Source organism: Xenorhabdus thuongxuanensis (assembly GCF_001908095.1).
In the GTDB taxonomy this organism is placed as follows: Bacteria; Pseudomonadota; Gammaproteobacteria; order Enterobacterales; family Enterobacteriaceae; genus Xenorhabdus; species Xenorhabdus thuongxuanensis.
On record NZ_MKGR01000004.1, the window covers coordinates 57672 to 114975 of the forward strand.

Genomic DNA, 57304 nt, shown 5'->3' on the forward strand with positions numbered 1-57304 from the left:
ATTTTGGATAAAGTTAGGAATATCGCGGTAGTCTTGCCCCAATGATAGGGACGGTGTGCGCTCTCTCACTGAGTTGCTACTGGTTTCCAGTTTAGTATTGATGCCAAAAGTTTCCCCTTTCGGCACCACATCATCAATAGTTAATGTTTTGATGGATACAGCGCCGCCGACAGAACTTTTAATTCCACGGCTCAGTGAAGGACCCTTTTCGATTTCAATGCTACTGATTAAATTTGGATCGATGTAGTTACGGTTATTGGCTCCATTATAACCACGCCCTACGGTAATAGATTGTTCTGTGCCATCAATGGTGACGGGAATTCGCCCCTGTCCCTGAACGCCACGGATATTGATATCCAGAGCACCACTATTGCGGGCATCACCGCTATATACACCTACAGCACCTTTAATTAAATCGGCGGGAGAGGCCCCTTTGTAACGTTCTATCTGTTTTTTGCCGATGTAGATATTGGAGATATCTTTGTCATAGACTGCGTTATAACCCTCTTCATCTTTAGCGCTGTTATCCGTGACACGAATCTTGCCTAGATCGGTTTTGCTGTTTGAGGTTGTGACCGTGGGTTTAGATTCGGCAAATAGGGGGAAAGCTGTCAGTGAAAAGGCCAGTGATAATGCAATTGTGATGGGGGTAAGCTGTGTTTTAACTCGATATACCATTGATGTCTCCATTTTGATTAAAAATACTTTTCTAGCCTGATTAGCACTTCGTTTTTGTTATAGCTGTACAGCCAATCCACATTGCTGTGATTACGTCGATGGCGGAAAGTGAAAGAAGGTGTCATCCCCCATATTTCAGCGGCGGGCACTTTAATGACAGCGCTGTAAATTTGCTCATTATCCTGGCGTGTGGCTCTCAACATTGGGCTATAAGCACCAAAATGACGTTTTTTCAGTGTGGCAAACAGTGAACCGTTGATACCGGGATAGATCTGTCCGGCAATCCCTGTCCGAATTCCCCATTGCTGATAGCGATCCTCGGCATACTGATTGTTGTCGCGATAAACCCAATCTCCGCCGCCAAACAGGACAACGTCTTTGCTAATAGAATGGAACAGGGTGAGGTAGGCTGAGGTAAAACTGCCATCTTTCCGGCGGAGACTTTGCTGATGGTGTATCTGCTTATGCTCGAGTTCAACATTAAGGACTGTTTGGGAAGTAAACGCCCATCGCCATTCTGTTTTGGCGCCTGTAGCACGGTAATAGGTATCACTTGCTCGTTGTTTATATTCAAACAGGGGACCAAAAGAGAAATCGTGGCTTTTGCTTTTATAGTTGTACCCACCAATCAGCAGAAATGTATTTTCGTTCTCATCGTGGTAATCACGATAGTTTTCGCCGTAAATCAGGCCACGGCCAAAAATACCGTGATGGCCAAAAAGTTGATAGCGCCGACTTAATGTTGCGTCATAAGACATGCCCCATGCTTTGATGGCTTTTGGTGTGTGCTGCGTTTCATGGCATGTATTTCTTAAATACTTCCGGCAAATGGTCTTATCGGAAGACATATTAACGTTATCGTTATAAGCGTAACCGACTGAGAAAGAGCCACGCCAACTGTTTCTCAGCTCTATCGCTTCCAGATAGCTGTTAATATTTTTCAACACAATTTCTGGTAGCTTTTGTGCTGTATACAATTCGGTAAACAGTTGCCCGGCTTCCTGATTTTTATGATCCTCAAAATAGACGCGGGCCAGTTCCAGTTCGATACGGGGAAAATCGGGTTGTTGACTCAGAATTTGTTGATAATGATAGGTGGCGAGATCTAAATCCCCCTCAAGACGTGCCAGCCCACCTTGAGCAAAATTGACCAACATAACATCATGTCCCTGCAATTTTTTATAAGCCTCAAGAAAACGTCTGACGTCTGACCATTGTTGATGGTTAATGGCCAGGAATAGTGCTTGGCCAATATCATTAATATTGTTTTCGACCTGAAACGTTTGCCCATTAATGACAATCAATGAAGCATTATTTTCAACAAAAATAGGATCTGGTGTAATCAGGTTGGTCTCATTTTCCTGTTGATTATGCTGTGCTTCTTGCCAGATTTTCCGTGGGGTATCTTCATCGGCATAAACGGGTAGGGAGAAGCATAGAGCCATAAGTGCCGTTGATAATATTGGCGTAATTCTATTCTTAGACATTGGGAAACCAGATCACAAGGCGCATATTATTCGAAATAAAAACAGAGAACAGCGCCAAAAACAGCACTGTTCTCTGAAAGATTAATGATTACTGTTTAGAACCACCGAAAGCGGTATCTTTGGATCTGTCATCTTCAAATGTGGTGTATCCAGCTAGGCTGGATGCACTGTCACCAAAGAAGTGACCATTGGTTGTTCCAACCAAATCATCAGTTATGGCTATGCCTTCGAATTTAGCATCAGAGCCGATACTGGCATCAATATCGATTGTCATCGCGGTATTTGCCATGGAACCGACCAGAGTTTTCTCACCAAAGTCTGCGGTAAATGTACCGGACAAGGCATTATCACCGCTGTACTGGTTAATACCTGTCACCGTATAAGTTGCTGTTCCGTCTGTTGGAATATTGGTAGTGATATCCTTACCTGCATAATAAACGGTGTGGGAATCATCCGATGTCTGGCCAGTTGACCATTCACCGAAGTAAACGTCAGCATTGGCAACTTTGCTGAAATGGAATACACCCATACCACCATGAGAGCCTGGTGCACCTGCTCTTGAGATGTTATGAATCCCATTACTGTCCGTTGGGGCCATGCGAGTCAAGCCAGAAAAACCAATGAGTTTTCCTCCACCGATTGAACTGACCCCAATGCCAGGGTCGCCACTCGCACCACCATGTGAATTTGAACCCGTTTCGGTTGCACCAACCTTAACATATGATGGCGTGCTTATTTGACTCTGCCCAAAACCGACTTCTGCCTGAGCCTGTGCCATAAATCCCAATGTGCCTAAAGCGGTGATTAATACGTTCAACTTTTTCATCATTATCCTCGTTTGGAATGGGGGATCCCTCGTTACCCAATCTTAAAAACGGCCTGATCTATCGCGCGAGAAAAACGTACACCGTTCAAATGATAATGTAAATGATAATTATTATTATTTATTTGACTGGTAATAGGATTTATTAGCCAATATCTTTTTTTATTTTATTGATTTTTATTTTATTTTTTTCCTCTTGGAGAGGATTTGGACTATCTACTTTTTTGTTGAAAATGTGAGGTTGGTAGATTTTATTTATTGAAGCTATTTTGTTATTAACAAATTAATTAGCATTAAAAAAATTTCCGGTGTAATTAAATTAGTAGGGTTTATGTAACCATTTATATAATTAACCAGAATTAATACATGTATTTTATGTGGATAAATATCCATATCTTGTTGTGGAAAATGATTAGTTATGATGAAATTTGAGAGCAAAGAACCAATCAAATAAATTTTTACCCATATCTTTATTTTCTGCATTGCAGGAAGCTGCCATTTAAAAGAATAAAGGGTATATCAGTTTTCATATATCTATATGGCTGAAAAAAGCCTAATTGGAGATGTATTATGGAAGCAAAAATTGTTATTCAATCTGCTGAAGAAAGGACAGATTTTGGTAATGAAATAGAGGTTATTATTGATAATAATTGGCCCCTATTTATGAATTATGATGCAGTAGCTGAAAAACATTGGCACAAATTATATGAGTTGGGTTTTAGTCGCTTTCAAAAACTTGCCATTTTGCAACAGGGGAACGAAGAGCGTCTTATTGGCTTACTGAACTCAATTCCTTTTCCTTTGGAAAATAGTTCATTAGATCAATTGCCTGATGAAGGCTGGGATGCTGTATTTGACGCTGGTGGAAAAGCTAAGGGAAAGGTTCAAGCCAACATGGTATCTGCCCTGAGTGTGACGGTTGATCCTGCGTTCCGCGGGCAAAATATTCCTGCTTTATTGATTAACAGTTTGAAACAGACTGCCCGAAATGAAGGCTTGCAGGGGCTGGTTGTTCCTGTCAGGCCGAGTTTGAAAAGCCAATATCCCCTACAAGATTTTATCGAATACTGTGGTTGGAAAAATGATAAAGGTGAGCCGTTTGATCCGTGGATCCGCACCCATTGTCGATTAGGTGCCAAAATCATCAAGCCTGCCCTGCGTTCCATGGATATTTATGGCACCCTGGAACAGTGGCAAGAATGGACAGGCATGAAGTTTCCGCAAAGCGGGGAATACGTCATTCCAGGTGGCCTGGTACCATTGGTGGTGGATGCTGAAAAACAGATGGCTTATTACATTGAACCTAATTTGTGGATGTACCACAGCCTTGATTAAAAATATTTCTCTAACTGTATCTGTACTTCGTTTTTATCGTAACTGTATAACCAGTTTACATTACTGCGATTGTGTCGATGGTGGAAAGTTAAAGATGGTGTCATGCCCAATATCTTAGCGGCAGGAAATTTAATGGCGGCAGTATAGATTTGTTCATTATCTTGGCGTCTGGCACCCAATAATGGGCTGTAAGCGCCGAAGCGTTGTTTTCTCAGTGTGACAAGCAACGAGCCATTAATGCGGGAATAAAGTTGTCCAGCTATTCCCGCACTTATTCCCCATTGTTGATAGCGAGCCGTCGGTTGTTGATTATTTCGATAGCTCCAATTGCCACCACCAAACAGAACTAATTTATCATTGATGGCATGAGATAGGCTGAAATAGGATGAGGAAAGTTCGCCGTCTTTCCTGCGGTAAAGTGGCTGATAACTCAATTTTTTATGTCCAAGTTCAACATTAAGGGCGGTTTGTTCGGTGATAGTCCACTGCCATTCTATTTTGGCACCGATGGCATGGTATTCGGTATTTCCTGCACGCTGTTGATATTCGAATAGGGGGCCAAAGGAGAAATCATGGCTCCTGTTTTTGTAGCTGTAGCCACTGATCAGCAGGAACATATTTTCGTTTTCGTCGTGATAATTGGGATAATTTTCACCATAAATCAGGCCTTGGCCAAAAATGCCGTGATGGCCGACAAGCGGGTAACGTCGGCTTAAGGTAGCGCTGTAAGTTCCACCCCATGCTTTGATAGGTTTTGGCACGCCACGTTCAATTATGCACTTTCCCTTTATGGAACGTAGGCAGATTGGTTTCTGATTTGGAGACATATTTATATTATCGTCATAGGCATAGCCAAATAAGAATGAACCGCTCCAATCATTTCTTAAGGTTATTGCAGCCAGATAACGGTCAATATTCTTCAAGACCATTTCTGGTAACTGATATTGTTTACTGATTTCTTTAAATAACTGCGCGGATTCTTGGTTTTTGTGATCTTCAAAATAAATACGAGCCAGTTCCAGTTTAATGCGGGTAAAATTCGGTTTTTGACGTAGGATCTTTTGATAATAAGAGGTAGCAAGCGTTAAATTCCCTTTAAGATGTGCCAGCCTGCCTTGAGCAAAATCGCTGAGTAATGGATCGTACCCAGGAATTTTTTGATAAATCGGCAGAAGGCGTCTGACGTCTTGCCACTGCTGATGGTTAATGGCAAAGTACAGTGCTTGACTAATATCCTTAAGATTGTTTTCAACTTTAAATTCTTGTCCATGAGTCACGGTTAATGAGAAGCGATCTTTTATAGAAATGGAATTTAGAACTTTATTTTCCTGTTTATTGTATTGTTGATTATATCGTGCTCTTTGCCAAATCTTGTGGTTAATATCTTCATTGGCACAAACTGCCGGTGACAGGAATGAGATCAGCAGTACTATAAGTAATATTGGAAGTATTTCCTTTTCAGTCACTTTTTTCTGATCAGACATAGTAAAACCCGATTCATAAGGCCCATATTTATTTGAGATAAACAAGTTGGAAATAAATAGGGTAAAGAAGATGAAGAGGAAAACAGTGCCAAAAATGACACTGTTTTCTGGGGAATTAATTATTTAATTCTAGTACCATAGAAATCAGTGTCTTTTGTTCTATCGCTAAAATATAAGATGTGGCCTTCCAAAGAGTTAATGTTGTCACCAGATAATGTCCCATAGGTGTGTCCAATAAGACCGTTGTCTCTGGCGATACCTAAAAAGTTGCCGTAATCAGTTATCTTGGCCTCAATACCTACAGTGTGTGAACTATTGCTCATTGAGCCACTCAATACGTAATGATCAAAATCTGCGACAAAATTACCGGAGAGGGAGTCTTTACGGTTATCCTGACTAACACCTTCTACTTTATAGATTACAGTACCTCTGTCTGGCAGCTTGGCTGTCACCTCTTTGCCTGCATTAAAAACAGTATGGGTGATCTCCGAAGTATCGGGCGTTTTTTGTGCCCATTCCCCAAAGTAAATTTCCCCCTTTTCCTTCTCGAATAGAAAATGGGGGTTGGTTTCTTGCTGGCTTATACTATCTGAAATTTTTGCCTGAGCTTGAGTGATAAATCCAACAACGCCTAACATGGCGATTAATATATTGAGCTTTTTCATAAGCAGCCTCACAGAGTATTGAGTGTCTTGTTATCCTGTTATAAGAGCGTCCTGAACTTTTTGGGTGAAAGTTTTGCACAAAAAATACACAGAAAATAAAATGTATACTGGACAAATGGTGGTGTAAATAACAAGTTGTTATTATGTTTTATATCTATTGAATTTCATTGTTTTCGCAATTACAGTTTACGCAAATTAGAAACCAACTAATTGAAGTAAAAGAAAATATTTAGAATAATATGAAGAGAAAAACAGTGCCTCAAATGACACTGCTTCTGGGGGTATAAATTATTACTGTTTAGTTCCGCTGAATATAGCGATTTTTCCCTCTTTATCGAATGTGGCCCGTCCTGACAGAGAGGGAGAGATATGAGGTAATTCAATGAAATTCCCATTGGAAACTCCATTAATTTTCTCATAGTACTCCCTATCAATAATACCGTTGGCTGTGGCCTTACCTGAAAATTCGCCATTGTCCTTTATATTGGCATCAATACCTATAGTTAGTGAACTATTGTTCATTGAGCCAATCAGTTTTTTGCTATCAAAATTGGCGGTTAATTTACCGGAAAGAAAATTACGGCTATGAGCGTCTATAGTGCCTTTTACTGTATAGATCGCAATACCGCTATCAGGCAGCTTGGTTGTTACCTCTGTGCCTGCATTAAAAACAGTATGGGTGATCTCCGAAGTATCGGGTGTTTTTTGTGCCCATTCCCCAAAGTAAATTTCCCCCTTTTCCTTCTCGAATAGAAAATGGGGGTTGGTTTCTTGCTGGCTTATACTATCTGAAATTTTTGCCTGAGCTTGAGTGATAAATCCAACAACGCCTAACATGGCGATTAATATATTGAGCTTTTTCATAAGTAGCCTCACAGAGTATTGAGTGTCTTGTTATCCTGTTATAAGAGCGTCCTGAACTTTTTGGGTGAAAGTTTTGCACAAAAAATACACAGAAAATAAAATGTATACTGGACAAATGGTGGTGTAAATAACAAATTATTATTATGTTTTATGTCTGTTGAGTTCCATTGTTTGCGCAATTGGATTTTACGAATGTTTGTGGTTAATGAATTGAAATTTAAGTAAATAACTGTAAGGTGGATGAAGAGGAAAACAGTGCCAAAAATGACACTGTTTTTTGAGGAATAAATAATTATTCTTTAGCACCACCGAAAGCAGTATCTTTGTTTCTGTCGCTATCAAATTTGGCATACCCTGCCAGCGCGGAGGCGGAATTACCGTAGAATTTCCCATCGGTAACCCCATTAATATTCCCGTTGGCTGTGGCCTTACCTGAAAATCCGGCATTGTCATTTATATTGGCATCAATCCCAATATTTAGTGAACCATTGCTCAGTGAGCCATCCAGTTTTTTGGTACCAAAGTTTGCGACGAGTTTGCCGGAGAGGAGATTGTTGCCGCTATATTGGCTCAGGCCTTTTACTGTATAGGTCGCAGTGCCGCCAGTGGGCAGATTGGTTGTAACATCTTTACCCGCATAAAAAACAGTATGGGTAACATCCGATTTATCGGGTGTTTTTTGTGCCCATTCCCCAAAGTAAACTTCTGTATTGGGAACCTGACCGATATCGATATACTGGTTCTCGATACCGAATTTTGTACCATCCACTTCGGTATGATAGATGCCATTTTTGTCGAGTGTAGCGAAACCTTTCAGTTGGGAGGCAGGAAGTAATTGATCTTTTACTATGGGTAAAGTGATACCCAGAGCGGGTTCACCATTTACCTCTCCGATTATAAGGTGTGGATCGGTTTCTTGTTGGCTTATACCATATTCAACTTTTGCCTGAACCTGTGTAGTAAATCCAACAACACCTAACATGGCGATTAATATATTGAGCTTTTTCATAAGCAGCCTCACAGAGTATTGAATGTCTTGTTATCCTGTCATAAGAGCGTCCTGAGCTTTTTGTGTGAAAGGTGTGCACAAAAAATGCGCAGCAAATAAAATGTATGTTGGCTAAATAGTGATGTAAACCATAAGTTATAATTATGTTTCTTATTTGTTTAATCTCATGGCTGTGCAAATTAGAGGTGAGTTGATTGAAATTAAGTTATTTTTTGAGGATGGAATGGATTTGTGGATTTCAATTAATCCATTAATCGTTGAGGATGGGTATATACTGTTGCCCGTCCTGGCTTGCAAAATCCGATCAACGTTAGATTACATTTCTGTGCGACTTCAATGGCGTGTGAGGTTGCGGCAGAAACGGCAAATAAAATTTCTACCCCACAATTAGCTGATTTTTGCACCATCTCATAACTGGCACGGCTGGAAACCAACACAGCACCTTGTTGCCAGCCTGTTTTAGCTCGCATTCCCAGTAACTTATCCAGTGCAACATGGCGGCCAACATCTTCACAACCACCAAGCACTTTGCCCTCTGGGTCAATCCAACCCGCCGCATGGGTACAGCCAGTGAGCGTGCCGATTTCCTGAACATGTGGTAATTGGGCAAGCGCAGTATCAAGGTGGGAGAGGGAAAACGTTTGGGTGAAAGGCAGGGGTGTAATTGGACGAAAAATCTCGGCCAATTGCTCAGTACCGCAAATACCGCAACCCGTTCTCCCAGCCATAGTGCGTCGGCGCTCTTTTAATCCCGCAAAACGACGGCTGGAAAGCTCAATGTGCAGTTCAATACCACCGTGGCAGCTAACTATTGAATCAATCCCCCGAATTTCCTGCGCAGATGTAATAATCCTTTCCGACAAGGAAAACCCGATGGCGAAATGATCAAGATCTTTTGGACTCGCCATCATCACGACATGGGAAATACCGTTATAGACTAATGCGACAGGCACTTCCTTGGCTACCCAATCCGGCGTCGGACTACCCAATCGGTCACTTTGTTTGGCGTTTTTTTGTTGTACATTAATGCGAGAAACACCATTGATTCCTTCCATGATTAACTTATTTTCTGACCTTTCATTTTCCATTAATGAATTCCCCTGTAGTTTGATTCATAATACTGTTCATGTGGATATATAACGATTCATTAATTTATTACCACATGCTGTTTTATTACCACATTATGTTTTGATAAGAAGCAAATACGCTAGCGGAATTCCGTTAGGCCGTGTGTTAGCAATATTAATGAGCAATGTGAGTGAGGAGATCCCCCATGCAAGTTAGCAGGAGGCAGTTCTTTAAGATCTGCGCTGGCGGTATGGCGGGTACGACGGCAGCCGCGCTGGGGTTTGCCCCAGGCGCCGCGATTGCACAAACACGTAACTACAAATTGCTGCGTGCGCGTGAAACCCGAAATACCTGTACATACTGCTCTGTCGGTTGTGGATTATTGATGTACAGTCTTGGTGATGGCGCCAAAAATGCCAAATCTACTATTTTTCATATCGAAGGGGACCCTGATCATCCTGTAAACCGTGGTGCCTTATGTCCTAAAGGGGCTGGGTTGGTGGATTTTGTTCACAGCAAAAATCGCCTACTCTATCCAGAATATCGTGCTCCAGGCTCTAATCAATGGCAGCGAATAAGCTGGAATGAAGCCTTCGATCGTATCGCGAGATTGATGAAACAAGACCGTGATGCCAATTTCATCAAAACCAACCAAGATGGTGTGACGGTTAACCGCTGGCTGACGACGGGTATGCTGTGTGCGTCTGCGGCCAGTAACGAAACCGGTTTTTTATCGCAGAAATTTAGTCGTGCTCTCGGCATGCTTGCCGTAGACAACCAGGCGCGTGTCTGACACGGACCAACGGTAGCAAGTCTTGCTCCAACATTTGGTCGCGGTGCGATGACCAACCACTGGGTGGATATTAAAAATGCGAACTTGATTGTCGTGATGGGCGGGAATGCTGCTGAAGCACATCCTGTCGGTTTCCGTTGGGCGATGGAAGCTAAAATTCACAATAACGCTAAACTGATAGTTATCGATCCTCGCTTTACCCGTACGGCATCCGTGGCGGATTTCTACACGCCTATCCGTTCCGGTACGGATATTGCCTTCTTGTCTGGTGTGATTTTATACCTGATAACCAATAAAAAAATTAACCGTGAGTATGTCGAGGCATACACCAATGCCAGCCTGATTGTGCGGGAAGATTTTTCGTTCGATGATGGCCTGTTTAGTGGCTATGATGCTGAAAATCGCAAGTACGATAAAACGACATGGCACTATGAGTTAGATGAGAATGGTTTTGCCAAACGTGACAAAACCCTGACCCATCCACGTTGTATCTGGAACCTGCTGAAAGCCCACGTTAGTCGTTATACACCGGAGGTCGTGACTGATATCTGTGGTACACCGAAGGAAGATTTCCTCAAGGTGTGTGAATATCTGGCTGAAACCAGCGCGAAAGACAAAACTGCTTCTTTCCTGTATGCATTGGGTTGGACACAACACTCCATCGGTGCACAGAATATCCGCACGATGGCGATAATCCAATTGCTGCTTGGCAATATGGGTATGGCAGGTGGCGGTATTAACGCGCTGCGCGGTCATTCCAATATTCAGGGGCTGACAGATTTGGGATTGTTATCCCAAAGCCTGCCGGGATATCTCTCCCTGCCATCGGAGAAACAGGCCGATCTGCAAACCTATTTGCAGGCGAACACACCAAAAGCCACCGTTGTCGGGCAAGTCAACTATTGGGGAAATTATCCGAAGTTCTTTGTCAGCCTGATGAAGAGTTTTTATGGTGATAATGCCCGTAAAGAGAATGATTGGGGCTTCGATCTGTTGCCGAAGTGGGATAAACCTTACGATGTCCTGCAATATTTTGAAATGATGTCGAAAGGGGAAGTGAATGGTTATATTTGTCAGGGATTCAATCCGTTAGCCTCATTCCCGAACAAGAACAAAGTTGTCGCTGCCTTATCGAAGTTAAAGTTCTTGGTCACAGTTGATCCTCTCAGTACCGAAACGTCATCATTCTGGCAAAATCATGGTGAGTTCAATGATGTTGATCCTGCCACCATTCAGACCGAAGTATTCCGTTTGCCGTGTTGCTGTTTTGCAGAAGAGAATGGCTCGATAGTTAATTCAGCTCGCTGGCTGCAATGGCATTGGAAAGGCGCGGATGCACCAGGAGAAGCGATTGGGGATGGTGAAATTCTGTCAGGCATCTTTAAGCGTCTGCGTGATTTGTATCGCGAAGAAGGTGGTGTTGCACCAGAACAGGTTCTGAGCATGACATGGGATTATTTCGATCCTGATGCCCCGACACCGGAAGAGGTGGCACAGGAAAGTAATGGTCGCGCTTTGGCTGATTTGCTGGATGATAACGGCAATGTGTTGCTGAAAAAAGGGCAGCAATTATCTTCTTTCGCCCAATTGCGTGATGATGGTACAACCGCCAGTGGTTGCTGGATTTTTGCCGGAAGCTGGACGCCGGAAGGTAACCAGATGGCGCGCCGCGATAATGCTGATCCATCCGGTATTGGTAATACATTGGGTTGGGCATGGGCGTGGCCGTTAAACCGTCGCATCTTGTATAACCGCGCATCTGCCGATCCGCAGGGCAATCCGTGGGATCCTAAACGTCAGTTGATTGCATGGGATGGTGATAAATGGAGCGGGGTGGATATCCCAGATTACAGCAACGCGGCTCCGGGGACGGATGTCGGGCCATTTATCATGCAGCCAGAAGGAATGGGTCGCCTGTTTGCTATCGACAAAATGGCAGAAGGGCCGTTTCCTGAGCATTACGAACCGTTTGAGACACCGTTGGGAACCAATCCGTTGCATCCGAATGTGGTTTCCAATCCGGCTGCCCGTGTGTTCAAGAGTGATTTTGAGGCTATGGGTAAAGCCGATAAATTCCCTTACGTAGGAACCACCTATCGTTTGACTGAGCATTTCCATTTCTGGACAAAACATGCGTTGTTGAACGCCATTGCCCAACCAGAGCAGTTTGTGGAAATTGGTGAACGGTTGGCGGCAGAGAAGGGTATTAAGCAAGGAGATACCGTCAAAGTTAGCTCCAGTCGTGGTTATATCAAAGCCAAGGCAGTGGTGACGAAGCGTATTCGTACCTTGAATGTTCACGGCCGTGAAGTGGATACCATCGGTATTCCGATTCACTGGGGCTTTGAGGGAGCGGCGAAGAAAGGTTTTCTGGCGAATACCCTGACGCCGTTTGTCGGTGATGCCAATACGCAGACGCCTGAATTCAAGGCATTTCTGGTTAATGTGGAAAAGGTGTAAGGGGGAAAAATTATGTCATTGCAATCTCAGGACATTATTCGTCGCTCTGCCACCCATTCATTGACTCCCGCGCCTCGTGTGCGGGATCACCAGCAAGAAGTGGCAAAACTGATCGATGTGACAACCTGTATTGGCTGTAAAGCGTGTCAGGTGGCATGTTCCGAATGGAACGACATTCGTGATGAGGTTGGGCACAACGTTGGCGTTTATGACAATCCAGCCGACCTGACAGCAAAATCATGGACAGTGATGCGATTTTCCGAAGTGGAGGAACATGGCAAGCTGGAATGGTTGATCCGTAAGGATGGTTGTATGCACTGTGCTGATCCGGGCTGCCTGAAAGCCTGTCCGGCAGAAGGCGCGATTATTCAGTATGCCAATGGCATCGTTGATTTTCAGTCAGAGCATTGTATCGGCTGTGGCTATTGCATTGCTGGTTGTCCGTTCAATGTACCGCGCATCAATAAAGAGGATAACCGCGCATACAAATGTACTTTGTGCGTTGACCGTGTTGGTGTAGGACAAGAACCGGCTTGTGTGAAAACTTGTCCAACGGGTGCAATTCATTTCGGCAGCAAGCAAGATATGAAAGCGCTGGCGGCAGAGCGGGTTGAAGAGCTTAAGGGGCGTGGTTATGAAAATGCCGGTCTGTACGATCCTGAAGGCGTAGGTGGAACCCATGTCATGTATGTGTTGCACCATGCCAACAAACCTCAACTCTATCATGGATTGCCGGATAATCCGGCTATAAGCCCAACTGTCACGTTCTGGAAAGGTATCTGGAAGCCATTAGCTGCAATCGGTTTTGCTGCGACTTTTGCTGCTTCTATTTTCCATTACGTGGGTATAGGCCCGAACCGCGTTTCCAAAGAAGAGGAAGAGAGCACACTTAATGATATTGATTCGGACAATGCAAACAATGAGGGGGTGAAGAAATGAAAAAGCGTAACGATATCATTATTCGCCACTCTCCGGTTGAGCGAATCAATCATTGGGCGGTTGTGATTTGCTTCCTGTTTACCGCCATCAGTGGGTTAGGTTTTTTCTTTCCCTCCCTGAACTGGATGATGAATATCTTTGGTACGCCGCAATTGTCACGGATATTGCATCCGTTTGCGGGTTCGATAATGTTCTTTCTGTTTGTTTTTATGTTTTTCAGGTATTTCAAACATAACCTGATCGACAGGAATGATATCGAATGGGCGAAAAATATGCACAAGGTGCTGCGTAATGAGGAAGCAGGAGATATCGGACAGTATAACCTCGGCCAGAAAGGTATTTACTGGTCAGTAAGTCTTTGCCTGTTTCTGCTGCTTGTCAGCGGTATCATTATCTGGCGCCCGTATTTTGCGGAATACTTTTCTATCCCATTAATTCGGGTTGCCTTGCTGGTTCACTCATTGGCGGCGATTGGTCTAATCCTGACGATTATCGTCCATGCTTATGCGGCGTTTTGGGTGAAGGGATCAGTGCGGGCAATGGTAGAAGGTTGGGTCACACGTGGCTGGGCGAAAAAACATCATCCTCGTTGGTATCGTGAAATTGTGAAACAAGAGCAGCAAAAAAAGAAAGAGTGAGTTTGAGGCGGGGTATTTTAAAACGGATATCGTAGCTCTCAGAAAGGAAACCGGAGGCTATTCTTTTCCTCCGGTTTATTGACTTTTAGTGGATGATTAGTGCCTTGAGTCTCTTATTAGCTTGCTGTTTATCAAAAGATTCTGGCGATTCACTTGGGGATAATCCCACAAATTCTAATTGCTCTGCTTCATCTTCAGTCAGGAGTTTCTTTTTTCTCAATTTGAGCAAATAGTTCCAATTCCAAATGCCACCAGAATCTTCTGCCGGACACATGCCATTACCTGCGGTCACTTCAGGCTGGATAATATCTTTTGGCAGGACTTTCTCTACTGTTATCTGATGGAACCAATCATCGCCAAAATCATATTGGTAATTGAATTCATCCCCAACCTCCTCCAGAAATGCACCGATGCACATTTGGTCATAATGTTCTTCTGGAATGTCGATCCCTGCAAAACTAAAACTGAATAAATGAGCATCTTCCCAACCCATGGCAGTTTGTATCACATCATGAAATTCATTGAGTGTTAGCTGATTGCTGACACGGATCCGGCGCCATACGGCTGGTGTTGCATCAAATAAACTCACTTTGAGAACCAAACCTTGTGGCTCAATCTCTTTCTCTTGTTCCATGTAGAAATATTCAAAGCTGAGTTCAGACAAAGTCTCAAATAAAGCAAATTTCTTGCGATTTAATCCAGGGTCTCTGAGGGCATAGGCCAAATCTAAATATTGATCGACCAAATATGGGGCTTGTGATGGCAATCTGTATTGTTCGATTGAAGCGGAATAAGTCAGACGTTCAATAAACAGTTCTCGGTTTGCATAATAGTAGAGCTTCAATAAGTCCCTGGGTTTTTTTGCCTCCTGCAAGCATTCTTCCGGCGCCAGCCAAGACAGTATTAATGATGAACCCATGGTGATGCCAAGGCGATTCTGATCCTGTCGCTTCGGATCAGCTTGATATCCGAATTTCTGGCTCCAGTGTTCAAGCTCAAATACTTCTGGCTGTGTCCATTCGACGGGAAGTTGTGACAACCAATACAGTGAGTCGAGATCGAGCGGAGTGTTTTTATTTTGTTGAACTGAAAGTATCCACGGTAAAATCTGTTGCAGCCAGTCAGGGGAAACTGGGGTAAAGTCAACATAAGCCTCATCATTACCTAAACTTTCAATCAGTTCGGGGATGGTTCTCTCAGGATCAACACTCATTAAGCTCTCGCGAATACCAGATTTAAAATCCAGCATCATATTCATTTGATATTCTTGACCATCCAGCGTGATTGTCATCATCATGCTGGCACAGTCATTTCCATCAACATGAGTGACATATAATTCGTGTATCTTCGCTGTTTCCCGCGCCTTATTGTGGTGCGACATCGCCTTTTTTTTCCAGCGCTTAAAACAGGAATGAATGGCAGGATGGCGGTTAAACCGTGCACACAGATTAACAAGTTGCAGGTAGGATAAATTTGCCCATGCAGAGGAAGGACAATCGTCCAATGTTTGCGCACAGGCAAGGGCAATGGGTTCTTCAAAGTATTGAGTGAGTAATAGCAGGGCATCTATCCCCCATGAATGCTTGGCGACTTCCGTCAATAGATGAGGTAAGGCTTCATGAGGAATGACGGAAAGACCGCTTTCAAAAAAGTCAACAAATTCAATGCCAGAATCAATTTCAAACTGCTTAAACAGTTGGTTTAAGTTTAAGGATTTTTTAGGGAAAGTCTCTATGTTAGTGTTATCAGGGTATTGGGGGGCATCCAGTAGCTGGGTGATATCAGTTTTGATATGAAACTGATTTCTTTTCAGGATGGATACACATAGCAACCCGCATTCGCTATTAATCTCGAATTCTTCTTTGGTATGAACCAATATTTGCTCAATGATTTCTTCAAGCTGCTGTTTAGCTTCAGCAGGTAATTTGTTTGCTGTTAATGCAAGTTCCGCTATGGCAATTTCAAGCCAATGGTTAATGCTGTCGCCTATCTCCGTCATCGCTTCCTTGGGCAGCGCTAGCACCAGGCTAATCAACAAGAAGACGTTTTCTGGATCGGAAAACCACTGTATCTGCTTTTGGGTTAAGAAGCGCTGTTTCTCAGGAGTATGGGTGTATTTTTCTATTGCAGATAGCAATTTTTCAGGTGTTAATTTCATTATCAACCTCTTCAATATATCTATATTTCAACCAAGAAGAGTGCTGGCTATCACGCTGTCATATCCACCATTCCCCTTTACTATTATTCAATAGTCTAACCTGAATTTTTGTGAGGGCAGTAAGTTTGTGTTGAAATTTATCTACGTTACTGCTTTGTGGTCTGTAACTCGAAATCGATAGGATCTGGCAATGCCATTCCGCTGTCTGGCGGGGTAAGATGGTTGGGGACTTACATATCAACATAACTAGAAGGTAAGATTCATGAGTATTCGCATTTCCCCTATTCCCCCCTTATTGTTTGCCAACCTGAAAACACTTTACCAGCAGCGCGCTGAACGCCTGAAAACATTGGCGACAGAAAGTAATCCATTTGCAAGTTACCTGAATTTTGCGGCGGATATTGCACAAGCACAGCAAAAGGTGTGGTATGACAATCCGTTGGAGATGGAATTGGATGAGCTTCTTGGTCATTCTCAACAAGAAATTCGTGTTCCACTGGATTGTAAAACATTGCGCCGTACCCAGCATTGGCAGAATATCCTGCACTCCCTGATTGCGGAATTGTTGCCTACCGTACCTGAACATGTGAAACCCGCCCTCGAAAATCTGGCAAAAAATTCAGAACAAGAGTTAGAAGAAATGGCGAGTGCATTGCTCAATAGCGAATTCAGCAAAGTTAGTGCTGATCAGGCGGTGTTTGTCTGGGCAGCGTTATCTGTCTATTGGGCACAAATGGCTAGTTTGATCCCCGGCAAGGCTCGGGCGGAATATGGAGAACATCGCCAGTTTTGTCCGATCTGTGGCAGTATGCCGGTTGCCAGTGTGGTGCAAATCGGTACTAACCAAGGGTTACGTTACCTGCATTGTAATCTGTGTGAAAGCGAGTGGCATGTTGTCCGCATCAAATGCAGTAATTGCGAACAAACCCGTGACCTGAATTATTGGTCACTGGAGAATGAACAAGCGGCAATCAAGGCAGAAAGTTGTGGTGATTGTGGCAGCTATCTCAAAATTCTGTATCAGGAAAAAGATCCGAATATAGATGCCGTAGCAGATGATCTGGCGTCATTGATTCTGGATGCAAAAATGGAAGAAGAAGGTTTTGCCCGTAGTAGCCTGAACCCTTTTCTGTTTCCTAACGAATAAATATGGTGGGGAAGCGATGACACAAGCAACCAACTCGCTGTACCGTCAATTACCTTCCATTGACAGATTGTTGCGAGAGCCGCAAATCACCTCGCTGATTGCGTTTTATGGACAGACGCAAGTGGTAGATATATTGCGGGATATGCAAGAACAGGCACGGTTTAATATTCGCGAACATCAAGCCTTGCCAGAGTGGAGTGACGATTGGGTTGCATCATTGCAGCGAAAACTGGACAAGATTCAAACGTCAGCATTAAAGCCAGTATTTAACCTGAGTGGAACAGTGCTCCATACCAATTTAGGGCGAGCATTGTTGGCTGAATCGGCAATTGAAGCAGTGACACAGGCAATGCGTTCACCGGTTACGTTGGAATATTCGCTTGATGGTGCCAGTCGCGGACACCGTGATCGTGCATTGGCTGATTTACTCTGTACGTTAACAGGGGCAGAAGATGCCTGCATCGTTAACAATAATGCCGCCGCAGTTTTACTGATGCTGGCAACAGTGGCGCAAGGAAAAGAAGTTGTCATTTCCCGCGGTGAATTGGTAGAGATTGGCGGGGCATTCCGTATTCCTGATGTGATGGTGCAAGCTGGTTGTCGTTTGGTAGAAGTGGGGACGACTAACCGAACACATCTGAAAGATTTCCAGCAAGCAATCAATTCTGATACAGGGATGCTAATGAAGGTGCATACCAGTAATTACAGTATTGAAGGTTTCACGGCTGAAGTATCGGCAGAAGAATTGGCGAAGCTGGGTATGGCATCCCAAATTCCGACCGCCATCGATCTTGGTAGTGGCTCTATGACAGACATGACGCAATATGGTTTGCCGGCTGAGCCAATGCCTCAGGATTACCTGAACCACGGTATCGATTTAGTGACCTTCTCCGGCGATAAATTATTGGGTGGTCCACAAGCCGGCATTATTGTTGGCAAAAAGCGGTGGATAGACGCTATCCAGCATCATCCCCTGAAGCGTGCATTGCGGGCAGATAAAATGACGTTGGCAGCATTGGAAGCCACTTTACGTCTTTACCAACATCCTGAGCAACTTCGGCAGAAATTACCGACTTTACGTCTGTTAACGCGCACGCAAAGTGAAATCCGTGATATGGCGCAACAGCTCATTCCCCAGATTCGGGCATATTACAGCGAAAAATTCGTTGTTCGTGATGAACCTTGCTATTCCCAAATTGGCAGTGGCTCTTTGCCGGTAGATCGGTTGCCCAGTTGGTCGCTGACTTTTACCGCCATTGATGGTCGTGGCAGCACATTGGAAAATTTGGCTCACCAATGGCGCAATTTGAAAAAACCGGTGATTGGGCGTCTGTATGATGGCCGATTATGGCTGGATCTGCGTTGCCTGGAAGATGGAAATGCATTATTGCGGGCACTATTGTTGTTGTAAAAACGTGTTGTAAAAACGGTTGTTATAAAAATGATTGCTATAAAAAATAGGCTCGATAACTATGATTTTTGCCACAGCGGGACATGTTGATCACGGTAAAACAACACTCATTCAAGCGATCTCGGGTATTGATACTACCCATTTGCCGGAAGAGAAAAAACGCGGTATGACTATCGATCTCGGTTATGCTTACTGGCCACAACCAGATGGATCTTCGGTGGGGTTTGTTGATGTACCGGGACATGAAAAATTCCTGTCCAATATGTTAGCGGGAATTGGTGGCATAGATCATATTCTGCTGGTTGTAGCTTGTGATGATGGTGTAATGGCTCAAACGCGGGAACATCTGGCAATTTTGCGTTTGATTGGGCGACCTGATATTACGGTTGTATTGACCAAAGCAGATAGCGTCGAACGAGCACGGATTGAGGAGGTTCGGCAACAAGTCGGGCAACTATTAGCATCACAAGGTTGGCAATCGGTGCCTTTGTTTATAACGGCAGCCATCACGAAAGAAGGCATTATCCCACTAAGAGAGCATTTGCTGTCTATCCATCAGTTTTATGCTGCCCATCAAGTTCGCTCTTCTTCTTTTGCCTGGCAAAACCCTCAGCATGAAAAATTGCAGCAACGCTTTCGTTTGGCTATCGATCGTGTTTTTACTATTAAAGGTGCTGGGTTGGTTGTCACCGGAACGGCGTTAGCAGGAAGTATCGATGTCGGTGATATTTTGTGGCTGACTGGTAGTGATCAAGCCGTGAGAGTGCGTGGCTTGCACGCCCAGAATCAACCCGTTCAGCGTGCTCAGGCGGGACAGCGTATTGCATTGAATATCGTTGGTGATATCAGTAAAGAGCAAATTTCCCGTGGTGACTGGCTGTTATTACAGAAACCAACGCTTGCGGCTGAAAAGGTATTAGTAGAAATTGAAGCTGACTCACCGCTGCAAAACTGGCAATCTCTCCATATCCATCATGCCACCAGCCATATCACCGGCAGAATATCTATCTTGAACGCACTAACCGCTGCGCCAATATTGGCTGAGTTGACGCTGGATCGCCCTTTGTGGCTGGTGGAAAATGATCGCCTGATACTGCGTGACATCAGCGCCAGAAAAACGCTGGCAGGGGCACGTGTCGTTAGCTTAAATTCCCCGCGCAGGGGGAAACGACAGCCTGAATTTCTTCATTGGTTATCCCAACTGGCTCGAACGCGCAGCCAGTTGGAAAATCTCACCTTATATTTAACGCGTGGAGCATTGTCACTTAACCACTTTGCATGGGCACGTCAGTTGACAGAGAGTCAGCTCAACAGATTGCTGGCCGAGATACCGGTGATTATTGCAGGTGATTGGGTACTATCGCAGCATCATGCGGTGTTGGCAGAACAAAAACTATTGCAGACTGTCGTGGAATACCACGAAAAACACCCCGATCAATTGGGTGTGGGGAAGGCGCGTTTGAAACGCATGGCTTTACCGACACTGGATGACATGCTGGTTTATAAACTTATCAATCGGCTATTGGAACACGAAAAGCTAAAACAAACCCATGGTTGGTTGCACGTGCCTGAGCATGGATTGATGTTTACCCCAGAGCAGGCGTGTTTGTGGTTAAAAGCAGAGTCCTATTTTAAAGCGGAAGCGTGGTGGGTACGCGATTTGGCAACTGAAATGGGGGAAGATGAAGAGATCACACGTCGTCTTTTGCGAAAAGCAGCACAATTAGGACTCATTATCGCCATTGTGTCTGATCGCTATTACCATCGACAGCGCATTCAGCAGATTGCTGATTTAATTCGCAGCTATTCTCAGACTAAAGGCGGCATAACGGCAATCGATTTTCGGGATGAATTGGGGATTGGCCGGAAATTAGCGATCCAATTACTGGAATATTTTAATCGTACGGGTTTTACCCGCAGGAAAGCGAATTTGCATGTTTTACGGGATGAGGGCATTTTTTAGCATTTTATTTACAGTATCTTTGACAATCTGTGCTATTTTTCATCGGGTTGGCAAACTGAACTCATGTGTGGAATTCAATAGAGTATGAAAAAGAAGATAATCTCGAGGATTTATCTTGGATTGTTGTTGATTGCTTCCTTGATATTAGTGTTTGAGAAAGGTGGAGATATTTATCCTGCACTGGTATCTGTCGGCGTATTCGGCATCATCTTTGGCCTGGCTTTTTTAGTTTCAGCGCGCTGGTTATTTTCGGTAGTATTCACTGGAACGTTGTTTATCATCCTAAAATTCCTCAACCAGATAAAAATCCATTACTATAAAGAACACCTGATGTTTTCTGATTTGAATGTTATGTTAGATCCTTCAAATCAGGAGACTTTACACCATTATTGGCTGGCGGGTATCGCTGTAGTGGCGATGTTTATCTGGTTGATATTCAACATGATATTAAGCTGGAAAGTAGTACATTCTGCACGTGGAATTAAATGGCGCTTCGCCAGTATCATTTTGATGGTCGTGAGTGCCTGGGGTGTCAACCTAACGGTTAGTGCCTACCATGCTCAATGGCAAGGGGAATTACCGAAGGGGCGGGGAACGGTGACCAATATGGTGATGTCTGCCTCAGATGCGCAATATCAGCCACCAAAATTCGGCTCATCTGCTGATTATTTCTTGCAGCAGGCGAAACAAGTGACATTGCCTGAACCTCAGTCAGAGGTTAAACCCGATGTAGTTGTATTGCTGCAAGAGTCCACTGTCAATCCCCATATTTACCAATTACCTGCCAATGTGCAGTTGCCAGATCTCTACATGTTCCGGCGTGACGCGGATGTCAGCGCCCAAAGCCCACTCAGGGTACAAACCTTTGGTGGTGGAACCTGGTTATCTGAATTTTCCGTTTTAACCGGATTGAATACAGATGATTTTGGTTCACGTAAAAATGCGGTGTTTTATTTTGTCGTTGATCACCTGAGAAACAGCCTGTTCCGGGCAATGAAAGACAATGGCTATTACACGGCTGTTCTGACACCGTTTAATAAATCGGCTTACCATGCGGGACATGCTTATAAGATATTGGGCGTTGATCGAATTATCCAACCGCAGGAGTTAGGTTACCCCGCAGACATGGATGAAAATTTGTGGAAAATCCCGACACAAGACATGTTGTCTTATGTGAAAACTATCTTAGCTAAGGAAACAGACAAGCCGATTTTTATTTTCTCTCTGACCATGTATGAACATGGGCCTTATGAAGAGAGCCATCATGATGATTATGGTTTGGCTGATAAAGTTAATTCTGCAACAACGGCGGGTAAATTTAGCCATTACATGGAAAAAATCGTGGCGTCTGATCCTGCTATCAGGGATTTCAGTGAATTCGTTGCCACTCGCGATAAGCCCACCGTTTTCCTCTATTTTGGTGATCACCAGCCAAACATAAATTTTGATCACTATAACTCTCCGCTACCTGATCCAGCACATGTTACTCAGTTTACTTTGCGGGATAACCTGAAACAGGGAGCATCAATAACAACGGGCAAACTGACAGATATTTCCTTCCTCGGTGGAATAATTCTGGAGCGTGCCCGTTTATCAGCCCCAGCGTTTTATCAGGCGAATATGATCATGCGCCATTTATGTGATGGTGCCTTAAATGATTGCCAGGATAGTGCACTGGTAGAGAGTTATAAACATTATATTTACCAGCAGTTGGCGGCGGCAGGTAAGGAATAATTTTATCCCTTCTGATAAAGAAACCTCCGCAACTGAAATATTGCGTAGGTTTATTTGAAGGCTTATATCAAGCAAAATTTGTATCAAGAACGTGAGGCTGTGATGCGATAAGCGCAGCGTCGGTGACCACTAAGGATATATTCGGTTCTTTCCACATTGGCTTGCAGGATCTCCCGAAACAGTTTCAGTTCTGTCCGACAAAAGCCCTGGCACAATTTGGCTGCGGCACAAATTGGACAATGGTTTTCAAAAAACAGAATATCGCCATTTTCTTCAACAGAATAATAAGCCATGTAGCCTTCTCGGCAGCGGATCGAGACCAGACGCTCAACCTTCTCCTGTAACTCTGTAGCACCCTCCATCGCCTTTTTATAGTTGGAAAAAGCCTCTTTTTCACGGGCACTGATAATCACGGCCATAGCATCTTCACCCAACTGGCTACGAATAATCGAGATCAGTTGCGTTGTTAGCTCTGCATGGGCATCAGGAAATTTGGCATGGCCTTTCTCTGTGATATGCCAAAGCTGTACTGGACGCCCAACGCCCCTCGTTTCTGATTTTGCTTCAACTAATCCCTCCTTAGCCATTTTCACAAATTGTTGACGGGCTGCTTCTCCAGTTGTGCCCAATAATTTGCCGGCATCAGAGGCTTGTAAGGCACCTTGAGTTTTTAGCAGCATTAATAGCTTCTCACTCACTGTTTGCCCTACGATTGTACTATTTTCCAAGTCATCGCTTGACATATTGTTGATCCCGACATTAATTTATTCCAAGATTTATCTTGTTTAATTTAGCGTAAGATTTTTCACAACTCAACCTGTGTTCAGGGCAAAAATTATGATAATGACTGAGGAAAGCCGCTGGAGGGATCTGTTTTCCAGCAAAAATGCTCCGAGTGCGATAGCACTTTCACTGGGCGTGGTATTGATGGCAATTAATACCTTAATTGCGATTACTATTCTGCCTTCTGTCGTAAATGATATTGGAGGATTGAATCTCTATGCCTGGAATACGACATTGTTTGTCGTGGCATCGATTATTGGCTCCGTTCTTTCTACGAGATTATTGAGTGCATTAGGCGCAAGAAATGCTTATCTGGTTGCATCATTGGTCTTTTTCATCGGCAGCTTACTCTGTACCCTTGCACCGACGATGGAAATCATGCTAGTTGGCCGAGCCACTCAGGGTCTTGGTGGTGGATTTTTGTTTGCCCTTTCCTATTTGATGATTAATCTCGTATTTGCTCAATCACTTTGGCCTCGAGCTATAGCGTTGGTTTCGGGGATGTGGGGCGTAGCGACTTTAATAGGTCCAGCTATTGGCGGTGTTTTTGCTGAAATGGATGCATGGCGTTACGCTTTTGGCATTATGCTTCCCATTATTCTGTGTTATTCCGTATTTACCTACCTGATTTTACCTAAAACAGAGGTGCAGAATAAAACCAAAACAGCATTGCCCATTGTGCAATTGATCCTATTGTCAGCAGCGGTATTGGCGGTTTCTTCAGGCAGTTTGTCACAAGATGTTCGGCTCAACATTCTTGGCATTGTTGCTGCTGTGGTATTAATTTTTTTATTGATCATCCATGAGCGCCGAGCTTCAGCAAGGTTATTGCCTGAAAATACCTTAAGTTTACGTTCTCCCCATTTGGTTTTATTCACTACCCTATTTCTATTGGTAATGGGTTTATCGGGGGATGTTTTTATTCCTTATTTTCTGCAAATTCTGCATGGGCAATCCCCTTTGGCCTCTGGTTATATGGTTGCTTTCGTGGCAATGGGTTGGACTATAGGGGAAATACTCAGTGCTAGCTGGCAAGGAGCAAAGATGTGGTTTGCAATTGTCAGTGGCCCTATCTTCATGTTGGTTGGTATGTTGTTGTTGCTTGTATTGTTGCCATCCCAGTCGACAGGGGAGTGGCAGATTATGCTACCGATGAGCTTGGGATTGGGGGTGTTTGGCTTTGGGGTTGGATTCGGCTGGCCTCATATTTTGACCCTCATTTTGCAGGTTTCCAGTGAGGTGGATAAAAGCATCGCCGGTTCATCTATTACCACCATACAGTTATTTGCCTCTGCATTTGGTTCTGCACTGGGGGGGATGATTGTCAATTTATTTGGATTTTATCAACCAGGGGGAGTTGAAGGGGCAGCTTCTTCTTCTTATTGGCTATTTTTACTCTTTTCTATTGCACCAATATTGGCATTATTAACAGCATTCCAATTAGCAAAAATTAAGGTAGAAGAATAGATTTATTATTAACGGCATTATTATAAAGGAAAAGTAATGCCGTTTTCTCGATTGGATATTTTAATTCTATTACTGTTGCTTCAGTTATTTGATGATATAACTGATTACAAAGACTGAAAGTAGGTTTACGTGAATGTTAAAAAACAAAGATAAATACGATTGGGTAAAATTAGCTTATCCTTCTGAAAATCAAGGTGGATATCCGTGTTTTTGCCAAGCTAAATATTGATGGTGGGTATTGATAGCTATAAGCTATGAACGAATCCTTCATTTCTCAATGATTGAATGATTCCTCTTATCAGAGATGAATGAGATATATTAATCGCGTAGCTTCTGGCTTTATCTGATGTTGGCTCTAATAGTTTCTGTTCTACTAGTTTAGTTCAGTAGAGATACCGCCCAATACATAAGTACACCATTCTTCAAGCCCTTCATGAGTTCCAAGATCTTCTTTCGATAACATTTCATAATATTTGTTTCTATCGTTGCAAAACACTGCTGTAGGATTGAGAACTCTGCTGCCAGCTTGAACATTAAATCCATACTTGATAAGTAATGCCAAGTTAACAATCTTTACTGTTCGATCGTTTCCATTGCTGAAAGGATGAATCCAACCAAAGCGATGATGGGCAAGAGCCATTTTCATTAAATCGTATTTAGGGCTGTCTTCATGGTTAATGAAAGAGGTTAATTCATTCATATAGTCAGGGACTTTTATGCTATCAGGCGGAAGATGCTCTGATAGTAAAAAAGCCATCCGAATTTATTCATTGAGTAGGTGGCTTAAACCAGCATGAATGCTGGATTGGTGTTATTCAATATTTTCTAGGGGTACACCCTTGGGTACACGCTAAATCGAGGTGTACCCTGAATTGATAAAAATGCGTACAAGCATGAAAATCACGTATTAGCGATGTGATTACTTTTTGAGTTTTTTCTTGGCTATCGTTTCTAATTGCTTGATGCTTTTCTCTGGTGGTGGTAAATCCTCTGGCATTGTTCCGCCCAACTCTTGGATCGTATCTCTTACTTTACTTCCAACATCAAAATGAGTCTTGTTTGCTTGCGTTTTACTTTTTACGTTATCCCGTCTCAGCTTTTCCTCGGCTTGAGTTGCTCTAAATAAGTTAGCAGCAAGCTCCGTTGACCCCATGTGATCTAATATGCGCTGTGATTTTTTTAAGCCTTTTCGCTGGTGGATTGCTTTCTGGTCTAGTCCACCGTATAAACCTTGATAGCCGTGATTTTGGAAAATGGCAAAATCAATATTTGTTTCTACTCCTGCTCGCTGGGCTGTTTCAACCAACTGTTTATTATGCTCTTTTAATTCATTTCGCAGAAATAACCGTTTTTCATCTTCGCGTAATTTTTTGAACGCATCATTATCTGCTAGCTCTTGTCGCCTAGTCTGAACTGCAAAATATGTTTGTCCTGCGGCTATCACTGGTTTGCTTGGATCGCCATTTTGTACAACGAGGTAGCAAGCATAGCGAGACAGTATCACATCCTTTAATTTTCTTTGTGCACCTGAGCCAATATTGACCATATCGAGGACATCCTCGAAATGGTCTTCAATATTGTGCCCGCTATGGGAGCAGGCTTCTTTAGCTCGCTCTAAAACAGGCGTGAAGTGGCGGTACTCTGAATATTCAAGAAGCTTAGAAAGCTCTCTAGCTGACCAAAATTCGATACCAGATTCATCAATTCTTTTTATTTCTTCAAATGGCTGGTGGTGTTGCTCCATGTATCGAACCTCTCATGTTTGTTAGTGGTATAGATTGATAATACAGATAGCTTACTCTTAACATAATTCAAATACTGTTAGCCATCCAAGAATAACATCCCCGTATTTTGTCACTGCCTCCGTTTCAAACGGCATCGTGATTTTTCACTGCTGCGATTTGAAATGCTGGCAGTGGTTAATCAGTTCGTTTCAAACGTAATAATAGCAACCGAAAAATATTTTTCACCTGATAAGCCCATCTCTTTAAGAAGTGTGTTTATTAACCGCGTCGCTAAATGATACGAGCAAAGTCCGATTATCGGACATTGGATTTTGCATACCGATATTTTCGGTGCTTAAACTGAACCTCTTAAAGAGGGGCAGTTCAACCTATTGGGTGATCTATAACTAAACCTCTTAAAGAGATGTAGTTCTTGTTCCTGACTACGAGACAGGTAACCCAAAATAATTGGGTCAGTTACATACGGGGAAATCCCGCATGTACAAAAGCAAAAGGTATTGAGATTTCCTCTATACCCTAAATAGGGATTTGTTCTATAGTTAGCTAACTCCTTGATTTCCTTAATCTCTGTCACCATGCCGGAAATAAGTAAAATCAATAAGTTATAACACATACCTACGTAACTCATTGATTATTAATAATTCCTGCTCCATGCAGGATATGAGTTAAATCAACGGGTTAGCTAAATGCCATCAAAATCAGCCAGCCGTTGCCTCTGTTCCTCATTGAGGCTGAACGCAAAGTCTTCATGCTCGGCCTGCCATGTGCCGAAGCTCATCAGGAACGCAATAGCAGGGTCGATTTTGTTCGCGGATTTCTTTTTGTTCGGTTTGATATTGGCGTTCGCGTCCGTTTCCATCACCACATTGGACATCGCCCATGCGAGCACCGGATCGCCGTTGTGACGAATGACCTTGCGATTCACGAACACCTCCGCCGATTTCGCCACCGGGCTATACCGCATATAGGTTTGCGGGAACGGCTCAACATCCAGCCCTGCACCCTGTAGTTGTGTGCGTAAGTGTGTGGCGTTCCATGTGTCAAAGCCCACCAGTTTGATATCAAAGTGTTGGCTGTCTTTGAGAATGTCATCACGGATACGATCATAATCAATACAATCGCCGGTCGTGGTACGTATCCAGCCTATTTGTGCCCATTGGCGATACACTGCCCGATTCTTATTAGCAGGGTTCTGTAGCTGGGCTTCGGGTAAATAGTGACGGGTCAGTAATAACAGTTCGTTATCCACGGGGAACGTGTAACAGATACTGGTGATATCCCCCGTTGAAGATAAATCTAATCCAGCGTAGCATTCCAAGCCTTTGAGGTCGTTTTCGTCATAGTCTGACTGGCAGCCTTTCCATGCGCCTTCACCCATCCACGGCGTTTCGCCCTGACACCAGATATTAAAGCGTTTGGTTAACATCTCTGTCCATTGTGAGGGAATGCCGCGGGCTTTCTGTATCGTGTCATGCAGTGCGGCGCTGTCTACTGAGACATCCAGATTCGGGTTAGCCTTTATCCAGAGCGCTTCATCATCAATCTCGTGCTCGTCGTCCAGCTCGTAAATCAGGGCAAATAATGATGCGTTCTGCTCTTCGCCATTCAATATCTGGCAGCAATAATCATAGTGCTGCTTACAGGCTGAAATTACGTTACTGCCTGCCGTGGTAATGGCAAACAGGATACCTTCGGGACGTGCGCCCATGCCCAGCTCAAGAGCAGAATACACGGCGTTATCCGGGTGTAAATGGTATTCATCAACAATAGCAAGAGAGGGGTTAGTGCCCTCAATCGTGGCGGCTTTGGCTGCCAGTGGCTTTAACAGGCTGTTGCTCTTGGCATAGGTGACTTTGTGTTGCTGGATAGATACCCGCTTCTTGAACGGTTTGGATAACAGGCACATCTGCCGGGCATCATCAAACACGATACGCGCCTGATCCCGACTCACGGCGGCGGTGTAAATATCCTGCTGCCCGTTCTCCATCACCAGAAACCAGTTAGCCAGTATCGCGGCTACCGTGGATTTGGCATTTTTGCGCGGCACCTGAATGTAAGCACTGCGGTATTTGCGGCGACCTGTGGCCTTCACTTTGAAGCCGAACAGGTTGGCAAAAGCGAATTGCTGCCACGGCTCAAGCATGATGGGTTTACCGCGCAAGTGCCCTTTGACGTGCGGGCAGAGACGGGCAAAGCCAATAAAACGCGCTACGACTTCGGTATCGAACACATAAAGCGGGTTATTCCGGTCATTATAATAGCGCTTCACGGCCTGTTTTACGCGCTTACAGGCCGGAATTGTGCCGTTTTCGATATCAAAAGCGTACTGTTCCCATGCGTTCATCGGGGTATCACTCAGGCCATCAGCACATCTAAATCATCGGGTTCATCGCTTTCTACCGGATTTCGGCGGCGGGATACCGGATCGAAGCCCAGCAATGACGACATTTTTATCATGATTTTCTCGGCATCGGCCTTCGCTTTCAGTGACGGGTTACTGGTCGCTGCGCCGCGTGAACCTTCCACTGCGAACCCGCGTACTTCAATATCTTCAACGGCCTTACGGTAAATCGCATAGTTGACGCAATAGAGTTCTAAGTTGTTCCAGTCCGCCGGGCTGAGATCTTCCCGTTCATTGAGGATTTTGGCTTTCGATTTCCATTGCTGCGCGGCGATATCATTTAAATACTCAGGGGGTTTGGGTGCTCTTGCCATAATAGATTGTTTCCTATGAAGTTACTGCTATTGAAAAAAGTGCCGTGCATAAAAATTTGAGCGGCGGGTGGTGCCACGAGACAGGGCGTTTGTCATTTTTGACACCCCTACCCCCTCTGTACGCTTCTCTAACGATTTCGAAAGCATTCCATTAGCTCCCTATCACGCTGTGTCTTGCGCCTCGCTATGGGCTTCTCAGGCGCAATCTGATTTTGTTGTCGGTAAGGTTCACTGTGCTTGAGTAACCCTTTAAGGAGTTGATCCACTTCATCTTCACGCATCTTGGTTATACTCATGAATCCAGTCATTGCGCTGGGCTGCCTTTGCTTCCCGTTCCCGATATTCCCCATTCTTACGCCGCTGTTTCGTTGTTGGGTCAGTGGTCACGGTCTTTCGACTATGGCAGCTATTGCATAGCGGCTGGTGATTGAAGTCAGGCCAGAACAACACATCACTACCGCCATCAATGGGGATAATGTGATCCACAATCGTTGCCGGGGTGTAGCTGTCCTGCTTTAAGCAATGCACACACAGCGGGTTAGCCTTAAGGAATTGCAGACGGTATTTATCCCATGCTGGCGTATAGCCACGTTCACGCCTTGAACCCCGTTGCTTGTCCTGCTGTCGGTTAATCTCTCGTCGGTGCTGTTCACAACGACCAGACTTGACCCGCTCACGACAATTGGGATAGCTACAGCGCTTTAACGGTTGCCACGGCATCAGTACACTCCTGCATCACGATAGACAGACCACAGGGATTTGATGGTAAAAGGCACCTCCTTAAGCTCTGCCTCCGTTGCCATCGCTCGATTCTCATACAACAAGCCGATATAGAGTAAGCAGCCCACTTTAATAGCAGGGCTGAATACCAAGCCTTCATCAAATCGTTTACCGATATGTTGCTGGCAAACTTCCAATGCAGCCCCGGCATAGCCCTTAAGCAGTTCGTCTTCAAGCGTATTGCTTTCGTCTATCCGGCAATGTTGTTTGATTTCGCTTAGGGGAATATCAATCTTATCCATTCGGTAAGCCTCTCTTGCAAAGCAGCTCTAAGCGGGTGTGTTGGGGATCGGGGATAACCGCCACAATGTTAAAGAACTGGCCGCTGGCACTGTCACCCTGATAGAAGATACGGTTTGCGGTAGTGATATCAGGACGGTAACGCAGCCAGATACGCACGGTGGCTTCGGTGAACACTGCACCAGAGGCGAGCAATTCCCGCCCGCTGATATGTTTGACCTCCGCCCAGACCGTGGCGACATCCTGCCATTTTTGCATACGCTGCCCCGATGGTAATTGGATCTGGGTGAAGTTTTGTAACGTGATACGATGCCTTAATGCGCCTGCTCTCATTCCTTGCCCTCCGGTTGTTTCTTCACTTCTACCGTCTGCTTCCATGCCTGACTGAATTCATCGCCGCCTTCACGGGGGGATAAGCCTTCCCGTTCACGGGCTTCATTCGGGCACATCACACCGGATTTAATCGCCGTCTCATAACTCTGGAAACGTTCTTTGGGATTGGCACGCAATAAATCGGCGGTATCAAACTCAACTTGGTAGCGAATGCCCCGTTTTGGTGATGTCATCAGCAAGGCGGATTTGATTTGTTGCTCAAAATTGGCCAGCCACGGGCGCATGGTGATCGTCAAAAAAGCGCGTGAGGCTTCGCTAAAGTTGCTGTAGGTACTGTTTGAGTACTCTTGCAGAAAGATAGGACTAACGTTGAACATACGGGCAATATCTTCAATGGTGAAGCGACGAGAGGCCAGCCATTCCGCATCCTGATTACTCATGCCTAACTGCTGATATTCCATCCCGCCCTCAAGAATGGGCGTTTTGCCAGCATTACGGGCACCTTTGTAACGTTCGAGGGCTTCCAGTGCCTTATTGCCCTTGAGTCCATCCAGCCAGTCAGCGGATTTAATCACGCCCGCCGCCATCATACCGTCTTTCATGATGCTTGAACCGTGGCGTTGTTGTGCCAGCCCTAAGCCCAATGTCTCACGGCAAATAGTGACAGGCGAGCGACCAAGAAAGCCATCTTCGGTGGCATAGCGCAAATGCAGGATTTCTTCCTGTAGGTAGGTTTTCACCTTGCCGCTATAAGGTTCGGTGATGGTATAGGCGAACCGGTGATCGGATAGCCGTTGCGCTACCACCGCCGACTGCGGGTAAGGGTGCAAGGATTGTGGCTGTCCATCGTTTCCCCAGACTATCACGGCATAGGCATTACCATTTAACAAGCAATGACGCATCAGGGTGCGCTTAAACTGAAAAGGCGTCTGGCAGTCATTCGGGCATTCATTGAGCAAATAATCTACGGGGTGATCACTGAGCCACTCGCGGGATTCTTTGCCGTTCTGGTGCTGAACCCGATAGAGATAGCAAGGCATGGTCGCCACGGCTTCACTAATCACCGTGACAGCATTCATCACGGCGGGTAAGCCTTCCGCTGTAGACGGTGAAACATGCTCGCCGGATTTGGTGTTAGATATACCTGCCAGAGAAAGAAACTCATCAATACTGACACTGCGAGTCTCAGCGGCTTTACGCTTAAAAGGCCACATAATCACACCTCAGACAGTTGTAGCCAGTAATGGCGCAAATCCACATTGTTAGGCTTAACCCTATTCAGCGAACGTTTGGCAATCTCAACACCACTTTCAGGATAGGCGGGCAGACTGGTGATGGTGATTTCCCGTAATTCAGCTTCTAAAACGGTTCTCAGATAAGGCTCCTGATCCACATCCCACTGATCTTTAATGGCTCGAAAACCAAAGGACATACCGGAAATATCACCCCGTTCAACCAGTGCCAGTACATCACGCCCCAATTGGGTATCAGGCGGGGTTAACTCAAAGTATAATCCGGTGGCATCTTCGGCAAGCTGCAATGTACCAGACGTAGTGCGGCCTAACAGGTTCATGTGATCATGCTCATAAAGTGCCCTGATATCTGTCCCCGCCGTTAAGCTGGCACTAAACGCCTTCGGGGCGAACTGTTCGACAAACTCATCCCACAAGACTTGTGATCGGCTGTTCCACTTAATCACGTAGCCTGTCAGTTTTTTATCACTGGCAGACAGTGAAGCAGTGCGGATTTCAAAATCATTTTTCATCTATGGACTCCAAGACTAAAAAGGGGCGTTGTGCCCCTCTTGCTATTTACTGGTTGTTTTCACTTCCAGTACCTTGATGGCGTTGGAGTCCACCAGCCCACCGCCTAAATATTTGTCGGCATACACCTTATAAAATCCTGGCTCGGTGATATTGTCAGGACGGGTACGGGTGCCGGTTTCATGGTCAACGATGAAGTAACCGCGTTTGAAATCCCCCAGACCAATGAGGCTATCGGGCATAAATTCGAGGTAATGGACAGGCAAGCCCAGCAGCATATCAGGATCACCGGCTTGCAGACGTTCGCGCCAGATGTAATCCCCGTTACCGTTTTTCAGCTTCTGCACTTGGGCGGCCGTTGTGGAGTTCATCACCCACATCGCATTCTTACGGTACTTATTCTTGAGCAGGAATTTCAGGTCAATCAGGCTATCGGCTTCCAGTTTGGTTGCTTCCAGCTTTTGCAGGGTGCCAAAAGTGCGTACCTTATCGGCTTGGGTATCACGGGGATAAGACAGGAAGCCTTTTGCTTTTTTGCTGCCATCACCGCTGACAAGATCCGTTTCTTCGGTATCCACAAAGGTGTCTGCAATTTCTGAGGTCAACCAGCCCAAGATATCTACATCGCTAAAATCGATGATTTCTTGGGTAGTCTTAGGATAGGCGTAGATAGGAAACAGCTTGATGCTGACTTCTTCCATCTTCGGTGTAGAAGTCTCACTGCGCGCCTTGCCTTCTTCCCCGTGGGCGACCGCTGCGCCACCAACCGAAACAAGCTGTTTATACTCGTTGCTGCGCGTGGTCTTAATCGTACAAATCCGGCGCATAACCGACTCACAGGTAAGTTGCTGCATGATCTGTTTGTTCAGTTCCGGGATAACGGTATAGCCGCCCTCTGAGGGTACGCCCGTAGACAAGGTGCGGGTTTCGCCCGTCAGAATATAATGGCGCAGTTCGTCATTACTGAGTGTTTCATTGGCAGGCTGTTTCTTGGCCTGATTGCGTTCTTCATCAGATAAAGCCTCATAACGGGCTATTTCTGTATTCAGCGCATCAGACTGAGTGCGCAGCTCGTCAAACTGTTTGGCTTCATCCGCATTAAGAGAGCGCTTTTCGTCTTCCGCTTTGGTGAGCAGTGAGCGCATTTGTTGGGTTAAATCGGCTTTTTGCTGGCGTAATTCGAGCAGTTTTTTCATGAAATGGTTTCCGTAACAATGATGTTAAGACGTGAAACCAACACTGAGGGGACAGGCCGAATAATCTTTTTCTGCGTCTCACAGGCTGCTTCTCGCAACTTGACTAAACGACCTGATGGCGGCTCACGTCTGAGTGCCATTTCTTACTATATACATGAAAAATAGAATAAAAAGACCTCTAAACAAGAGGTCTAAACAGGCGGAAACATGAGGACGATATATTTACAAATCTTTACTCTTTAATGTTCCACGGAGCATTTTCAACAATGGAAGCGATATACTCCAGATTAGAGTTCAACCTTCGTAATTCAAGCACTTTCAGTGCATCGATGGCTTTATCGGCGCTTACTGTTCCATTTTGAGTTAGTACTTGAATATCTCTTTTCAAATTATCCGTTTCTATTTTCGTTAATGACATGCTGGCCTCTCTACTTTTTGTATATATAGTGAAAAGTTACCGACAACGCCGACAAACCGACAATTGAAAAAATTATGATTATTAATCAGTGATATATGATGTTAAATCGTTGTCGGTTAATTGTCGCTCAATTTTTTGATGCCTCTAAAATTACAAAATTACTTTTATATTTCATATGGATATAGTTTTATTCCTATTGTCGGTTTTCGACAATGCCACTTATAAACTCTCTCATGCGTCTCTGAATCCTTTTGCCTGCCAAAAAAGAAAGTTTTTCTTCTGGCAGGTGCTTTGTTTTAAGTCCAACAATGAAAACGACAAACCGACAACGTACCGACAAACATTTAACATTTTAGTATATTGATTTATAATATATTTATATAACCATTGTCGGTTTGTCGGTGTTGTCGGTCAGTTTTACGCGTATAGAGAATTTATTCTTCCATCTCATCAGCAGAATACATCAGCACATAATACTTACGGGGTGAGCCGTTGTGCTTCATGCCCTGTACCTTAAAACCGCCATTTGTGGCCTTTCTCAGCATCCCTGATTCAGCCAACACCCGCGCGAACATCTTCGTATCGAACGTTTCTGATACCTCATTCTCGAACACATCAGGGAATGTGTAGAAATGGATAATACCGCCATTATTGGGGATATCGCTGGTATCTTTTCGGTAGCCAGCAAGGTTAGAAATAATGGCATGATCATAGGTGTACGGTTCTGGTGCGTACCGGCTCAATCCGAAGCGGTCTAAAAATGCCTCGGCTTGTTCCCGTATCTGTTGGTGCTCCTTATTGGCAGTGCCGAATTCAGCTACCCACGCATTAAAGCAGTGCTGAATTGCGTCTCTGCTTTCCTGTTCTGTCCATCCGGTAAGGTGTGTCGCGGCGATTAGTGCCCCTTCCAGAATAGCGAACCGTTCAGCTACGCGGGGCAGTTGTGCCCCTGCGCCTTTGGGGATCAATCCATTCCAGCGGATTTTGGCTTCCTCAATGGTGTTTCTGGTCGCTTTTTGATGTTGGGTCAGATACTCACACCATGCCCGCCCAATAGCCCCGTGATTGTCAGCAATGGCTTTTTCAATTGCCTTAGCGTGTTCTCTGGCATCCTGATAACCATGTAAAACAGTCGGGCTACTGAATGGAATATTCAGCAACCGGACAAGCTGGCCTGCTTTCAGACGTTTGCCCTCACTTCTGACAAATGTATCAAGATCGACCTCGCCAGTGCTGATAGCAATCGTTTTAAACTGGAGAATGTCACGGTTTCCGCCATTTCTAGCACCCTGCAATTTCCCTTTACCGTTAAACAGGGCATAAGATGCATTAGCCACATCTTTAACCGATGAACCTTGTCCGACCTCATCAAGGGGTAACAGGTTGTTATTATGGGCGGCAGCTTCGTTAATCAGCCCTAATGTCGTTGCAAACCACGTTAAGCGCATGGCGGAGGGTTCACCAAAGACACTACAGCCCACACTTTGTGCCGTGGTTTTCCCTGCGGTGCTCTGGTCGTAGAAGTGAACGCCAAAACCATCATCACGCAGCAAGCCGATAACAGGAGAGGCCAGCGCGGAAGCAATAGACAGCATCATAAAGGGATTACCTTTCGCCAGTTTTGCCACGGAGTCACGCCAGCTTTCCGGCGTTCCTGCTACGGTATACCCCCGTATTGATGACGTTCTGCCACAAAAGATAACGGATTTCTCTGGATTGCCGATCACTTCACCGGTTGGGAAGATGTAAGCCCCATGCTGCCAGCCTGTCGAGTGGGTAATATGCCAGTCAGTCTTTTTAGCACAACGTTGTAACCAATCCGATAGCGTGTGACGTAAAAAAGGTTTAGTGGCAATATTCAGCCCCGCCGCTTTGAGCTGTCGCCAGCCTTCATTTGCACCAACATCACCTGTTTTCACTGCCTCAGTGTAAGTTGTCCCGTCCTCCTCCCACTGGATAATAAGATAAAATTCAATATCGTCACGACCACGTCCGATCACCTTCATGGAATCACTGAGCCATTGCTCATGGTTGATAATTTCCCCACTCTCTTTGTCCACCTTTGGCGTGACGTAATAAATTCCGTTTTTACGCTCATCAATAAAGGGCTTTAATGGATCACGCTCTTTCGCCCGGTGTTCGTCCAGATTAATGACTACTGATTTTGATACTGACATATTCGCTCCCACCTGATACAACCCCTTACTAAACGCCTGCTTTGCTGCCTCAATGCCGTGACGCTGGCGATAATCGTCCCAATCAGCCTTATGTTCTGTCGGCGGTAATGTGATCCACCCGTCAATAGCTTTCGCTGTTTTCTCGGCTGCTATCTTGCCGACGTTCTTCTTGGGTTTGCCTCTGTCGTCTAATTCGCCCAATTCATGCCAATCATTATCAGCCGCCAGAATGATTTTTGCTGTCGGCCACCGCTCTCTCACCAGTCCGGCAACCGCCGATAAATTGCCCTCATCCAGCGCAGCCAGCACCAAGCCCTCATGCAATTGACTGACGGTTAAGGCCGTTGCATAGCCCTCAGCAATAATGATCGTGTCCGGCGTTCCGGTGATGGGCGATAAGGGGATAAAACTCCCCTTTTTCTTCGAGCCGGGCACAAAGCGCTTTTCACCACTCGGCTTAATGACCTGAGCACCGGTGATTGTGCTGTCCAGTGCCTGAATGACCAGCACTAAAGAGCCATCTTTCAATAATCGCTGATCGGGGCATGGCAGCCCCTTTTTGGTCAGATAGTCGGATTGTCCGATAGTAGCCTGAGCCACCAGCTTGTTCACTTTCTCGGCTATCGGAGGAGCCTCCGATTTTGGAGCCTCCTTTCTGGCGGGCTTGGGTTCTGGTAAGGGAAGCAATAAAGCATCAGAAACCATCTTTGTTGCCTCAGTGATCGTTATCCCTTTGCTTCTTACCAGTAAATCAAAGCCATCGCCGTGATTCGGGTTATCACACTGGCGGCAATGCCAGTCACCGTTACCGTGGTCATCCATGAAGTGAAAGCGATCAGTACCGCCACAGATGGGGCAAGCGCCATGCTTACCCTTTGCCGGAACATCCACCCCACAGGCAGACAACAAACCTTGCCATTGCCCTTGCGCCGCTGCTTTCACCGACCGAATATCAATATGGCTTACCATTTTGGGAATCCCTCGCGGTGATGGATTTCAAACTGGGCGTTTTGTTCCGTGTCGTTCAGCGCTTCGGCAATTCGGGGTAGGTACATCAGGGCTTCACCGATACGGCGTAAATCCTCCCTTGCCTGACGATTGTCATAGTTTTCGTTATCGGCTGACCAGAAAGCCATTTCCCCCATTGCAGACATTGCCGCCATCACGCTACTCAATGCCCCTTCGGAGTTTTTGCGCAGATCTTTGAGTTCTTCGGTGCTCAGATCATTAAAGCTGGTGCGTACCAAGTGGTTATAGATATCAGACATGATCAGGCTCTCCCTGCGTAGGTGTATTCTTTAGTGAATCGGCTTAATGGCATGATGCACGGGGTGTGATAACCATCACGGACAAAGGTCACACGGTTAAAGGCCACTAATAGCACCTGTACGGCTTCCCCGTTCTTGTGGGTGTAATAGTCATGAGGTTCGGGGTTACGCATGGTTCACTCCCTGAACGGTAGACATATCGCTACAGTTGAAAGGGGTATCGATACCGATATCCCATGCTTGACGGGAAACGAATATCAGGGAAGAGATGCCAGCCAGTAGACGGGCTTCTCCTTCACTGTCCGCTAGTACAGTAATCAGGCGCACAGGGTGAATATCCACCAGCCGTTGAGTGCCAGATGCAATTAGGAATGTAAATTTAAGGCGAGTTTGGTTATGCTGTGGTGTATCCATAGCGTAAGACTCCTTTACGTTTTTGGTTAGCCCTCGTCTGGTACTGTGAATACCATTCGGGGGCGTTCTTTTTTCTACTGTCACAAACTTAAGGTGTGCACCACTATAGCCATGAAATGCGGTATGCGTCAACACTATTATTTTACTTTTTTTAATGTATACTGTGTACCACCATTTAATAGTGAGGTCACATATGGCAACAGCAGACGTAAACAATAAATCACAAAAATTGGTAGCACGTGTTCCACACGAAGTTGTTGAGTTAATGGAAATGACAAGAGAAGCAGGTGAAAGTACAGGTAAATATATTGTTGCCGCTATCAAAACAGAGGCCAAACGCCGCCAACGCAAAGCCAAAGCATCATCTGAGCAATAATTAACCAAACCTCTTAAAGAGGGTAGCCTAACTGCCTCTCTTAAAAGGGTGTAGATAACTAATTGATTTATCTCATGATGGAAAGAGCCATCATCCCAAAGGGTAGCATTCGCCGTGCTATCCTTTTCTTTTTGTGACTGACTAAATGACAGTCGCAAAGTTTGTGCTCCACTAAGTGAGGTGCTCAAATTACAAGCAGACTGCATATTTGCAGCTTGATTAAATATCAATGAGTTACTGAGTTGTCCGAAAATATTCGCATACCCATCAGCGAAATATTTCTTCGATTGGAACTGAGCGCAAAGTTTCGCTGAGTGACCAGCCAAAGTGAGGACTACGGTATTCTTCGAGGTCACTGAGTTAATGACCTCGGCAATAGGACTCCTTAACCTCAAGGAGTCACCAGACATAACGATCATCATTCTGCCTCTTCCAAAAGGTCAGGCTGGTATGTTCTCCAAAGCTCCCTTCCTTCTTTGTTTAAGCTGGCTAGCTCTCCCTTGCATGATTGAAGATCGCGCCCACGCTGAGACGCAATTGCTTTGTATTCGTTCTGTCGTCGTGTGAAGTCGTTCAGCGCAGCAAATGGCACACCGTAGGAACCTGTTTTGCGAATGGACGGAATCACATCACGAAATACCCAATTAGCGAACCGATAGGCGAATGTTCCTTGCTTGGTGGCCTTGCGGCTACGGGTGATTAGCTTATAAAACCCAGATTCAGAAATAACACCTCTATTAGGGTTTCCCTGAATACCGTAGGTTAAAGCTACGGTATCTTTTTCATCCAAATCGAGAGCTTTTAAAGCATCACGCGAGTTAACTATTCCCAGTGCGTCACAAACATCTTTTGCAATAAACCACGGTTCATTATTAATTTTAATTATCTGTACCTGTATGCCTTCAAATTTAATAAATGAGATATCCGCTGGATCAACTTTTAAAATATCCTTTTTTTTGTTTTCAGCGTGAGCGAGTCCCTGACCATTTAAGGCCACATTTTTAGATGTCATCGTTTTACCCTGTCTTAATTAATTTGATTTTCGGCTATAGGGGTTATTTACGTTCTCTACTGTTGGCGGGTTACGTACCCACCACAAAACATCACTTAATAACCATGCGCAGGAATTACGCCCAAAATGACAGCGAGGCGGAAATAAACCTAATCCCTCTAATTTATGGCAATAGCTACGAGAAATACCGGATATTCTTTCTCGTTCCCTTTCTCTTATTCGCCTTTCACTTTCGCCGTAAGCGGAAAGAATATATTTCCGCTGTTCGTCGGTGGGTAATATAAATTTTGTCATTACATCACCTCGCGTTCTTTTTACTATCCACCCAATTTCTTATTTCTTGTGCGTCGAAAACAGTAATTCGCGGGGTTAGTTTTATTGGCTTAGGAAAATCGGGATCTTTAGCTCTTCTCCAAACAGTAGCTTCGCTAACTGATAAAAATTGAGCAACATTTTTAATACGGACATTACCACTCTCAGGAAAGCTATTTGTTTGTTTTATCATGCTATTGCCTGTCTATGAATGAAAGTACATGCTCTTATAGTATGGGTAAATAACCAGCGTTTCCAGCGAGTCTGGAATCTTTTGAAAGATATGTATGTTCCAGTGATTTATTTAAATTCCAGTGAAAGATTTAATTTGTTGTGTTCTCCGTACAAATCAAATAATTAGGTTTATCTATTCAAGATATAAGTGATTGTTAATGATGGGTTATGACCATGCGTGAACACCCATGAACATCGATGAGCAACGATGGGTAATATATATCAATATTTGTCACGAGGAGGTCAGAGTGATGTCAGTACATGCCAAGTAACATCCATATGCTTCTAGGCACTTATAAGTCTCTAATCACAGGTTTTTTTAACAAAATGAGATTGCATGAATCTATGTGAAACGTCATGAAACGGAATGAAATAGAGTAAAATGGTGAGATAAAGAAGCCGCTAGCATTGCGGCTAAAAAGTCTATTTTATATAGTTAATCAAATAGTCAATGCAGTTATTAGAGTCGCCTATTTTTTTATAAATGGTTGATCTTGATAATCCATTTAAGGGAATTCCTTTTTCGTCTGCTAGTTTGCATAGGTCATTATGTATTGTTGAGATTTGAGGCTTTTCTACAGTTCCATATGAGTGACCTACCTTTTTAGCAAGGAGTTTCACTAGTAACCCAAGTAGTACCTCGGTGTTTGCTTTTTCGTCTTCTTTGCGGTGCATTCCTCTCTGATTTTTACTTAGTTCTACCCCCTTGGCTAATAACTCCTCTCCTCCCAATTTTGACAATATTTCTTTTCCGTTATTTTTGTTAGCAATTGTGGCAACTGCTTTTAAACACCGATCTTTAATTGGTTGAGGAGTTAATTCTTCATCAACTAAGAGATAGGCTAAAGCAAACATATGATCTGCGTTATGTAACTGAGAATTTCCTCCACCAAATAATCCAGATGTTTTTATTATTTTTCCAATGTAAGGGTGATAAATATCATAAGCCAATTTCTTATCTGAGGGGATTTCTTCTGTTCTTAAGTCTGGATTTAGTCCACATAATAATAAAGATAATTGCTTTGTATTTAAGGCTGGAGTTTTTGCCTCTCGTTCAAATATTCCTAATTTAATAAAGCTGACCACGTTATTTCCTCGTTACATTTTTATTTATTGGAGTCACGTTGTAATTGTTTCCATTTTCTAATGACACTAACAAATTACACCATTGAGATAATGCCACTTTACGTTCATCAAAATAATCATGTCGGTTATAGATACCTTCGACACCCTTTATGCGATGATTCAAACAGCGTTCAGCCACAAACGGATCAACACCTAACGCGGCTAAGTGGGTTCTGGCGGTTCGTCTAAAGTCGTGGATAGTGAAGTTAGGTATGTTAACAGGTAATGCGCGTCTGACTTTGGCAAGTGCAACGGGTAGGGTAGTTTCCTGAATATGAGGGATCATGCGATGTTGCATTTTTCTTGCTGGCAATACGTATTGACTACCACAGGCCATTGGCTTTAATTCCATGAACCAATCGATAACTTGCGGACATAGAGGAATATCTACTGCATCACCATTCTTACTTCGTTCTGCTGGGAAATGCCAAACTCCATTAGCAAAATCAAACTCCTCCCAACGAGCGGCGCATAACTCCATTTTGCGTAAGCATAGAGCTAGTAATATCTTAAAGCTGATTTCATTCTGACGGCTGATTGTGGACGTTCTGAATGCCCTCAGCACAATGATTAGTTCTTCTCTGGTTAGCCATCTATCGCGTGATACCTCTTTCCCACCAGCATCAGCAACCTCGAATGCTGAACAGGGATTTACATCAATGATTTGACGCCTGATACCGTAATCAAATATACGTCTGACCCATCGTAGAACATCTGTCGCTATAGTTGGTGCACCTCTGTCAACAATGCTCTTTAGCATTTCATCAATATGACGGGGTTTAACATCTTCAATATTCATATCACCAATGCGCGGGTTAATATCCTTATCGATACGTCTACGCAATATGTCGGGATGTTTCCAACGAGGAAGTATCTGTCGTTCGAAGTATTCGGCTGCTAAATCTGAAACTTTGATAGCATTTTTTTCAGCCTCAATTTTTGCCAGTGCCTCAGCTTTACGCTCTTGTTTCTCCATAGCAACGTCGTAGCCCAGTGATACGCGGGCTGATAGCTCTCTGGTGAGTTCTCGTGCTTTAGCTAGTGATAGATCAATGTATGAACCTATCAGGACGGCACGACGCTTTCCGGCAAATTTATATCTAAATCGCCAAACAGGATGCTGATAATTTTCTCTATAGCATAAATATAAGCCGTTACCGTCGGCTCTACCTTCGAATCTCTCTCCTGATTTTATCCATGCTCTGATCTGCTTGTCTGTGAGCTTTGGCATTGAGTTATCTCCTACGGCTAGAGTGGGTACACCTAAAATGGTTTTAACTAGCTAAGGTGTACACCTAGGTGTACCCGATAATCATGCGCTATTGTGATTCTTTGTGCAACCTTATGATAGAACAAAAGCCAGTAATAACTTGTATTATCTGGCTTTTTGATATTTTGTGAGTCTTTATGAAACACTATTCAATATTTTGAATTTGCTCGCGCATTTGCTCAATCAGTACCTTCAGCTCAATCGCAGAATTTGTTACATCCGCATTAATTGATTTTGAAGCCAATGTATTCGATTCGCGGTTAAATTCCTGCATCATGAAATCCAGTCGGCGGCCGACGGCTTCTTTTTTCTTCAGGATATTACGTGTTTCTTTGACATGGGCATCCAGACGATCCAATTCTTCTGCTACATCAATACGTTGAGCTAATAAAATTAGCTCTTGCTCAAGTCGATTATTATCTAACTGAATTTGTGCTTCTTCCAACTTGGTTTGTAGACGCTCGCGCTGCCATTGTAGGATTGCTGGCATTTGTTCTCGGACTTTAGTCACTTCCACAGTTACTGCATCCAAACGCTGCTCAATCAATGATTTGAGCGCTTGTCCTTCGGTTTCACGACTCTGGATAAAAGAATTTAGCGTCAGATCTAATTCTGCTAATAATTGTGCACTGATGGTATCTAAATCCTGCTCTTCGGCAGACATTACGCCTGGCCAGCGCAGGATATCTACTGGATTAATTTCACCTTCATTACTCTGTTGTTTAACCCAGCTTGCTGCATTAACCAGTTGTTTTGCTAGCTTTTCATTCAGGAGCAAGGAATTTTGGCTAAGGGTATTCAATTCAAAACGCAGGTTACATTCTACTTTGCCGCGCGTCAGGCGGGAACGAAGGCGCTCACGGATGACAGGTTCAAGGCTTCTGAATTGCTCTGGCAGGCGAATATAGGTTTCTAAGTAACGCTGATTGACGGAACGCAGTTCCCATGCTGCATTTCCCCAACCTCCTTTAATATCTCGCCGTGCAAAAGCAGTCATACTACGGATCATAATTCGTTCCCAATGTATAAAATGATGTGCGGATTATAGCGTCCCATGTAGATGCAGGATAGGCATTCGCCGCTTTAGGCCGTATAATGCGCCCCCAATAATATACGAACAACGGAGATCACACTATGAGCTTAGTAGGAAAGCGTCCAGCAGGAAGGTCAGCAGGGCAGGTGCGTCCTATTAAAATGACCCGTCATTACACCAAACATGCGGAAGGCTCTGTTATGGTGGAATTTGGGGATACCAAAGTGTTATGTAATGCCTCCGTTGAAGAAGGCGTTCCCCGTTTCCTGAAAGGCCAGGGACAGGGGTGGATCACCGCCGAATACGGCATGTTGCCACGGGCGACTAATAGCCGTAATGCGCGCGAAGCTGCCAAAGGCAAGCAAACAGGCCGCACGATGGAAATCCAACGCCTGATTGCACGTTCATTACGTGCTGCCATCGATTTGAAAAAACTAGGAGAATTTACCATTACGCTGGATTGTGATGTGATTCAAGCGGATGGTGGCACTCGTACTGCAGCTATTTCTGGTGCTTGTGTGGCACTGGTCGATGCCCTAAATAAGCTGGTTGCGGAAGGCAAATTGAAAGAAAGTCCACTGAAAGCGATGGTTGCGGCAGTATCTGTTGGTATCGTTGAGGGTGAAGGACGTTGTGATCTGGAATATGTCGAAGACTCTGCGGCTGAAACTGACATGAATATCGTCATGATGGATGACGGCAGAATGATTGAAGTACAGGGCACGGCAGAAGGTGAACCGTTCAGCCATGATGAGTTGCTCTCACTACTCTCATTGGCAAAAGAGGGATTGGAAACGATTTTCAAAGCGCAGCGAGATGCGTTAGAACAAGACCTATTAAAATAATAAATAAATCAGGCGGCTGAAGAGTCGCCTTTTTTATGCCTGCAATTTACCTGTAATAAGTAGTAATAAATAACAGAAGATCTAAAGAGGAGAAACTCCAATGAAAGCCTATCAGCGCGAATTTATTGAACTGGCACTGGAAAAACAGGTGTTGAAATTTGGCGAATTTACGCTGAAATCTGGTCGCAAAAGCCCATACTTTTTCAATGCAGGCCTGTTTAATACTGGACGTGACTTGGCGTTGATTGGTCGTTTCTATGCGGCAGCACTGCTAGATAGCGGAATTAAGTGCGATTTACTGTTTGGGCCAGCTTACAAGGGTATCCCGATTGCGACAACTACCGCAGTGGCATTGGCTGAACATCATGATATCGATATGCCTTATTGCTTTAACCGCAAGGAAGCTAAGGATCATGGTGAAGGTGGATCGCTGGTTGGTAGTCCTCTGCAAGGTAATGTTGTCGTTGTGGATGATGTCATTACCGCAGGTACAGCGATTCGTGAGTCGATGGAAATCATTAAGCAGCACAGAGCAACGCTATCTGGTGTGATTTTGTGCCTGGATCGTCAGGAACGTGGACGTGAAACGCTTTCAGCGATTCAAGAAGTTGAACGTGACTACCATTGCCAAGTCTTCTCCATCATTACCTTAAATGATTTGGTAAGTTATTTGCGTGAAAACCCAGAGATGCAATCTCACTTGGAAGCGGTAGAAGTTTATCGTAAAGAATACGGTATTTGATGGTCAGTAATTTGGGGTGAGCAAAAAAAATCCCTCGCCCAAGGATGGGCGGGGTGAGTAGTAGAAATGGCATCTATGCTATATGGTAAGGATTGCGGCAATGACGCCATTATTAAGTCACTTAGTAGTGAACTCAATGAGCTGGGACATGTTAACACAACTCATAAAAAATCCGCACGTTATCATTCACTGTATAAGGATATAAACTTAGCAAAATCCGCCGTAAACCCTCGCCCAGTGCGGGCGGGGATATAAGGCAAAAGCCCAAAGGGCTTTAAAACACGTCACTCCGGCGTATTTTGGCTGGCAACGTAGGCTTTAAGCGTTTCTATCGTTGCCCCTCCAGCGCTACAGACGAAGTACGATCTTGACCACAAAAGTCCCGTTTTACTTTGCGTCCGCAAATGCGTATTTTGCTGGCGAAGCAATCGGGAATAGACGGATTTTAAATTATTCACCAAGATGCTTACCGCGAGTTTCGGGGGATAAGCGACCAACAAATGGACGTGATCTTGCTCACCATCCATCTCAATAATGTCGCATTCGAGTTTTATTGCTGCTGAAATAAAAGCCTCCCGTAGCTGTTCAATCATGCGCCCATCGAAGAGTTTCCGGCGATACTTTGTCGTGAATATCAAGTGAACAATGAGTTTACTGACACTGTGTCGTTTTCGGAGAAAACCATCGAGCGATTCATTGTGCATACTCAATAGAAATATTCCTGTTATCTGTTATTATGATTGAACTATACCAATGAGCGCTGACAATGTTAAGAGCCACAAAAGTCCGCATTTATCCCACTCCCGAACAGGCTGAATATCTTAATGGCCAGTTCGGTGCCGTGCGTTTTGCGTATAACAAGGCTCTGAATATTAAAAAACACAGCTATAAACGTCATGGGGTAAGTTTAAGCCCCCGTAAAAATCTGAAGCCGTTACTGGCAACAGCGAAGAAATCACGTAAATATGCGTGGCTCAAAGCGTATGATTCCATTGCGTTACAGCAGGCGATCATTAACCTAGATACCGCTTTTTCCAACTTCTTTAATCCGAAGTTGAAAGCCCGTTTTCCCACGTTTAAACGCAAACACGGAAAACAATCCAGTTATCACTGTGTGGGCGTGAAGGTGTTGAATGATGCCATAAAAATTCCCAAGCTGACGCCGATAGAAGCCCGTATCCACCGAGAAATCAAAGGGGAAGTGAAAAGTATTACCCTGTCACGAACGCCAACCGGAAAATACTTTGCTTCCCTTCTCTGTGCCGATGGCAAAGAACCCCCCGTACCGCCTGATATGATCGATGCCGATAAAAGCACCGGATGTGACCTTGGGTTAACTCACTTTCTTATTCGCTCAGATGGCAGGAAGCAGGTCAATTCGCGCTATTTAATCCGTGCCAGTAACAACTTACGGCGCAAGCAGAAATCCCTGTCGCGAAAACGAAAAGGCAGTAAAAATCGGCATAAAGCGCGTTTACAGGTAGCCAAATGCCATGAAAAAGTGGTGAATGCCCGCGGAGATTTCCAGCATAAATTGTCCCGACAACTTATTGACGAAAACCAAGCAGTGATAGTCGAGACACTGAAAACGAGCAATATGCTCAAAAACCGCAGGCTTGCCCGCCATATAGCGGATGCAGGATGGCACAGTTTTGTGACGAAGCTCGAATACAAAGCTAAAGAAGCGGGAAAACATCTGGTCAAGCTTGACCAGTGGTATGCCAGTTCGAAAACTTGTCATTGTTGCGGACACAAAGAATCGGAAATGCCGTTAAGCCAGCGATACTGGATGTGTCCAATGTGCCATACGGAGCATGACAGAGATATCAATGCTGCATTGAATATCAAGCAGCAAGGTTTATTTGAATTAAAGGCGGCGGGTCTCGTCGTCTCTGCCCATGGAGGCCAGCGTCAGACTTGTCACGCACAAGCAGCGGCCTGTGAAGTGGGAAGCCTCGCCCGATAGGGCGGGGAGCAGTCACGATGTGGCAATAAACTATTTTCGTGGGGGATTATTGCAGTTGGGTCAATATCAATGGCCAGCGTACTTCAAATTCAGTTGTCGGGCGATAGCGAAATTCAGAGCGAACAAAACGGGAGAGCATCCCTTCACAAAACGCCAGTAACTGTGATGCTAACACGGATTCGCCATAAGTGAATCCTTGCCCATCACGGATTTTTCTCTCTTTTAAAATTTGGCGAAGTTGCATTTCAATTCGCTCAAATAGCTGGTTGATGCGATTTTGCAATCTGTCTTGTTCGAACATTAGGGCATGGCCGGTCATGATACGGGTCAGTCCCGGATTTCTTTCTGCAAAACCCAAAATAAGGACAAGGATTAACCGAATGCGTGTGATAGTGTCCTTTTCATCTTGCAGAATCAGATTGATACGTGAAATTAAAGAATCTTCAATAAATTCAATCAAGCTGTCAAACATCCTGGTTTTGCTCGGAAAATGACGGTAAAGGGCTGCTTCAGAAACACCAACGTTTGCGGCAAGTTTTGCAGTAGTAATGCGTTGACTACCATCACTGGATTCCAGCATGTGTGCCAGTACCTGCAAGATTTCCTCACGTCTATTTTTCTTTTTTGTACGTTCTTTTTCTGCCATATTTGGTAAGACCCCTGCTAAAACTGCAAAACAAATCCAGCTATTTTTTGCCACAACGTTATTTTTGCCAAAAGCCATTGCTGTCAAAAACATTGTGGGCAAAAAATATGAAAATCGATTGACGGTATCAGGCCTTATGGAGGGTTATTGACGACCGGAATGGCCAAATCCACCACTGCCGCGCTGGCTCGTTTCAAAATCTGTCACTAAATTAAATTCAGCTTGTACAACGGGTACAAAAACCATTTGGGCGATGCGTTCACCTGGTTCGATGGTGAAAGTTTTATCACCACGGTTCCAAACTGAAACCATCAATTGTCCCTGATAATCCGAATCGATAAGTCCTACCAAATTGCCCAGAACAACGCCATGTTTGTGGCCCAGACCAGAGCGAGGGAGAATAACTGCCGCCAATTGTTCATCTGCAATATGGATAGCAATCCCAGTTGGCAGAAGTTCAGTTTGGCCAGGAGCCAATTCCACTGCATTATCCAGACAAGCACGTAAATCTAAACCCGCGGAACCAGGTGTAGCATAAGTCGGTAAAGGAAATTCTTGCCCGATGCGGGGATCAAGGATTTTAACGTCGATTTTTTTCATCATAGCGTTTGAATATCTCGTCTAATAAGCGGTGGCTGAGTTGTAATTTACCACTGTGGGGTAACTGAACACTACCATCATGCCAGAATAGATGTAATGCGTTAGTATCACTGTTGAAGCCATGTCCGGCCAGGGATACATCATTTGCGCAAATCAAGTCCAGATTCTTCTGCTTGAGTTTTCCGCGGGCATATTCTTCCACATTCTGGGTTTCGGCTGCAAATCCAACGACAAATGGACGATTTTTTTCCATGGATGCAACGCTCGCTACAATGTCAGGATTTTTCACCAGTGTAAATGTGATTTCATCACCTTGCTTTTTGATTTTCTCTGTTGAGATTTGCTTGAAACGATAGTCAGACACGGCAGCGCAACCGATAAAGATATGCTGTGAAGCTGCGGTAGCTTGAACTTGTTCATACATTTCCAGGGCACTACTGACATCAATGCGTTTAACGCCTTGTGGGGTGGGTAAATTAACGGGGCCGGTAATTAATGTCACCTCAGCACCACGTTCTGCTGCTGCTTGTGCGATGGAGAAACCCATTTTACCGGAGCTATGATTGCTGATGAAACGGACGGGATCTAAGGCTTCACGGGTTGGTCCTGCGGTAATAGCGATGTGTAGACCAGAAAGGGTTTGCTTGGTGTTGAAATGGTGTATTGCCCGTTCGACAATCGCCATCGGTTCCAACATTCTCCCTGGCCCAACATCACCACATGCCTGGCTGCCTTCATCTGGGCCCCAAATTAATACATTACGCTCTTTCAGTACCTTCAGGTTATGTTGGGTAGCCTGTGCACGGTACATTTGTTGGTTCATTGCCGGTGCAACAGCAATAGGTACTGCGGAAGCCAAGCAGATTGTGGTGACTAAATCATTTGCCATGCCTGCGGCCAGGCGAGCAAGCAGATCTGCGGTGGCGGGAGCGAGAATAATTAAATCAGCCCATTTTGCCAGTTCGATATGCCCCATAGCTGCTTCGGCGGCGGGGTCTAGAAGATCATCTGAGACGGGATGACCAGATACTGCCTGTAAGGTCAGTGGAGTGATGAAAGCTTCTGCCGCGGGAGTCATGACAACACGTACTTGGGCATCACGATCACGTAAGCGTCGTACCAGTTCGGCAGTTTTGTAAGCGGCGATCCCTCCGCTGATTCCGAGGACTATCTGTTTACCAGAAAGTGAATTATCAGAAAGTGGTTTGCCGGAAAATCCTGTCATTTTGATTGTCCAGATTTAAGTTGCAATTCCCTAAGATTCTATCACAAGAAAATACTGCGTTGAGAACCACCCCTATTTAGACAGCCAAAAATAGCAAGTTTGCGAAGCGCAGCGCAAGCCTCGCAAGTCGAACTGGCGATGATTTTTTAGTCATGGAATAGTGAGTGCGTAAATATAGGTGCATGAATATATAAATGCATAAATAGAGTGGATATAGCGGGCGAATATTGATTGATAGTACCCATCGTTATGGGGGGGACTATAGGGCAAGGAATTATAACAAGGGATATTGAAAAGGGGAGGGGCATTATGGATTTAACAGTGATGGAAAGAAACGATGAATTGCATTTAATAAATCTTCTTCCCCGGGAGAAATTATTGGCTTACGGAGCTGTTTCCCTAACGGATGCGGAGTTATTGGCTATCTTTTTACGAACAGGAACCAGGGGCGTTCCTGTCGTACAAATGGCAGAATATCTGCTGAAATCATTTGGCTCGCTTTATCACCTTCTATCAGCGGATTACGCGGACTTTTGTGCACATAAAGGCATGGGACAATGCAAGTATGTCCAATTGCAGGCGATATCTGAATTGGCAAAACGGTTTTTTTCCAGTCAATTTATCCATGAAGATATCATGAGCAGCCCCACGATGACTCAGGGTTATTTGCAGGATTTATTATCTTGGCAAGATCGGGAAATATTTGTGGTATTGTTTTTAACGAACCAAAATAAAGTTATCTGTCATGATGAAATGTTTAAGGGAACAATAAACAAAGTTGAGGTTCATCCGCGTGAAATTGTGAAACAGGCGGTTAAAGTGAATGCAGCATCGATTATTCTTGCTCACAATCACCCTTCCGGCAATCCAGAGCCTAGTTTGGCAGATAAATTGGTGACAGAAAAAATTATTGGGGCTTGTGACTTGGTTGGCGTTAAAGTTTTGGATCATATCGTCATTGGTAAGAAATCTTGTGTCTCATTTATGGAAAGAGGTTGGATTTAATACGGTTTTTTCGCGATACGATCAGATCTTAGTTGTTCGGGACTTGAGCATCAGCGAATGAGGGCGTATACTACGCCACCTTTGAGGATCTTGGGTTTGGCGAGAAGAGCCTATCTCAGTAAGTTTTTTTGCTGGGAAAATGTGAGTCTTTTCGGTGACGTTCTTTTTCAGTAACATCTTTTCAATAAAGAGAGTTTGCTGAGATGGGCTCCTAAGCCTGACGAGGCGGTCACACCCAATACAAAGCTCGAGCTGATTTGATTTTTGGAGAATAGACATGTCCCGAGTCTGCCAAGTTACTGGCAAGCGTCCGGTGAGTGGTAACAACCGCTCCCACGCACTAAATGCGACTAAGCGTCGTTTTCTGCCTAACCTGCACTCTCACCGTTTCTGGGTTGAGTCTGAGAAACGTTTTGTAACTCTGCGTGTATCTGCCAAAGGTATGCGTGTGATTGACAAAAAAGGTATCGACACAGTTCTGGCTGAACTGCGTGCCCGTGGTGAGAAGTACTAAGGAGCTGAAAAATGGCTAAAGGTATTCGCGATAAAATCAAGCTAGTTTCTTCCGCTGGTACAGGTCACTTCTATACCACTACGAAGAACAAGCGTACTATGCCTGAAAAACTGGAAATGAAAAAATTCGATCCAGTTGTTCGTCAGCATGTTATGTACAAAGAAGCTAAAATTAAGTAATTTTAGTGAATTATAAAAAGCCCAGCATCATGCTGGGTTTTTTTATATCTGTTGATAATGTCACTGTAGCTTATTTTTAAATTGGGTTACGTGTGTAGACCTATACATTGTTCAGTTATACTACCGTTTTTTCAATTATAAACCGTCAGGTGTAGCGCTAAAATGGTTAGAAAAACCTTGAATATCTTACATACAGAATCATCGTGTGGCTGGGGAGGACAGGAAATTCGTATCCTGACAGAATCTCAGGGCATGATACAGCGCGGGCACCATGTGGTTATCGTTTGTTGTCCAACTTCAACCCTTTACCGTGAAGCCCATCATTATGGTGTACCTGTTGTTGCGCTCCCAATTGAAAAAAAACGTCTTTCTTGTCTTCGGGCAATGCGTCATTGGCTAAAAACAGAAGGTCGTCAGTTCGATGTAATCAATACCCATAGTTCTACTGATTCTTGGCTGGTGGCTGCGGCATGTGCCACATTAAAAGGTATGCCTCCGATAGTCCGAACCCGTCATGTTTCGACTCATGTTTCAAAATCCATTGCGACTCGTTGGCTGTATTTGCACGCTGGTCAGCATATTGTGACAACGGGGGAAAAACTACGCCAATATTTGCATGTACATAATGATTATCCTCTATCTCATATGACCTCTGTGCCGACAGGGATCGATTTGTCACGTTTTCATCCTGAAAGCAAATCCTTAAGCCGTCAGCGTATTGGCATCAAAGATAAGCCAACACTGGGTATTGTTGCCACAATGAGAACGTGGAAAGGCCATCGCTACCTGCTTGATAGTTGGAAAACTCTCCATCAACGTTATCCTGATTGGCAATTGCTGTTCGTAGGTGATGGTCCCCAGAGAAAGAATTTAGAGCCGCGAGTTCAGCAAGAGGGACTGGCAGAAAGTATCATCTTTCTTGGTAATCGTCAGGATGTTCCTGATTGCTTAAATGCCATGGATATCTTTGCCTTACCTTCGTTTGGTAATGAAGGTGTACCTCAAGGTATCATGCAGGCAATGGCATGTGGATTGCCTGTTGTGTCTACATCGGTGGGTGCGATTACAGAAGCTGTAATTGAGGGCGATACAGGGTATATTATCGAACCTAAAAATGTTGAGCAATTAACAGAAAAGTTAGATTTATTAATGCATGATGCAGGGCTGCGTTTACAAATGGGAGAGGCTTCACTACGACGGGCAACTCATTTATTTGGTATGGATAATATGTTAGAAAAAATGGAATCTATTTTTTATTCTAGTATGAAAAGCACACGGTGATATTTCGTTTATATCATTTTTATCCATAGTGAGCATAATAATCGATATTTTTGTTAATTGTTTGGGATTTAATTTGTTTTTTTGTGGTTCTGTTGTGTTTATTAACCGTAAATAGAACATTAACTAACTTTGCTGTATAGTACCTTAAAAGCCAATCCTTGGATTGATAATTTAATATTCATTATTATGCAACCCCAAAATATTTTAATCATCAATATCGCCCGTTTTGGTGACACCTTACTAATAACCCCGGTTATTCGTGCCCTGAAAGAAAAATGGCCAGATGCAAATATTGATATATTTGTGCATAAGAAAACAAAAGAAATCCTTGAAAATATCGATTTAATTAATCAGTTGAAAGTTTTTTCAAAAGGCAAAGCTAGATGGTGTGGTTGGTTTTCTCGTCGGAACTATGATCTGGCATTCGTCTATGGCCATGATAAATCCTTATTGCAATATGCCAAACGTGTAGCAAATTTGACCGTTTATTTTTCAGATATTTCTAGCAAAAAATCAAATGAATATGCTGTTGCAAGACCTAGAGAACTTATGCCTGCACAACAGGAAAGAGCGCTGTTAATTGATGCACTTGGGATTGAAGTGAGTAATTGGCGTTTGCAGTATAATGTAAGTGTGTGTGAAGCGGAGTATGCCAGAGATTTTCTTCAACGGCGAGGGATAGAACGACAATTGAGAATTGGTTTTCAGTTACAAAGTTTCCCTGCAAAAGCTTATCGTGATTGGCCTGTAGAACATTTTTACCAATTAGCTCAACATATTTATCGTGATTATCCGCATGCGCATATTTTGCTGTTGGGCAGTAAAGATGGTGAAGAGAGTGCGCGAATGCTGGCTGAGAAATTGGGCACAAACAGGTGCTCATCATTGGCGGGTAAGACTACGATGCGGCAAAACGCGGCAATCATGAGTCAACTTAATTTGTATGTAGGCGTTGATACTGGAACAACTCATCTGGCCGGAGCCTTAGGGATACCAATGGTTGCTCTGTATCACAGTTTTCACCCAGGGCATTTTCTCGCACCTCAACAACATCCCAAATTAGTGGTAATTGAACATCCGGTAGATTATAGACAGGCAACTCGTCAAGATACAATGTCAGCAATATCGGTAGATCAAGTCTGGTATTCTGTTCAGAATTTGCTGGAAAATGAATGAAAGGATAATGAATCCCAATGAAGATAGGATTTATCGATGTTACTGTTACCATGTCGTACGGTGGCATTCAAACCGCTGTTTGGGAGTTAGCCAAGGCGCTGACAGATGAAGGACATGAAGTCCATATTTTCGGTGGTATTGGTGATGTTCGGACTGCATTAGGCGGAAGAAATATCCATATTCATACTTTCCCATTTATCCCTAGAGAGAGTGTGCTTAACATTGGACGTCGCTTCCAACGCATTGTTGAACGTTATTCTTTTGCTCGTCATGCCCGTGCAACAGTTATTGCTGAAAATTTTGATTGGGTGATTTTAACCAAACCTTTTGATTTTTTCTGGCCCCGAATCATGCCTGAAACATCCCGTACCCAGTTTTGCTATATGAGTGGTGGAACCAGTTTTTTTAAAGGAGATCGGGTATTGGCTAAGAAAATATCTGCATGGGTTGCATGTAGCCATTTTAATGCTTGGCAGATTCAGCATCATTTCAAGCAATTTCCGAACATCATCTATAATGGGGTTGATATTGATAAATTTAAACCAGTTGACTCGGATGTCCGAACTCGATTGGGTATCAATGAGAAAACGTTCCTGTTAACGTTTGCTGGCAGGTTAGTTGGCTGGAAAGGCATGAAAGTCGCCATTAATGCAATGGCTTTGCTGCGGAACAAGGATGTAAAATTATTGATTATTGGTAAAGGTGAAGACTTGAAATCTCTTGAAAAGCAAGCCTCTGCTTTGCAGCTGGAAAAATCCGTCATTTTTCACCCACCAGTTGGTCACGATCAATTACCTGAATTTTATGCTGCGGGTGATGCCGGTATTTTCCCCAGTATTGGTGATGAGGCATTTGGTATTACTATTGCAGAAGCGATGGCGTGTGGGCGTCCTGTGATTGCCAGTTATATTGGCGGAATACCGGAAGTGGTTGGCAATGAAGGTAGTGCTGGTATTTTGGTGACACCGGGTGATTCTGTGGCTATTGCTGAAGCAGTGAATCATCTTTTATCCTTGCAGGATAGAGGAGAAAAGATGGGGAAATCTGCCCGCCAAAGGATTGAAACGATGTACACTTGGGAACATTCTGCTAGCCGTTTATTGAACGCCATAAAAAAATAATGAAAATTGCGTATATTGATCCTTATCCTGTACCTGATTATCGGGTTGCGTCGCTGCAAATTTTGCAGAATGTAGACGCTTTTGCTCGTCAGGGGCACTGTGTTTACTTGATTACCCCAAAAGGCCAAAGTCAAGTTGAGGAAATTCTTGGCAGGTCGTTACCACCCTACGTAAAGCTAATTGCCCTACACGACATACGTAGAAAATGGTATTTCCCGCTCAATACTCAGAAGCTGTTTTATTTGCAGGCTTCGCGCTGGCTTAAAGAGCATCAAGTTGATGCCCTTTTTACCCGCAATATTAAAATGGCGAATTACCTGTTATGTAATCATCCAGATATCCCTCATTTCTTTGAAAGTCATGAAGTATTTTCTCAGTCGTTTAGAGAATCCCATGATTTGCTCAATCGTAGAAACCAACGTAAATATCATAAAATAAGAAAAATTGAACAACAGGTTTACGCTAGCTCTAAGGTTGTTTTTGCCCTGACTTCGCTATTACGAGAAGATATTTATAAGCAATATAGTGTCAAAACACCGATTGTTGTGGCCCCCGATGGGGTTGATATGCTGGCGGTTGAATCTGCCAAGCAGATGCTTGTTGGCAGCGATTACAACAGTAAGCTTCCTAAAAAAGTGCTTTATTTGGGCAGTTTACATCGTTGGAAAGGTATCCCAACGGTAATGAAAGCTATGTCTTATCTGGATAACGTTGAACTGAACATTGCCGGTGGTACCACTGAACAAATTGAGCGATTGCGACAGACTGCTGAACAGATTGGTGTAAGTGATAAAATTAGTTTCCTTGGTTTTGTCCAACCCAGAAAACGCTTTCAGGTTATTGCTGATAGTGATATTTGTGTCCTGCCATTGACGAAAACCAGTATTGGTAGCCGCTATACCTCTCCTCTCAAGCTTTTTGAATATATGGCTATGGGTAAGCCTGTAGTTATTTCTGATTTCCCTTCCATTCGTGATGCTGTTGATGAAAATGCAGTAAATTTTGCTGATAGTGAAAATGCAGAGAGTTTTGCCGAACAGATTCAATGGCTGATTAATCATCCCGCCGAAATGATGGCGAAAGTTGACTATTCTCAACGGCTGGTTGTAGAGCGTTTTAACTGGGATCAGCGTGCGCAGTTAATTATGGGCGTGATAGCAGAAAAATTATTCCAGTAATCTACTGATCTTACCGGAAATATGTAAATTCAGCCCATATCATTCATTGCCTATGGGCTGGTATTTTATCGTTTAGTTTATCATCTTATCGGTTGTTTTCTTGTATAGCGCAATCATTAAACCAAATAAGATACCTATCTGATTAATATAGGCATTTTCAAAAGCTCCTCTGACAATAAACACGCCAATAAAAGCAGACAGAAGGATAAGCCCAACTTGTCGGATAATACCTTTATGTTGGCGTATGATTTGCCCTCCAGCTAATAGAGCTGAAAATGTCATCAATAATGTTGTTATTAAACCAAGGATGCCAGCCGAAAACCAGAATGATAAGAAGACATTATGTGGACCAATCGAAGTTCTGAATGTCCAGTCAGGATAATCGGCTACACGGCTATTATAGACTTGATGATAAACTTTATTACCAAAGCCATAGCCTTTGATTGGGTTTTCCATGATTAGTGACCATGCAGAACCTTGAGTACCGTTATGATAACGATAACTACTGTCTGTTTGGGTGAGTTTATGCAGCAGTAACTGGGTATCAGGGTTAGAAGCCATTGTCCAGTGTGTGACACCCACTAGTAATCCCAAACATATTGCAGTTGCAAGGGTGAGTTTCCACTCTCTGTTAAGCACAATGATAAATACAGTAACGACTGCAACGGCAACCCAGGCTCCGCGGGAAAGTGTCCCAAGAAGTAAAAATAAGCTAATTGCTGAGGCAGTAATCAATAGTAACCAATTCAATAGAGAATGTTTTTTCCATAACGCCCAGGTACATAGCAACACGGGGAAATAGAAAATAAAACCGTAAGAAAACTCACGGTGATTGAAATTAGTAAATGGCATTTCACCAGTAGCATGGTAGCTGATGATATATTTCGCAATATCTGCCAGTGAAATAGCGGTCATTCCGATAATAAATGCAATCAGAATCATTTTCGCAATATGCTCTTTACTCTCTTGGTAGAGCACTATCGGGAAAGTAAAACTGAATAAAAGTAACCCATTTAAGATGGGTTTGTTCAATTCCTTGAAACTCAATGCAGGATCAATAGATATTCCTACAGAGTAGAACATCGCCAGAACGAACAGTAATAGGGATAAAAATAAGTGGTTACTCAGCGAATTGATGACTTGGCGAAAATCTTTTATCAGATAATAAAGTGCGGTTATACAGATAAGAATCATGACAAGATTTTTGTATCTTGTGATATCTGGTAGATAAACAAGAATAATATATAGCCCAACAAGGGATAAATTCCATAAGGATTTTTTGTTGTGACAGATGTTAAATATATTTTTTATAAGCATAATGAATAATCTATTTTCTTATACTATCCAATCAAATCTGGCTGTAAATGATACATGAAAACGGTATTGTAATCTGCTTAGATACAATATTCTCAGATACAATATCGTAGATAACTTATTCAAGGAGTTGGTATGCCGGAGCTACCAGAGGTGGAAACCAGTCGCAGGGGGATTGAACCTCACTTGGTTGGT

Annotated in this window: 58 protein-coding genes and 1 pseudogene (2 of these 59 only partly in view); 23 read left to right on the forward strand and 36 right to left on the reverse strand. The window is 44.0% G+C overall.

Going from position 1 to position 57304, the window contains the following annotated elements:
* The 3 genes from Xentx_RS04005 to Xentx_RS04015 form a co-directional block, all read right to left on the reverse strand.
* Window positions 1–678 carry the 5' portion of a TonB-dependent receptor domain-containing protein gene (locus Xentx_RS04005; RefSeq protein WP_074018988.1) on the reverse strand. The gene continues 2301 nt to the left of window position 1, outside the view, so 678 of the gene's 2979 nt are visible here — the first part of the coding sequence; it begins with the start codon at window positions 676–678; its stop codon lies beyond the left edge, outside the window.
* A gap of 17 nt (window positions 679–695) precedes the next feature.
* Window positions 696–2165 carry a surface lipoprotein assembly modifier gene (locus Xentx_RS04010; RefSeq protein WP_074018989.1) on the reverse strand — a complete coding sequence of 490 codons (1470 nt, stop codon included), beginning with the start codon at window positions 2163–2165 and terminating at the stop codon, window positions 696–698.
* A gap of 88 nt (window positions 2166–2253) precedes the next feature.
* The gene (locus Xentx_RS04015) at window positions 2254–2991 is read right to left on the reverse strand and encodes a Slam-dependent surface lipoprotein (RefSeq protein WP_074018990.1); all 738 of its coding nucleotides are present in this window, start codon (window positions 2989–2991) and stop codon (window positions 2254–2256) included.
* Window positions 2992–3558: 567 nt separating this feature from the next.
* On the opposite strand from Xentx_RS04015, the gene Xentx_RS04025 reads away from it, so the two are divergent.
* A complete protein-coding gene (locus Xentx_RS04025) occupies window positions 3559–4323 on the forward strand; it encodes a GNAT family protein (protein ID WP_074018992.1) in 765 nt (254 codons plus the stop codon).
* Here the strand turns inward: Xentx_RS04025 and Xentx_RS04030 are convergent.
* The 5 genes from Xentx_RS04030 to fdhD form a co-directional block, all read right to left on the reverse strand.
* Window positions 4320–5807, reverse strand: coding sequence for a surface lipoprotein assembly modifier (locus tag Xentx_RS04030; protein ID WP_139292426.1), 1488 nt, complete (start codon window positions 5805–5807; stop codon window positions 4320–4322). The two genes, Xentx_RS04025 and Xentx_RS04030, sit on opposite strands and share 4 nt — an antisense overlap.
* Before the next feature lie 119 nt (window positions 5808–5926).
* Window positions 5927–6472, reverse strand: a complete 546-nt coding sequence (locus tag Xentx_RS04035) for a HupA family protein (protein ID WP_074018993.1) — start codon at window positions 6470–6472, stop codon at window positions 5927–5929.
* A 291-nt stretch (window positions 6473–6763) separates the two neighbouring features.
* On the reverse strand, window positions 6764–7336 hold the full coding sequence (locus tag Xentx_RS04040) for a HupA family protein (protein ID WP_074018994.1): 573 nt from the start codon (window positions 7334–7336) through the stop codon (window positions 6764–6766).
* A gap of 292 nt (window positions 7337–7628) precedes the next feature.
* Window positions 7629–8345 carry a Slam-dependent surface lipoprotein gene (locus Xentx_RS04045; RefSeq protein ID WP_074018995.1) on the reverse strand — a complete coding sequence of 239 codons (717 nt, stop codon included), beginning with the start codon at window positions 8343–8345 and terminating at the stop codon, window positions 7629–7631.
* Window positions 8346–8587: 242 nt separating this feature from the next.
* Window positions 8588–9433 (reverse strand): formate dehydrogenase accessory sulfurtransferase FdhD, encoded by an 846-nt coding sequence (gene fdhD / locus Xentx_RS04050; RefSeq protein ID WP_074018996.1) that lies wholly within the window; start codon window positions 9431–9433, stop codon window positions 8588–8590.
* Between the two features lie 185 nt (window positions 9434–9618).
* On the opposite strand from fdhD, the gene fdnG reads away from it, so the two are divergent.
* Genes fdnG through fdoI form a run of 3 tightly spaced genes read left to right on the forward strand, consistent with a single transcriptional unit; the run spans window position 9619 to window position 14243 of the window.
* Window positions 9619–12666 (forward strand): formate dehydrogenase-N subunit alpha, encoded by a 3048-nt coding sequence (gene fdnG, locus Xentx_RS04060; protein WP_139292427.1) that lies wholly within the window; start codon window positions 9619–9621, stop codon window positions 12664–12666.
* Between the two features lie 12 nt (window positions 12667–12678).
* Window positions 12679–13605: a formate dehydrogenase subunit beta gene (fdxH, locus tag Xentx_RS04065; protein WP_074018999.1), complete on the forward strand. Its 927-nt coding sequence runs from the start codon at window positions 12679–12681 to the stop codon at window positions 13603–13605.
* The gene (fdoI, locus tag Xentx_RS04070) at window positions 13602–14243 is read left to right on the forward strand and encodes a formate dehydrogenase cytochrome b556 subunit (RefSeq protein ID WP_074019000.1); all 642 of its coding nucleotides are present in this window, start codon (window positions 13602–13604) and stop codon (window positions 14241–14243) included. The genes fdxH and fdoI overlap by 4 nt, the downstream gene beginning before the upstream one ends.
* An 85-nt stretch (window positions 14244–14328) precedes the next feature.
* Here fdoI and Xentx_RS04075 read toward each other — a convergent pair whose 3' ends face one another.
* Window positions 14329–16401: a plasmid pRiA4b ORF-3 family protein gene (locus tag Xentx_RS04075; RefSeq protein ID WP_074019001.1), complete on the reverse strand. Its 2073-nt coding sequence runs from the start codon at window positions 16399–16401 to the stop codon at window positions 14329–14331.
* A 262-nt stretch (window positions 16402–16663) separates the two neighbouring features.
* On the opposite strand from Xentx_RS04075, the gene fdhE reads away from it, so the two are divergent.
* The 4 genes from fdhE to Xentx_RS04095 all read left to right on the forward strand — a co-directional run bounded on the left by fdhE (window position 16664) and on the right by Xentx_RS04095 (window position 22656).
* A complete protein-coding gene (gene fdhE / locus Xentx_RS04080; RefSeq protein ID WP_074019002.1) occupies window positions 16664–17548 on the forward strand; it encodes a formate dehydrogenase accessory protein FdhE in 885 nt (294 codons plus the stop codon).
* A gap of 16 nt (window positions 17549–17564) precedes the next feature.
* On the forward strand, window positions 17565–18959 hold the full coding sequence (gene selA, locus Xentx_RS04085) for an L-seryl-tRNA(Sec) selenium transferase (protein ID WP_074019003.1): 1395 nt from the start codon (window positions 17565–17567) through the stop codon (window positions 18957–18959).
* Window positions 18960–19020: 61 nt separating this feature from the next.
* Window positions 19021–20922, forward strand: coding sequence for a selenocysteine-specific translation elongation factor (gene selB / locus Xentx_RS04090; protein WP_074019004.1), 1902 nt, complete (start codon window positions 19021–19023; stop codon window positions 20920–20922).
* 84 nt (window positions 20923–21006) lie between these two features.
* Window positions 21007–22656 (forward strand): LTA synthase family protein, encoded by a 1650-nt coding sequence (locus Xentx_RS04095; protein WP_074019005.1) that lies wholly within the window; start codon window positions 21007–21009, stop codon window positions 22654–22656.
* Between the two features lie 83 nt (window positions 22657–22739).
* On the opposite strand, the gene Xentx_RS04100 is transcribed toward Xentx_RS04095, so the two are convergent.
* A complete protein-coding gene (locus Xentx_RS04100) occupies window positions 22740–23399 on the reverse strand; it encodes a helix-turn-helix transcriptional regulator (protein ID WP_074019006.1) in 660 nt (219 codons plus the stop codon).
* Window positions 23400–23493: 94 nt separating this feature from the next.
* On the opposite strand from Xentx_RS04100, the gene Xentx_RS04105 reads away from it, so the two are divergent.
* The gene (locus tag Xentx_RS04105; RefSeq protein ID WP_074019007.1) at window positions 23494–24906 is read left to right on the forward strand and encodes an MFS transporter; all 1413 of its coding nucleotides are present in this window, start codon (window positions 23494–23496) and stop codon (window positions 24904–24906) included.
* A gap of 245 nt (window positions 24907–25151) precedes the next feature.
* On the opposite strand, the pseudogene Xentx_RS04110 reads toward Xentx_RS04105, so the two are convergent.
* From Xentx_RS04110 to Xentx_RS04125, 4 genes and pseudogenes are all read right to left on the reverse strand, one after another.
* A pseudogene (locus tag Xentx_RS04110) lies at window positions 25152–25648 on the reverse strand (Fic family protein); the annotation flags it as partial.
* 177 nt (window positions 25649–25825) lie between these two features.
* Window positions 25826–26650, reverse strand: a complete 825-nt coding sequence (dinD, locus tag Xentx_RS04115) for a DNA damage-inducible protein D (RefSeq protein WP_074019008.1) — start codon at window positions 26648–26650, stop codon at window positions 25826–25828.
* A 683-nt stretch (window positions 26651–27333) separates the two neighbouring features.
* Complete coding sequence (locus Xentx_RS04120) at window positions 27334–28995, reverse strand: terminase large subunit (protein ID WP_074019009.1); 1662 nt, start codon at window positions 28993–28995, stop codon at window positions 27334–27336.
* 11 nt (window positions 28996–29006) lie between these two features.
* Entirely contained in the window at window positions 29007–29366 is a 360-nt protein-coding gene (locus tag Xentx_RS04125; protein WP_074019010.1) for a phage terminase small subunit P27 family, read from the reverse strand.
* Between the two features lie 70 nt (window positions 29367–29436).
* Between Xentx_RS04125 and Xentx_RS19090 the strand changes: the two genes are divergently transcribed.
* Complete coding sequence (locus Xentx_RS19090; protein WP_167366743.1) at window positions 29437–29607, forward strand: hypothetical protein; 171 nt, start codon at window positions 29437–29439, stop codon at window positions 29605–29607.
* Window positions 29608–29639: 32 nt separating this feature from the next.
* On the opposite strand, the gene Xentx_RS04130 is transcribed toward Xentx_RS19090, so the two are convergent.
* From Xentx_RS04130 to Xentx_RS18705, 11 genes are all read right to left on the reverse strand, one after another.
* Window positions 29640–30086 carry an HNH endonuclease gene (locus Xentx_RS04130; protein WP_074019011.1) on the reverse strand — a complete coding sequence of 149 codons (447 nt, stop codon included), beginning with the start codon at window positions 30084–30086 and terminating at the stop codon, window positions 29640–29642.
* Window positions 30086–30388: a head-tail connector protein gene (locus tag Xentx_RS04135; RefSeq protein ID WP_074019012.1), complete on the reverse strand. Its 303-nt coding sequence runs from the start codon at window positions 30386–30388 to the stop codon at window positions 30086–30088. Before Xentx_RS04135 ends, Xentx_RS04130 begins: the two co-directional genes overlap by 1 nt.
* A complete protein-coding gene (locus Xentx_RS04140) occupies window positions 30381–30719 on the reverse strand; it encodes a phage head closure protein (protein ID WP_074019013.1) in 339 nt (112 codons plus the stop codon). Before Xentx_RS04140 ends, Xentx_RS04135 begins: the two co-directional genes overlap by 8 nt.
* A complete protein-coding gene (locus Xentx_RS04145) occupies window positions 30716–31933 on the reverse strand; it encodes a phage portal protein (protein WP_074019014.1) in 1218 nt (405 codons plus the stop codon). The genes Xentx_RS04140 and Xentx_RS04145 overlap by 4 nt, the downstream gene beginning before the upstream one ends.
* Before the next feature lie 2 nt (window positions 31934–31935).
* Window positions 31936–32484, reverse strand: a complete 549-nt coding sequence (locus Xentx_RS04150) for an HK97 family phage prohead protease (protein WP_074019015.1) — start codon at window positions 32482–32484, stop codon at window positions 31936–31938.
* Window positions 32485–32526: 42 nt separating this feature from the next.
* Window positions 32527–33678, reverse strand: coding sequence for a phage major capsid protein (locus tag Xentx_RS04155; protein ID WP_074019016.1), 1152 nt, complete (start codon window positions 33676–33678; stop codon window positions 32527–32529).
* 232 nt (window positions 33679–33910) lie between these two features.
* Complete coding sequence (locus Xentx_RS04160) at window positions 33911–34096, reverse strand: hypothetical protein (protein ID WP_074019017.1); 186 nt, start codon at window positions 34094–34096, stop codon at window positions 33911–33913.
* Between the two features lie 434 nt (window positions 34097–34530).
* Window positions 34531–37242 carry a DUF927 domain-containing protein gene (locus Xentx_RS04165; protein ID WP_074019018.1) on the reverse strand — a complete coding sequence of 904 codons (2712 nt, stop codon included), beginning with the start codon at window positions 37240–37242 and terminating at the stop codon, window positions 34531–34533.
* Entirely contained in the window at window positions 37236–37541 is a 306-nt protein-coding gene (locus tag Xentx_RS04170) for a hypothetical protein (RefSeq protein ID WP_074019019.1), read from the reverse strand. The genes Xentx_RS04165 and Xentx_RS04170 overlap by 7 nt, the downstream gene beginning before the upstream one ends.
* A gap of 2 nt (window positions 37542–37543) precedes the next feature.
* Window positions 37544–37714 (reverse strand): DUF4222 domain-containing protein, encoded by a 171-nt coding sequence (locus Xentx_RS04175; protein WP_074019020.1) that lies wholly within the window; start codon window positions 37712–37714, stop codon window positions 37544–37546.
* Window positions 37707–38090: a hypothetical protein gene (locus Xentx_RS18705; RefSeq protein ID WP_139292428.1), complete on the reverse strand. Its 384-nt coding sequence runs from the start codon at window positions 38088–38090 to the stop codon at window positions 37707–37709. Before Xentx_RS18705 ends, Xentx_RS04175 begins: the two co-directional genes overlap by 8 nt.
* A gap of 58 nt (window positions 38091–38148) precedes the next feature.
* Between Xentx_RS18705 and Xentx_RS04185 the strand changes: the two genes are divergently transcribed.
* Window positions 38149–38331 carry a YlcI/YnfO family protein gene (locus Xentx_RS04185; protein ID WP_074019022.1) on the forward strand — a complete coding sequence of 61 codons (183 nt, stop codon included), beginning with the start codon at window positions 38149–38151 and terminating at the stop codon, window positions 38329–38331.
* Window positions 38332–38749: 418 nt separating this feature from the next.
* Here the strand turns inward: Xentx_RS04185 and Xentx_RS04190 are convergent, their stop codons facing one another.
* From Xentx_RS04190 to Xentx_RS04215, 6 genes are all read right to left on the reverse strand, one after another.
* Entirely contained in the window at window positions 38750–39343 is a 594-nt protein-coding gene (locus Xentx_RS04190) for a BRO-N domain-containing protein (protein WP_074019023.1), read from the reverse strand.
* 18 nt (window positions 39344–39361) lie between these two features.
* The gene (locus Xentx_RS04195) at window positions 39362–39637 is read right to left on the reverse strand and encodes a helix-turn-helix transcriptional regulator (protein WP_074019024.1); all 276 of its coding nucleotides are present in this window, start codon (window positions 39635–39637) and stop codon (window positions 39362–39364) included.
* 4 nt (window positions 39638–39641) lie between these two features.
* Complete coding sequence (locus tag Xentx_RS04200; protein ID WP_074019025.1) at window positions 39642–39848, reverse strand: helix-turn-helix transcriptional regulator; 207 nt, start codon at window positions 39846–39848, stop codon at window positions 39642–39644.
* Window positions 39849–40312: 464 nt separating this feature from the next.
* On the reverse strand, window positions 40313–40975 hold the full coding sequence (locus Xentx_RS04205; RefSeq protein ID WP_074019026.1) for a hypothetical protein: 663 nt from the start codon (window positions 40973–40975) through the stop codon (window positions 40313–40315).
* Window position 40976: 1 nt separating this feature from the next.
* Window positions 40977–42245, reverse strand: coding sequence for a tyrosine-type recombinase/integrase (locus tag Xentx_RS04210; protein WP_074019027.1), 1269 nt, complete (start codon window positions 42243–42245; stop codon window positions 40977–40979).
* A 184-nt stretch (window positions 42246–42429) separates the two neighbouring features.
* Entirely contained in the window at window positions 42430–43293 is an 864-nt protein-coding gene (locus Xentx_RS04215) for a YicC/YloC family endoribonuclease (protein ID WP_074019028.1), read from the reverse strand.
* Window positions 43294–43418: 125 nt separating this feature from the next.
* Between Xentx_RS04215 and rph the strand changes: the two genes are divergently transcribed.
* The 3 genes from rph (at window position 43419) to Xentx_RS18710 (ending at window position 45159) form a co-directional block, all read left to right on the forward strand.
* A complete protein-coding gene (gene rph, locus Xentx_RS04220; RefSeq protein ID WP_074019029.1) occupies window positions 43419–44162 on the forward strand; it encodes a ribonuclease PH in 744 nt (247 codons plus the stop codon).
* Between the two features lie 100 nt (window positions 44163–44262).
* The gene (gene pyrE / locus Xentx_RS04225) at window positions 44263–44904 is read left to right on the forward strand and encodes an orotate phosphoribosyltransferase (RefSeq protein ID WP_074019030.1); all 642 of its coding nucleotides are present in this window, start codon (window positions 44263–44265) and stop codon (window positions 44902–44904) included.
* Window positions 44905–44970: 66 nt separating this feature from the next.
* Window positions 44971–45159 (forward strand): hypothetical protein, encoded by a 189-nt coding sequence (locus tag Xentx_RS18710; protein ID WP_139292429.1) that lies wholly within the window; start codon window positions 44971–44973, stop codon window positions 45157–45159.
* A gap of 29 nt (window positions 45160–45188) precedes the next feature.
* Here the strand turns inward: Xentx_RS18710 and tnpA are convergent, their stop codons facing one another.
* On the reverse strand, window positions 45189–45608 hold the full coding sequence (gene tnpA / locus Xentx_RS04230; protein WP_415843297.1) for an IS200/IS605 family transposase: 420 nt from the start codon (window positions 45606–45608) through the stop codon (window positions 45189–45191).
* Between the two features lie 62 nt (window positions 45609–45670).
* Between tnpA and Xentx_RS04235 the strand changes: the two genes are divergently transcribed.
* A complete protein-coding gene (locus Xentx_RS04235; RefSeq protein WP_074019032.1) occupies window positions 45671–46870 on the forward strand; it encodes an RNA-guided endonuclease TnpB family protein in 1200 nt (399 codons plus the stop codon).
* 46 nt (window positions 46871–46916) lie between these two features.
* Here Xentx_RS04235 and slmA read toward each other — a convergent pair whose 3' ends face one another.
* From slmA to coaBC, 3 genes are all read right to left on the reverse strand, one after another.
* Window positions 46917–47516 carry a nucleoid occlusion factor SlmA gene (gene slmA, locus Xentx_RS04240; RefSeq protein ID WP_074019116.1) on the reverse strand — a complete coding sequence of 200 codons (600 nt, stop codon included), beginning with the start codon at window positions 47514–47516 and terminating at the stop codon, window positions 46917–46919.
* Window positions 47517–47660: 144 nt separating this feature from the next.
* Window positions 47661–48119 carry a dUTP diphosphatase gene (gene dut, locus Xentx_RS04245; protein ID WP_074019033.1) on the reverse strand — a complete coding sequence of 153 codons (459 nt, stop codon included), beginning with the start codon at window positions 48117–48119 and terminating at the stop codon, window positions 47661–47663.
* Window positions 48097–49341 carry a bifunctional phosphopantothenoylcysteine decarboxylase/phosphopantothenate--cysteine ligase CoaBC gene (coaBC, locus tag Xentx_RS04250; protein WP_074019034.1) on the reverse strand — a complete coding sequence of 415 codons (1245 nt, stop codon included), beginning with the start codon at window positions 49339–49341 and terminating at the stop codon, window positions 48097–48099. The genes dut and coaBC overlap by 23 nt, the downstream gene beginning before the upstream one ends.
* A 309-nt stretch (window positions 49342–49650) precedes the next feature.
* Between coaBC and radC the strand changes: the two genes are divergently transcribed.
* From radC to Xentx_RS04290, 7 genes are all read left to right on the forward strand, one after another.
* Window positions 49651–50346, forward strand: a complete 696-nt coding sequence (radC, locus tag Xentx_RS04255) for a RadC family protein (RefSeq protein ID WP_074019035.1) — start codon at window positions 49651–49653, stop codon at window positions 50344–50346.
* Window positions 50347–50623: 277 nt separating this feature from the next.
* A complete protein-coding gene (gene rpmB / locus Xentx_RS04265; RefSeq protein ID WP_038239873.1) occupies window positions 50624–50860 on the forward strand; it encodes a 50S ribosomal protein L28 in 237 nt (78 codons plus the stop codon).
* An 11-nt stretch (window positions 50861–50871) separates the two neighbouring features.
* A complete protein-coding gene (gene rpmG / locus Xentx_RS04270; RefSeq protein WP_010847629.1) occupies window positions 50872–51039 on the forward strand; it encodes a 50S ribosomal protein L33 in 168 nt (55 codons plus the stop codon).
* A gap of 162 nt (window positions 51040–51201) precedes the next feature.
* Window positions 51202–52320, forward strand: coding sequence for a glycosyltransferase family 4 protein (locus Xentx_RS04275; protein ID WP_074019037.1), 1119 nt, complete (start codon window positions 51202–51204; stop codon window positions 52318–52320).
* Between the two features lie 186 nt (window positions 52321–52506).
* Window positions 52507–53496, forward strand: a complete 990-nt coding sequence (locus Xentx_RS04280; protein ID WP_074019038.1) for a glycosyltransferase family 9 protein — start codon at window positions 52507–52509, stop codon at window positions 53494–53496.
* A gap of 17 nt (window positions 53497–53513) precedes the next feature.
* A complete protein-coding gene (locus tag Xentx_RS04285) occupies window positions 53514–54617 on the forward strand; it encodes a glycosyltransferase family 4 protein (RefSeq protein WP_074019039.1) in 1104 nt (367 codons plus the stop codon).
* The gene (locus tag Xentx_RS04290) at window positions 54617–55795 is read left to right on the forward strand and encodes a glycosyltransferase family 4 protein (RefSeq protein WP_074019040.1); all 1179 of its coding nucleotides are present in this window, start codon (window positions 54617–54619) and stop codon (window positions 55793–55795) included. Before Xentx_RS04285 ends, Xentx_RS04290 begins: the two co-directional genes overlap by 1 nt.
* Before the next feature lie 72 nt (window positions 55796–55867).
* Here Xentx_RS04290 and rfaL read toward each other — a convergent pair whose 3' ends face one another.
* Window positions 55868–57112, reverse strand: coding sequence for an O-antigen ligase RfaL (rfaL, locus tag Xentx_RS04295; RefSeq protein ID WP_074019041.1), 1245 nt, complete (start codon window positions 57110–57112; stop codon window positions 55868–55870).
* 132 nt (window positions 57113–57244) lie between these two features.
* Here rfaL and mutM point away from each other — a divergent pair, with 132 nt between their 5' ends.
* Window positions 57245–57304, forward strand: partial view of a bifunctional DNA-formamidopyrimidine glycosylase/DNA-(apurinic or apyrimidinic site) lyase gene (gene mutM / locus Xentx_RS04300; RefSeq protein WP_074019042.1) — the 5' end (the start) only. Its footprint extends 750 nt past the window's final position; only the first 60 of its 810 coding nucleotides appear in the window; the start codon lies at window positions 57245–57247; its stop codon lies beyond the right edge, outside the window.

What these genes read in the sequence shown, in the direction of transcription:
- Xentx_RS04275 (WP_074019037.1), top strand. Translation starts at nt 51,202, where the DNA reads ATGGTTAGAAAAACCTTGAATATCTTACATACAGAATCATCGTGTGGC.
- dut (WP_074019033.1), bottom strand. Translation starts at nt 48,119, where the DNA reads ATGATGAAAAAAATCGACGTTAAAATCCTTGATCCCCGCATCGGGCAA.
- radC (WP_074019035.1), top strand. Translation starts at nt 49,651, where the DNA reads ATGGATTTAACAGTGATGGAAAGAAACGATGAATTGCATTTAATAAAT.
- Xentx_RS04125 (WP_074019010.1), bottom strand. Translation starts at nt 29,366, where the DNA reads ATGGCAAGAGCACCCAAACCCCCTGAGTATTTAAATGATATCGCCGCG.
- fdoI (WP_074019000.1), top strand. Translation starts at nt 13,602, where the DNA reads ATGAAAAAGCGTAACGATATCATTATTCGCCACTCTCCGGTTGAGCGA.
- rpmG (WP_010847629.1), top strand. Translation starts at nt 50,872, where the DNA reads ATGGCTAAAGGTATTCGCGATAAAATCAAGCTAGTTTCTTCCGCTGGT.
- rfaL (WP_074019041.1), bottom strand. Translation starts at nt 57,112, where the DNA reads ATGCTTATAAAAAATATATTTAACATCTGTCACAACAAAAAATCCTTA.
- Xentx_RS04145 (WP_074019014.1), bottom strand. Translation starts at nt 31,933, where the DNA reads ATGTGGCCTTTTAAGCGTAAAGCCGCTGAGACTCGCAGTGTCAGTATT.
- Xentx_RS04045 (WP_074018995.1), bottom strand. Translation starts at nt 8,345, where the DNA reads ATGAAAAAGCTCAATATATTAATCGCCATGTTAGGTGTTGTTGGATTT.
- Xentx_RS04185 (WP_074019022.1), top strand. Translation starts at nt 38,149, where the DNA reads ATGGCAACAGCAGACGTAAACAATAAATCACAAAAATTGGTAGCACGT.
- Xentx_RS04170 (WP_074019019.1), bottom strand. Translation starts at nt 37,541, where the DNA reads ATGTCTGATATCTATAACCACTTGGTACGCACCAGCTTTAATGATCTG.
- Xentx_RS04165 (WP_074019018.1), bottom strand. Translation starts at nt 37,242, where the DNA reads ATGGTAAGCCATATTGATATTCGGTCGGTGAAAGCAGCGGCGCAAGGG.
- fdhD (WP_074018996.1), bottom strand. Translation starts at nt 9,433, where the DNA reads ATGGAAAATGAAAGGTCAGAAAATAAGTTAATCATGGAAGGAATCAAT.
- Xentx_RS04075 (WP_074019001.1), bottom strand. Translation starts at nt 16,401, where the DNA reads ATGAAATTAACACCTGAAAAATTGCTATCTGCAATAGAAAAATACACC.
- selA (WP_074019003.1), top strand. Translation starts at nt 17,565, where the DNA reads ATGACACAAGCAACCAACTCGCTGTACCGTCAATTACCTTCCATTGAC.
- Xentx_RS04195 (WP_074019024.1), bottom strand. Translation starts at nt 39,637, where the DNA reads ATGACAAAATTTATATTACCCACCGACGAACAGCGGAAATATATTCTT.
- Xentx_RS04150 (WP_074019015.1), bottom strand. Translation starts at nt 32,484, where the DNA reads ATGAAAAATGATTTTGAAATCCGCACTGCTTCACTGTCTGCCAGTGAT.
- pyrE (WP_074019030.1), top strand. Translation starts at nt 44,263, where the DNA reads ATGAAAGCCTATCAGCGCGAATTTATTGAACTGGCACTGGAAAAACAG.
- Xentx_RS04100 (WP_074019006.1), bottom strand. Translation starts at nt 23,399, where the DNA reads ATGTCAAGCGATGACTTGGAAAATAGTACAATCGTAGGGCAAACAGTG.
- Xentx_RS04030 (WP_139292426.1), bottom strand. Translation starts at nt 5,807, where the DNA reads ATGTCTGATCAGAAAAAAGTGACTGAAAAGGAAATACTTCCAATATTA.
- Xentx_RS04015 (WP_074018990.1), bottom strand. Translation starts at nt 2,991, where the DNA reads ATGAAAAAGTTGAACGTATTAATCACCGCTTTAGGCACATTGGGATTT.
- slmA (WP_074019116.1), bottom strand. Translation starts at nt 47,516, where the DNA reads ATGGCAGAAAAAGAACGTACAAAAAAGAAAAATAGACGTGAGGAAATC.
- rph (WP_074019029.1), top strand. Translation starts at nt 43,419, where the DNA reads ATGAGCTTAGTAGGAAAGCGTCCAGCAGGAAGGTCAGCAGGGCAGGTG.
- Xentx_RS04160 (WP_074019017.1), bottom strand. Translation starts at nt 34,096, where the DNA reads ATGTCATTAACGAAAATAGAAACGGATAATTTGAAAAGAGATATTCAA.
- Xentx_RS04140 (WP_074019013.1), bottom strand. Translation starts at nt 30,719, where the DNA reads ATGAGAGCAGGCGCATTAAGGCATCGTATCACGTTACAAAACTTCACC.
- Xentx_RS04235 (WP_074019032.1), top strand. Translation starts at nt 45,671, where the DNA reads ATGTTAAGAGCCACAAAAGTCCGCATTTATCCCACTCCCGAACAGGCT.
- Xentx_RS04290 (WP_074019040.1), top strand. Translation starts at nt 54,617, where the DNA reads ATGAAAATTGCGTATATTGATCCTTATCCTGTACCTGATTATCGGGTT.
- Xentx_RS04010 (WP_074018989.1), bottom strand. Translation starts at nt 2,165, where the DNA reads ATGTCTAAGAATAGAATTACGCCAATATTATCAACGGCACTTATGGCT.
- coaBC (WP_074019034.1), bottom strand. Translation starts at nt 49,341, where the DNA reads ATGACAGGATTTTCCGGCAAACCACTTTCTGATAATTCACTTTCTGGT.
- Xentx_RS04040 (WP_074018994.1), bottom strand. Translation starts at nt 7,336, where the DNA reads ATGAAAAAGCTCAATATATTAATCGCCATGTTAGGCGTTGTTGGATTT.
- Xentx_RS04175 (WP_074019020.1), bottom strand. Translation starts at nt 37,714, where the DNA reads ATGCGTAACCCCGAACCTCATGACTATTACACCCACAAGAACGGGGAA.
- Xentx_RS04190 (WP_074019023.1), bottom strand. Translation starts at nt 39,343, where the DNA reads ATGACATCTAAAAATGTGGCCTTAAATGGTCAGGGACTCGCTCACGCT.
- Xentx_RS18710 (WP_139292429.1), top strand. Translation starts at nt 44,971, where the DNA reads ATGGCATCTATGCTATATGGTAAGGATTGCGGCAATGACGCCATTATT.
- Xentx_RS04285 (WP_074019039.1), top strand. Translation starts at nt 53,514, where the DNA reads ATGAAGATAGGATTTATCGATGTTACTGTTACCATGTCGTACGGTGGC.
- fdxH (WP_074018999.1), top strand. Translation starts at nt 12,679, where the DNA reads ATGTCATTGCAATCTCAGGACATTATTCGTCGCTCTGCCACCCATTCA.
- Xentx_RS04130 (WP_074019011.1), bottom strand. Translation starts at nt 30,086, where the DNA reads ATGCCGTGGCAACCGTTAAAGCGCTGTAGCTATCCCAATTGTCGTGAG.
- rpmB (WP_038239873.1), top strand. Translation starts at nt 50,624, where the DNA reads ATGTCCCGAGTCTGCCAAGTTACTGGCAAGCGTCCGGTGAGTGGTAAC.
- Xentx_RS04035 (WP_074018993.1), bottom strand. Translation starts at nt 6,472, where the DNA reads ATGAAAAAGCTCAATATATTAATCGCCATGTTAGGCGTTGTTGGATTT.
- Xentx_RS04280 (WP_074019038.1), top strand. Translation starts at nt 52,507, where the DNA reads ATGCAACCCCAAAATATTTTAATCATCAATATCGCCCGTTTTGGTGAC.
- dinD (WP_074019008.1), bottom strand. Translation starts at nt 26,650, where the DNA reads ATGGAGCAACACCACCAGCCATTTGAAGAAATAAAAAGAATTGATGAA.
- Xentx_RS04135 (WP_074019012.1), bottom strand. Translation starts at nt 30,388, where the DNA reads ATGGATAAGATTGATATTCCCCTAAGCGAAATCAAACAACATTGCCGG.
- Xentx_RS04120 (WP_074019009.1), bottom strand. Translation starts at nt 28,995, where the DNA reads ATGAACGCATGGGAACAGTACGCTTTTGATATCGAAAACGGCACAATT.
- selB (WP_074019004.1), top strand. Translation starts at nt 19,021, where the DNA reads ATGATTTTTGCCACAGCGGGACATGTTGATCACGGTAAAACAACACTC.
- Xentx_RS04215 (WP_074019028.1), bottom strand. Translation starts at nt 43,293, where the DNA reads ATGATCCGTAGTATGACTGCTTTTGCACGGCGAGATATTAAAGGAGGT.
- Xentx_RS04155 (WP_074019016.1), bottom strand. Translation starts at nt 33,678, where the DNA reads ATGAAAAAACTGCTCGAATTACGCCAGCAAAAAGCCGATTTAACCCAA.
- Xentx_RS04025 (WP_074018992.1), top strand. Translation starts at nt 3,559, where the DNA reads ATGGAAGCAAAAATTGTTATTCAATCTGCTGAAGAAAGGACAGATTTT.
- Xentx_RS04210 (WP_074019027.1), bottom strand. Translation starts at nt 42,245, where the DNA reads ATGCCAAAGCTCACAGACAAGCAGATCAGAGCATGGATAAAATCAGGA.
- Xentx_RS04200 (WP_074019025.1), bottom strand. Translation starts at nt 39,848, where the DNA reads ATGATAAAACAAACAAATAGCTTTCCTGAGAGTGGTAATGTCCGTATT.
- tnpA (WP_415843297.1), bottom strand. Translation starts at nt 45,608, where the DNA reads ATGCACAATGAATCGCTCGATGGTTTTCTCCGAAAACGACACAGTGTC.
- Xentx_RS04095 (WP_074019005.1), top strand. Translation starts at nt 21,007, where the DNA reads ATGAAAAAGAAGATAATCTCGAGGATTTATCTTGGATTGTTGTTGATT.
- fdhE (WP_074019002.1), top strand. Translation starts at nt 16,664, where the DNA reads ATGAGTATTCGCATTTCCCCTATTCCCCCCTTATTGTTTGCCAACCTG.
- Xentx_RS04105 (WP_074019007.1), top strand. Translation starts at nt 23,494, where the DNA reads ATGATAATGACTGAGGAAAGCCGCTGGAGGGATCTGTTTTCCAGCAAA.